Source organism: Pseudomonas sp. OG7, from assembly GCF_014192825.1.
Lineage (GTDB): Bacteria > Pseudomonadota > Gammaproteobacteria > Pseudomonadales > Pseudomonadaceae > Aquipseudomonas > Aquipseudomonas monteilii.
In genome coordinates this window covers 114510-160443 of sequence record NZ_JACHYK010000012.1, presented here as the reverse complement: position 1 = coordinate 160443, position 45934 = coordinate 114510, and the positions used below count along the sequence as shown (strand labels likewise).

Annotated in this window: 51 protein-coding genes and 1 pseudogene (1 of these 52 running past the window's edge); 32 read left to right on the top strand and 20 right to left on the bottom strand. The window is 59.1% G+C overall.

The window, feature by feature from the left end; all coding sequences use genetic code 11:
• Window positions 1-568: 568 nt before the first annotated feature.
• The 4 genes from FHW75_RS25565 to FHW75_RS25550 form a co-directional block, all read right to left on the bottom strand.
• Window positions 569-1309 carry a FadR/GntR family transcriptional regulator gene (locus tag FHW75_RS25565; protein ID WP_183675120.1) on the bottom strand — a complete coding sequence of 247 codons (741 nt, stop codon included), beginning with the start codon at window positions 1307-1309 and terminating at the stop codon, window positions 569-571.
• 442 nt (window positions 1310-1751) lie between these two features.
• Entirely contained in the window at window positions 1752-2654 is a 903-nt protein-coding gene (locus tag FHW75_RS25560) for a transporter (protein WP_183675117.1), read from the bottom strand.
• Window positions 2655-2758: 104 nt separating this feature from the next.
• Window positions 2759-3094 (bottom strand): Rieske (2Fe-2S) protein, encoded by a 336-nt coding sequence (locus FHW75_RS27315; RefSeq protein WP_183675113.1) that lies wholly within the window; start codon window positions 3092-3094, stop codon window positions 2759-2761.
• 25 nt (window positions 3095-3119) lie between these two features.
• The gene (locus tag FHW75_RS25550; protein WP_183675111.1) at window positions 3120-4052 is read right to left on the bottom strand and encodes a VOC family protein; all 933 of its coding nucleotides are present in this window, start codon (window positions 4050-4052) and stop codon (window positions 3120-3122) included.
• A 423-nt stretch (window positions 4053-4475) separates the two neighbouring features.
• On the opposite strand from FHW75_RS25550, the gene FHW75_RS25545 reads away from it, so the two are divergent.
• A complete protein-coding gene (locus tag FHW75_RS25545) occupies window positions 4476-5081 on the top strand; it encodes a TetR/AcrR family transcriptional regulator (protein ID WP_183675108.1) in 606 nt (201 codons plus the stop codon).
• Between the two features lie 52 nt (window positions 5082-5133).
• Here FHW75_RS25545 and FHW75_RS25540 read toward each other — a convergent pair whose 3' ends face one another.
• The 9 genes from FHW75_RS25540 to FHW75_RS25500 form a co-directional block, all read right to left on the bottom strand.
• On the bottom strand, window positions 5134-6060 hold the full coding sequence (locus tag FHW75_RS25540; RefSeq protein WP_183675105.1) for a 3-keto-5-aminohexanoate cleavage protein: 927 nt from the start codon (window positions 6058-6060) through the stop codon (window positions 5134-5136).
• Window positions 6057-6596 carry a cupin domain-containing protein gene (locus FHW75_RS25535; protein WP_095064653.1) on the bottom strand — a complete coding sequence of 180 codons (540 nt, stop codon included), beginning with the start codon at window positions 6594-6596 and terminating at the stop codon, window positions 6057-6059. The genes FHW75_RS25540 and FHW75_RS25535 overlap by 4 nt, the downstream gene beginning before the upstream one ends.
• Window positions 6597-6636: 40 nt before the next feature.
• Complete coding sequence (locus FHW75_RS25530; protein ID WP_183675103.1) at window positions 6637-7107, bottom strand: PaaI family thioesterase; 471 nt, start codon at window positions 7105-7107, stop codon at window positions 6637-6639.
• An 8-nt stretch (window positions 7108-7115) separates the two neighbouring features.
• Window positions 7116-8105, bottom strand: a complete 990-nt coding sequence (locus FHW75_RS25525) for a fumarylacetoacetate hydrolase family protein (protein WP_183675101.1) — start codon at window positions 8103-8105, stop codon at window positions 7116-7118.
• Between the two features lie 21 nt (window positions 8106-8126).
• Complete coding sequence (locus FHW75_RS25520) at window positions 8127-8963, bottom strand: ABC transporter substrate-binding protein (protein WP_183675099.1); 837 nt, start codon at window positions 8961-8963, stop codon at window positions 8127-8129.
• 244 nt (window positions 8964-9207) lie between these two features.
• Window positions 9208-10629 (bottom strand): group II intron reverse transcriptase/maturase, encoded by a 1422-nt coding sequence (ltrA, locus tag FHW75_RS25515; RefSeq protein ID WP_183675097.1) that lies wholly within the window; start codon window positions 10627-10629, stop codon window positions 9208-9210.
• Window positions 10630-11115: 486 nt separating this feature from the next.
• Window positions 11116-11379: a hypothetical protein gene (locus tag FHW75_RS25510; RefSeq protein ID WP_183675095.1), complete on the bottom strand. Its 264-nt coding sequence runs from the start codon at window positions 11377-11379 to the stop codon at window positions 11116-11118.
• A gap of 253 nt (window positions 11380-11632) precedes the next feature.
• Window positions 11633-12598 (bottom strand): PDR/VanB family oxidoreductase, encoded by a 966-nt coding sequence (locus FHW75_RS25505; RefSeq protein WP_183675092.1) that lies wholly within the window; start codon window positions 12596-12598, stop codon window positions 11633-11635.
• A gap of 69 nt (window positions 12599-12667) precedes the next feature.
• Complete coding sequence (locus FHW75_RS25500) at window positions 12668-13915, bottom strand: Rieske 2Fe-2S domain-containing protein (protein WP_156310183.1); 1248 nt, start codon at window positions 13913-13915, stop codon at window positions 12668-12670.
• A gap of 229 nt (window positions 13916-14144) precedes the next feature.
• On the opposite strand from FHW75_RS25500, the gene FHW75_RS25495 reads away from it, so the two are divergent.
• Window positions 14145-14720: a MarR family winged helix-turn-helix transcriptional regulator gene (locus FHW75_RS25495; protein WP_156310184.1), complete on the top strand. Its 576-nt coding sequence runs from the start codon at window positions 14145-14147 to the stop codon at window positions 14718-14720.
• A gap of 46 nt (window positions 14721-14766) precedes the next feature.
• Here the strand turns inward: FHW75_RS25495 and FHW75_RS25490 are convergent, their stop codons facing one another.
• Window positions 14767-15651, bottom strand: a complete 885-nt coding sequence (locus tag FHW75_RS25490; protein ID WP_183675090.1) for a LysR family transcriptional regulator — start codon at window positions 15649-15651, stop codon at window positions 14767-14769.
• Window positions 15652-15775: 124 nt separating this feature from the next.
• On the opposite strand from FHW75_RS25490, the gene FHW75_RS25485 reads away from it, so the two are divergent.
• Genes FHW75_RS25485 through FHW75_RS25475 form a run of 3 tightly spaced genes read left to right on the top strand, consistent with a single transcriptional unit; the run spans window position 15776 to window position 18679 of the window.
• Complete coding sequence (locus FHW75_RS25485; RefSeq protein WP_156310186.1) at window positions 15776-16828, top strand: aromatic ring-hydroxylating dioxygenase subunit alpha; 1053 nt, start codon at window positions 15776-15778, stop codon at window positions 16826-16828.
• A gap of 1 nt (window position 16829) precedes the next feature.
• Window positions 16830-17786 carry a PDR/VanB family oxidoreductase gene (locus FHW75_RS25480; RefSeq protein ID WP_183675088.1) on the top strand — a complete coding sequence of 319 codons (957 nt, stop codon included), beginning with the start codon at window positions 16830-16832 and terminating at the stop codon, window positions 17784-17786.
• Window positions 17787-17806: 20 nt separating this feature from the next.
• Window positions 17807-18679 (top strand): alpha/beta hydrolase fold domain-containing protein, encoded by an 873-nt coding sequence (locus FHW75_RS25475; protein WP_183675086.1) that lies wholly within the window; start codon window positions 17807-17809, stop codon window positions 18677-18679.
• Between the two features lie 178 nt (window positions 18680-18857).
• Here the strand turns inward: FHW75_RS25475 and FHW75_RS25470 are convergent, their stop codons facing one another.
• Window positions 18858-19253, bottom strand: coding sequence for a helix-turn-helix transcriptional regulator (locus FHW75_RS25470; protein ID WP_183675084.1), 396 nt, complete (start codon window positions 19251-19253; stop codon window positions 18858-18860).
• A gap of 295 nt (window positions 19254-19548) precedes the next feature.
• On the opposite strand from FHW75_RS25470, the gene FHW75_RS25465 reads away from it, so the two are divergent.
• From FHW75_RS25465 to FHW75_RS25425, 9 genes are all read left to right on the top strand, one after another.
• Window positions 19549-20286 (top strand): hypothetical protein, encoded by a 738-nt coding sequence (locus tag FHW75_RS25465; protein ID WP_183675082.1) that lies wholly within the window; start codon window positions 19549-19551, stop codon window positions 20284-20286.
• A gap of 113 nt (window positions 20287-20399) precedes the next feature.
• The gene (locus FHW75_RS25460) at window positions 20400-20615 is read left to right on the top strand and encodes an AlpA family transcriptional regulator (RefSeq protein ID WP_183675080.1); all 216 of its coding nucleotides are present in this window, start codon (window positions 20400-20402) and stop codon (window positions 20613-20615) included.
• Window positions 20616-20617: 2 nt separating this feature from the next.
• Complete coding sequence (locus FHW75_RS25455; protein ID WP_183675078.1) at window positions 20618-21496, top strand: ParA family protein; 879 nt, start codon at window positions 20618-20620, stop codon at window positions 21494-21496.
• A 14-nt stretch (window positions 21497-21510) separates the two neighbouring features.
• Window positions 21511-23049 (top strand): ParB family protein, encoded by a 1539-nt coding sequence (locus FHW75_RS25450; protein WP_183675076.1) that lies wholly within the window; start codon window positions 21511-21513, stop codon window positions 23047-23049.
• 16 nt (window positions 23050-23065) lie between these two features.
• Window positions 23066-23617 carry a DUF2857 domain-containing protein gene (locus FHW75_RS25445; RefSeq protein WP_183675074.1) on the top strand — a complete coding sequence of 184 codons (552 nt, stop codon included), beginning with the start codon at window positions 23066-23068 and terminating at the stop codon, window positions 23615-23617.
• The gene (locus FHW75_RS25440; protein WP_183675072.1) at window positions 23611-24825 is read left to right on the top strand and encodes an STY4528 family pathogenicity island replication protein; all 1215 of its coding nucleotides are present in this window, start codon (window positions 23611-23613) and stop codon (window positions 24823-24825) included. Before FHW75_RS25445 ends, FHW75_RS25440 begins: the two co-directional genes overlap by 7 nt.
• Before the next feature lie 151 nt (window positions 24826-24976).
• Window positions 24977-25732 carry a PFL_4669 family integrating conjugative element protein gene (locus tag FHW75_RS25435; protein ID WP_183675070.1) on the top strand — a complete coding sequence of 252 codons (756 nt, stop codon included), beginning with the start codon at window positions 24977-24979 and terminating at the stop codon, window positions 25730-25732.
• Window positions 25729-26223, top strand: coding sequence for a DUF3158 family protein (locus FHW75_RS25430; protein WP_183675068.1), 495 nt, complete (start codon window positions 25729-25731; stop codon window positions 26221-26223). The genes FHW75_RS25435 and FHW75_RS25430 overlap by 4 nt, the downstream gene beginning before the upstream one ends.
• Before the next feature lie 5 nt (window positions 26224-26228).
• On the top strand, window positions 26229-26657 hold the full coding sequence (locus FHW75_RS25425) for a single-stranded DNA-binding protein (RefSeq protein ID WP_012052638.1): 429 nt from the start codon (window positions 26229-26231) through the stop codon (window positions 26655-26657).
• A gap of 93 nt (window positions 26658-26750) precedes the next feature.
• Here the strand turns inward: FHW75_RS25425 and FHW75_RS25420 are convergent, their stop codons facing one another.
• On the bottom strand, window positions 26751-26978 hold the full coding sequence (locus FHW75_RS25420; RefSeq protein WP_183675066.1) for a hypothetical protein: 228 nt from the start codon (window positions 26976-26978) through the stop codon (window positions 26751-26753).
• Between the two features lie 140 nt (window positions 26979-27118).
• Between FHW75_RS25420 and FHW75_RS25415 the strand changes: the two genes are divergently transcribed.
• The 14 genes from FHW75_RS25415 to FHW75_RS25350 all read left to right on the top strand — a co-directional run bounded on the left by FHW75_RS25415 (window position 27119) and on the right by FHW75_RS25350 (window position 39199).
• A complete protein-coding gene (locus FHW75_RS25415; RefSeq protein WP_110159816.1) occupies window positions 27119-27463 on the top strand; it encodes a helix-turn-helix domain-containing protein in 345 nt (114 codons plus the stop codon).
• Window positions 27464-27560: 97 nt separating this feature from the next.
• Window positions 27561-29528: a DNA topoisomerase III gene (locus FHW75_RS25410; RefSeq protein ID WP_183675064.1), complete on the top strand. Its 1968-nt coding sequence runs from the start codon at window positions 27561-27563 to the stop codon at window positions 29526-29528.
• A gap of 740 nt (window positions 29529-30268) precedes the next feature.
• Complete coding sequence (locus FHW75_RS25405; protein ID WP_182375157.1) at window positions 30269-30802, top strand: STY4534 family ICE replication protein; 534 nt, start codon at window positions 30269-30271, stop codon at window positions 30800-30802.
• 67 nt (window positions 30803-30869) lie between these two features.
• Window positions 30870-31127, top strand: coding sequence for a hypothetical protein (locus tag FHW75_RS25400; protein ID WP_182375158.1), 258 nt, complete (start codon window positions 30870-30872; stop codon window positions 31125-31127).
• 66 nt (window positions 31128-31193) lie between these two features.
• Complete coding sequence (locus FHW75_RS25395) at window positions 31194-31688, top strand: JAB domain-containing protein (RefSeq protein ID WP_183675061.1); 495 nt, start codon at window positions 31194-31196, stop codon at window positions 31686-31688.
• Window positions 31689-31753: 65 nt separating this feature from the next.
• The gene (locus FHW75_RS25390; protein ID WP_183675058.1) at window positions 31754-32470 is read left to right on the top strand and encodes a hypothetical protein; all 717 of its coding nucleotides are present in this window, start codon (window positions 31754-31756) and stop codon (window positions 32468-32470) included.
• 130 nt (window positions 32471-32600) lie between these two features.
• The gene (locus FHW75_RS25385) at window positions 32601-33116 is read left to right on the top strand and encodes a PilL N-terminal domain-containing protein (protein ID WP_182375162.1); all 516 of its coding nucleotides are present in this window, start codon (window positions 32601-32603) and stop codon (window positions 33114-33116) included.
• On the top strand, window positions 33113-33784 hold the full coding sequence (locus FHW75_RS25380; protein ID WP_182375163.1) for a hypothetical protein: 672 nt from the start codon (window positions 33113-33115) through the stop codon (window positions 33782-33784). Before FHW75_RS25385 ends, FHW75_RS25380 begins: the two co-directional genes overlap by 4 nt.
• Before the next feature lie 10 nt (window positions 33785-33794).
• Window positions 33795-34514, top strand: coding sequence for a TIGR03759 family integrating conjugative element protein (locus tag FHW75_RS25375; protein WP_182375164.1), 720 nt, complete (start codon window positions 33795-33797; stop codon window positions 34512-34514).
• Window positions 34496-35050, top strand: coding sequence for a transglycosylase (locus FHW75_RS25370; protein WP_182375165.1), 555 nt, complete (start codon window positions 34496-34498; stop codon window positions 35048-35050). Before FHW75_RS25375 ends, FHW75_RS25370 begins: the two co-directional genes overlap by 19 nt.
• Window positions 35047-35466, top strand: coding sequence for an integrating conjugative element protein (locus FHW75_RS25365; RefSeq protein WP_183675055.1), 420 nt, complete (start codon window positions 35047-35049; stop codon window positions 35464-35466). Before FHW75_RS25370 ends, FHW75_RS25365 begins: the two co-directional genes overlap by 4 nt.
• A 9-nt stretch (window positions 35467-35475) precedes the next feature.
• Window positions 35476-37602, top strand: a complete 2127-nt coding sequence (traD, locus tag FHW75_RS25360) for a type IV conjugative transfer system coupling protein TraD (RefSeq protein WP_183675052.1) — start codon at window positions 35476-35478, stop codon at window positions 37600-37602.
• 34 nt (window positions 37603-37636) lie between these two features.
• Entirely contained in the window at window positions 37637-38365 is a 729-nt protein-coding gene (locus FHW75_RS25355) for a TIGR03747 family integrating conjugative element membrane protein (RefSeq protein WP_182375168.1), read from the top strand.
• 78 nt (window positions 38366-38443) lie between these two features.
• Window positions 38444-39199, top strand: coding sequence for a hypothetical protein (locus FHW75_RS25350; RefSeq protein ID WP_183675049.1), 756 nt, complete (start codon window positions 38444-38446; stop codon window positions 39197-39199).
• Between the two features lie 116 nt (window positions 39200-39315).
• Here the strand turns inward: FHW75_RS25350 and FHW75_RS25345 are convergent, their stop codons facing one another.
• Both FHW75_RS25345 and FHW75_RS27310 read right to left on the bottom strand, forming a co-directional pair.
• The gene (locus FHW75_RS25345) at window positions 39316-39897 is read right to left on the bottom strand and encodes an MliC family protein (RefSeq protein ID WP_183675046.1); all 582 of its coding nucleotides are present in this window, start codon (window positions 39895-39897) and stop codon (window positions 39316-39318) included.
• 276 nt (window positions 39898-40173) lie between these two features.
• Window positions 40174-40344 (bottom strand): annotated as a pseudogene (locus FHW75_RS27310) (IS3 family transposase); the annotation flags it as partial.
• Window positions 40345-40935: 591 nt separating this feature from the next.
• Here FHW75_RS27310 and FHW75_RS25340 point away from each other — a divergent pair.
• Both FHW75_RS25340 and FHW75_RS25335 read left to right on the top strand, forming a co-directional pair.
• Entirely contained in the window at window positions 40936-41610 is a 675-nt protein-coding gene (locus tag FHW75_RS25340) for a cysteine hydrolase family protein (RefSeq protein WP_183675042.1), read from the top strand.
• Window positions 41611-41622: 12 nt separating this feature from the next.
• Complete coding sequence (locus tag FHW75_RS25335) at window positions 41623-42984, top strand: cytosine permease (RefSeq protein ID WP_183675039.1); 1362 nt, start codon at window positions 41623-41625, stop codon at window positions 42982-42984.
• A 318-nt stretch (window positions 42985-43302) separates the two neighbouring features.
• Here the strand turns inward: FHW75_RS25335 and FHW75_RS27305 are convergent, their stop codons facing one another.
• Complete coding sequence (locus FHW75_RS27305) at window positions 43303-43437, bottom strand: hypothetical protein (RefSeq protein WP_409347979.1); 135 nt, start codon at window positions 43435-43437, stop codon at window positions 43303-43305.
• A gap of 32 nt (window positions 43438-43469) precedes the next feature.
• Here FHW75_RS27305 and FHW75_RS25330 point away from each other — a divergent pair, with 32 nt between their 5' ends.
• Window positions 43470-43874, top strand: coding sequence for a LysR substrate-binding domain-containing protein (locus tag FHW75_RS25330; RefSeq protein WP_260308856.1), 405 nt, complete (start codon window positions 43470-43472; stop codon window positions 43872-43874).
• Window positions 43875-44219: 345 nt separating this feature from the next.
• Complete coding sequence (locus FHW75_RS25325) at window positions 44220-44699, top strand: carboxymuconolactone decarboxylase family protein (protein ID WP_012314955.1); 480 nt, start codon at window positions 44220-44222, stop codon at window positions 44697-44699.
• On the opposite strand, the gene FHW75_RS25320 is transcribed toward FHW75_RS25325, so the two are convergent.
• Window positions 44692-45934, bottom strand: partial view of a PLP-dependent aminotransferase family protein gene (locus tag FHW75_RS25320; protein ID WP_183675036.1) — the 3' portion only. 194 nt of this gene lie beyond the right edge of the window; only the last 1243 of its 1437 coding nucleotides appear in the window; its start codon lies off the right edge, out of view — the gene reads right to left on this strand; the stop codon is at window positions 44692-44694. The genes FHW75_RS25325 and FHW75_RS25320 overlap by 8 nt on opposite strands.

The following is a 45934-nucleotide window of genomic DNA, read 5'->3' as shown; positions in this document are numbered from 1 at the left end:
GCCCCCCCCCCCCCCCCCCCCCCCCCCCCCCCCCCCCCCCCCCGCCCCCCCCCCCCCCCCCCCCCCCCCCCCCCCCCCCCCCCCCCCGCCCCCCCCCCCCCCCCCCCCCCCCCCCCCCCCCCCCCCCCCCCCCCCCCCCCCATTACGACATGCTCAAAGCAAAACTTGAGCACCTTGGTATTGCCTACAATACTACTGAGATCCCAAGCCTTAACGAGCAGTGTATATTGACCTACTCCAGGTGGGCAGTGGATGGAAACCGTTTTCCCTGACCCAGCGTTGAAACGTAACTAACCGACAACCATACCGCGACTCTGCCCCCCGTAAACACCACAACCCAGATGCTTTTGCAAGTATAAGTTCACACACCAGACTAACTCTCCAACCGGAAACTTGCTATAAAGCTCGGGATTTTAGGAGTCAGATCCTGCGCGATAGCACAATTAAAAATGGCACAACACGGTCAGAAATCAGTATACTTCCGCTGAGCTACGGCCCAGAAATATTCCAATACGACTATGGCTTTTCGTTCGTGGAAGTACTGAATCCACCTCACTTAGCCAACTGGCTATGTGGCTGGACATTCTCGCACGCCTGACCAAAAAGCAGCCTTGCTGCGAATCAAATGCAAATACATCGCCATCCTTGCTCCCTCAAGGTCACGACGCACGATAGCAGCGTAAATTGCTTCATGCTCATACTGCAAACGCAACGTATAACTTGCTTGATCTTGACGAGCTATACGTGCGGAATCTATCCGTGAGCGCGGGATAATGCCAGCTCCCAGATGGTGGACAAGATCGGCGAAATAGCGATTACCGCTGGCCTGGGCAATGCACAAATGAAATCGAAAGTCCGCCGACGCCGCGCCGACGGCATGGGTAGATTTATCGTTAAGCTCATCCAGTGCGCTGCGCATGTCCGCGAGCTGCGCATCGCTGCGCCGATGCGCAGCCAAACCGGCCGATTCAACTTCAAGGGCTATACGCAACTCCAGCACATCCAGCACTTCCCGAATGGTTTTAATGGCAAAGACGTCGATCTGAAAGGCGTCCGTCGACGGCCCCAGTACAAAGGTGCCGATCCCGTGCCGTGTCTCCACAAGTCCCGCCGCATTCAGCCGAGATATTGCCTCACGAACAACGGTGCGGCTAAGGCCTTGCTCGGCCATAAGCTGGGACTCCGTCGGGAGTTTGTCCCCATGACTGAGTTGCCCGGTACGTATCCGCTCACTCAGCACATTCATCAGTTGCTGCGCCAAACTGCGCAATCTGATCTTTAAATCTCCCGGCACTTGATGCTGCGTCATTGTGATTCCTACCGGCCAGAAATGGACACTGAGTGTGGAGAAGATCGGCGGCGACTCATAGCTTAGAGAATTGCCAAGAGCGCGCCACCACATATACACTGGGCAGCACGAGGATCAAGCAAAAACTTGAAGAAGCGAGCGAGAAAGCCGAAGGTTCCGATTATTTGGATCAGCTCACTGCGGAGCGGCTCTACGGCGGGGTTACGACTACCCGCATAAGGTTAGTAATCTTATGATCTTGGGTAATGTTTCAGCTGGATCAGGCTTTGCAGAGACTATGAGCGACCGGCTCGCAAGTCTAGTGCAAAGGTTGGAAACCTGCAACATCGAGCAATGTTGCATCGGAGAAACGAAGGCTCGTTCCAGAATCCGCTAGGCCAGGAGTAAGCCTGGCTCCCTCCCGTTCAAACGCCCAGCCATCCGGGCTGGGCGTATGAGAGCATCAGTACTTCAGAAACGCATTAAGCATGATAGTGTCACCTCCCGAAGTATTGCGGGCATAGACGTCGTTCTGGTACGCGGCGACTAAACCCCACTCACGAGTGCCATAGCCAATCTGCGGTCCGATCTTGGTGCTGCGGCTACGGTTACCAATATCATGGCCGTTAGACTGGTCGTCGGTCAGCTGAGTAGAAATGTATCCACCGACACCTGCTAACCAGTTTTGGGACACTCGATAGTTTAGGCCATAGTCTGCCACCAACTGAACACCCGACTGGTAGTTTGTATCATTATTCTCCCAGCTGTAGTTCAGGCTGATCTTCGAGCTCAGCTCGACGCGATCCACTGGCAACCAAGTAAAAGCATAACCCATGTACAAGGCGCGGGTATTGTTACCTGCATTGATGAGGGCGTGCTCGTCGTACTTACCCCACGGCTCAATCAGCTCAATATCAATGTTATGCAGGTAAGTTGCAGACATCCAGCTGACCAAGAATCCAAACATCGGATCGCCCATACCGCTGACAGAGTCTCGCTCAAATGGCCCCAGCGCCGGGATATTGATATGGCCTTTTACGTAAGGCAGTGCGGCCTGTACAGAGACATCACCACCCAGAAACTTTGGGCCGTCCAGTGTGTGAATAACACGAATGGCGTGGGCGTGAATACGACCCTTAGCCTTCGGAAAGACCTTATCACCTTCATTATTTCGAATCGAATTAATATCGATCAGCTTGTTATAGGTGTAGAAGTGTGTTTCACCGGGCGCTCCCACTGCACCACTCATTACAGTTACCGTACCTGCTGGGTAGCTAGAAGTGCCCCCCTCCAGCGCATAACCATGCGAAGACAACAAAAAACCGAAGCAGCAGGTGGCCGCTCGCAAAGCACAGGTATTATTCATGGCGAGACTCCGTCTTTTTTTGTTTTAATTAGAAATGAGTCACCCGGAAAATAGAGCCCCACCCCGCCATTTATTTGAATAGGGCAGCAGGGACGGAAACTACTCTAGGCGTTTACTATAAAAATATTACCATCCTTATCTACGGCCACTGACAGGGCGGTGAGTTTGCTTCCCAGGCAGGGGCCGTGAATACAAACACCGGTATCAATCTCGAACAACGCACCGTGGCCGTGACAGACGATATACTTCGACGCTCCATCCAGGTATTGGTCCTTCCTTAAGGGCAGCGTTGCCCCCGGCCAGTGCGGGCAAGAGTTCCGATATCCATATATCTTCCCGGACTTGTTAACCAGGAAAATATCGTCATTGCCAAACGGCGAATATCGGAACCCTACAGAAGCTCCAGGCAAAACATCATCGATATGGCAGATCCTTTCCATAGCGACTTTTCCCAATCAACGCCAGTTAATGGGGTGCGCCGCCCGGGGCCCACTGCTCGCGCCAATGGAACAGGAAGACCTGGGAGTTATCCATGATCCCTGGAGCTATGCGAGGCTCCCAGTTGTCATCATGCTGATCCATATCCGCGTCGTATTCGATATGGCAGCCCATCGGGGTATTGAAGTACCAGAACCAGTTAGAGCCGAAACGGTGGCGGCCAGGACCCCAGAAGGTTTCGTACCCCTTGTTGACCAGCGCAGTACCAGCACTGAGAACCTCAGTCGGGCCACCCAGGTGGAAGGTGAAATGTTCACATCCTTGCAGATGCGGCGGGGTCTGGATGAAGAACAGGGTGTGGTGTTCGAAGGTGCCTGCAGGACGCAGGAATGGGCCCATACCGACAAACTTGTCAGTCAGCTTGAAGCCGAGACGATTGGTATAGAACGCCTCAGCCTTGTCGATATCGGGCACGAAGAACACAACGTGAGAGAGCGAACGCGGGCGTGCGCCGATGGGGGTGGCAACATCGGACGGAACGCCGGTGACGTTTGCGGGGCGGCGGACATCGCCAGGGGCGTTGACAACTTCTGCGGGTAGATCGAGAGGTTTACGCACAGTGACCTGGAAGCCAAGCGCGAAGCCAAGATCGTCGACGAGCTCAAGCGAGCCATCACCCAAGATTTTAACCTCGCGCTCACCTTCGAATTCTTGCTTGATTTGCTGCAGCACCGAGGCGTCTTTAACGCCATAGACGGTCTTGCGCAGCATGTTGGCAGTCGGGAGGTCCCAGGCCGGCAAAGAAGGATCGTTACGCTGCTTTAGCTCAACGCCAGTGCCATCAAGGGCCTCGAAACGGCCGTTGCCCACAGGCGTCAGGCCGTAGTCAGTCAGAAACTGCTCACAGAGAGCAACATCATCCACACCAAAGACGAGCGTATCCGGGCCAATAATGTTCATTCGTTTACCTTCTTATTATTCATCGTGCTGTCGGTTTGACCAGCAGGCCTGACAAAGCCAGCCAGCTCTTGATACATGACAGGCATGCGCTCTTGCGACCACCTGCCATCCTATTCTGCCAGCGCTTATCGCCGCCGGGCGCCCCTGGCCAGATCACTAGACCGACCGGTGAATCAAGCTGAGTAAACCTGATTTGATTCTCGGGCTCGAAAACCAATCTATACGGCACGTATCGTTTTGTAAAGCCATTTGCTAGACTGCACATCAAGAGAGGGTCTCCACCCAGGCCTTCGCTTTCGTCCAGCAGATTCACGGCACCGCGGTAGCAATACCAAAGCGCAGACAATATACTGTCCGAATCGTATCGTAAGCATCTCCAAAGCGGATTGCACGAGCGTTTTAGCTAATTAACAGGATGCATGCATGCAGGTTAACAAGACCGCATCGAACGAAAAAACATCGGTCGGCCGCCCCCGCAGCGAGGCAACTCGACGTCAAATTCTTAGCGCGACCATCGGCCTTCTCCAAGACAAATCCATTCAGGGCATCTCCATCGAGGCGATTGCCCGCGAAGCTGGAGTAAGCAAGGCGACGATCTACCGCTGGTGGGACTCCAAGGCGCTTGTAGTTATCGACGCCTTTATGGAAAACCACCTGATTAAGACAACGATTCCACGTGATCTTAAACCGCGCGATGCGCTGGCCTATCACTTCAAATCGCTGGTCGAGCAATATTCGGGTTGGCCCGGCCGCCTGGTCGCTCAGATTATTGCCGAAGGTCAATCAGACCCATCGATCTTGCGGGCATTCCGCGAACGCTTCCACTACGGCCGTCGAGCTGTTGTGCGTGAAGTACTCGAAGAGTGGAAGGTAAGTGAGGAGATACCCGCAGATACCAACATCGAGATCCTCATGGATGTGATCTATGGTGCAGTCTACATGCGCCTTATGCTCGGCCACGCACCGCTTGATGAGGCTTTTGCCGAATCTCACATCGCTTACGTGTACCACCTACTCGGCATCGACTGAACCTCCAAAAAACCGGCCATAGGGCCGGTTAGGAAGCAGATAACTATCGGGCTTAGAACGCAGTGTTGTCTTTACCTTTGAGTGCCAGGATTTCACGCGCCTCCGCTGGGGTCGCGATTTCAATCCCAAGACCCTCGAGGATCTCGCGGATTTTTCTCACCTGCGCTGCATTCGATACTGCGAGCTCTCCACGGCCGATGTACAGGCTGTCCTCCAGACCTACGCGCACGTTGCCACCCAGAATAGCGCTGATGGTCGACAACGGAATCTGATCCTTCCCCGCCCCCAGCACAGACCAGTGATACTGATCGCCAAACAGGCGATCAGCGGTGCGCTTCTGGTGCAGGACATCCTCGATGTGGGAGCCAATGGCCCCACGCAAACCAAAGATGGTTTGAATAAACAGCGGCGGCTTCACCAAGCCTTGATCAAGGAAGTACTTCAGGGTGTAGAGATGGCTGACGTCATAGCATTCGAACTCGAAACGGGTGCCTGCACCACCGATCGTCTTCAGGATCCACTCGATATCGGCATAGGTGTTCTTGAACACCAGGTCCTTGGTCGCCTCGAGATGCTGAACCTCCCAATCGTACTTCCACTCCCTATCTTTCTTGGCCATTTCGGAAAGATTGAGGTTGATAGACCCCATGTTCAGCGAGCACATCTCGGGCTGCAGGTCGATACCGGCGGCGGCGCGCTCATTGATCGGCATGCCCGGACCACCACCTCCGGTGGAGATATTCACGATCGCATCGGTTTCACGCTTGATGCGGCCGACAAACTCACGAAACACCTGCGGACTGCCAGTAGGACGACCATCCTCAGGGTTACGCGCATGAAGATGGACAATGGCAGCACCGGCCTTAACCGCTTCAATCGCCTGCTCGGCAATCTCATCAGGAGTTACAGGCAGGTAAGGTGACATCGAGGGGGTATGTGCACCACCGGTGATAGCAGCGGTAATGATCGCCTTTTTCACAGTTCCTCTCCTTCGTTGAGAGCCAAAAGCACAAATAGCATTCGGCAGTTTTTTCCCGACCTGTTCGACCAGCTATGATTGGTGGCGCGCTGGATTAGAACGTCGCCAGCCTTCATCAATGACTCACCTTGATCGAGCATTGCGTAGATCTCGCCCTCAAGCACTACGGCGTAATCCAACGATTCGGTTTTGTGGAACCAGAAGTGCCGCGGCTGCGCGTTATCACGCACGCCTTCCTTGTCGAGAAACTCGAGAAGCTTCTCTTTGTCGTACGACTCGTCTGGCGGGAAGTCCACGATCCGCAAAAGCGAACCGCCTTCAGAATGGAAGCCGAATTTGTGTCCCGCCGGCGCCGGCTCTGCGCCGACCGCACGGCCTTCTCCGGTAGCCCAGAGCACCTGAGCGACAGGTTTTCCGTGCTCGGCAACAACATTTAGCGAATGGCCATCGCTGACGATGATCGACTCACCTTTTTCGTTGTGACCAGTGACAATTCGTCGAACTGCTGCGTAACCCAGGTTTGCCGGCTTAGTCATGTTCCCTCCACAGAAACGGTACGTTTCGTATAATTATTAGTTAAATTTTTCCGCCTGGATTTACATCCATGACCAAGAACGTTGCCGAGGCATTTGCTATTAATTTGTTTCTCTCAACGTCATGCACCTCGCTTCTGGCGAATGCCACCTGTCGACCGACACGGTCGACATTACCGGTAACCTTCAGCCGCTTAGGTGTTGCCGCAGACTGCATGTTCACAGCGATGCTAGTGGTCGCGCAGGTCTTTCCGAAAGGCAGCTTACTGAGGACTGCATAGGCCATTGCATAATCCAGCATGGTCATCAAAGTCCCACCGGAAACAACACCATTACCCTGAATTGTTTTAGGCGATACCATAAAACTGAATTCCAGTTCACCTGGCGATCCGCTTACCAGCCGAGCACCGAGCTCCTTCAGTCCTTCCGTTGTTTCGATAGCAAAATCAAACGTTTGCTCAGCGATAATTTCTTCAAGTAGTGCACGATCGGGATTATCATTTAGCGTTTGCATGGTCTGCCTCAGTTCGCCCCCGCCACACACTTCTGGCGTTGATGCCCCAGACCCGAAATTTCACCCACCATAACGTCACCTTCAGTGAGATAACGATTGTAATGGGTGCCATTACCGGCAGGAGAACCCGTACAGATGATGTCGCCGGGTAAGAGTTTTGCATACTTGGAGATGTATGCAATTTGCTTTTCAATATTAAAAAGCATATCTGCGCTCGTCTCGTCCTGCATAACCGCACCGGAAACCGTGAGCTTCATAAGCAGATCATACGGATTGTCGATGAAACACTTAGGCACAACGTAGGGTCCCAGGGGCAGGAAACCAGGCTGCCCTTTCGAGCGGAACCAATCGGTGCCAAGCATTTTATAATCGGTTCGCGGGATCAGGTCGCGGGCAGAGATATCGTTTACGATGGTATACCCAGCCACGTAATCCATTGCATCTGCCTCGCGGATGTTGTATCCCTCTTTGCCGATTACGACCGCCAATTCCAACTCCCAGTCCGGTTTTTCAGTAGTTGGCGGCAAAACCAGATCGTCATAGGGACCAGAAATTGCGGACACCGGTTTGGTGAATACATACGGCTCGCCGTTCGCGACCCGATTGTCCATCATCTCCTCAGCCCACTGCTTCAGCTCTTTTTTGCTGAGCCCTTCTGGTCCGACATTGGCATCTACGGTCATATCGACCACGTGCTTTCGGTAGTTTGCGCCCGTGCAGAATATTTGCCTGGGGAGGTCTACAGCCGGGTGAAATGCAAGATCGCTCTCATCGTACCACTCGGTAATATCAATTTTTTCTACCAGTACGTTAAGTGCCAGGAAAGCAGTGGGCCACGAGTCTAGAAGAGCGAGTACACTTTTACCGGCAAGCTCAGGCTTACCGTACACTTCAGCCAACTTTGAAATCGGAGCAATCTTACCATCCACTACGAGGCCAGCAAACTTCTCAGCACCTGCACCTCGAATGGAGAACGTACCTAGTGCGAACTTTTTCATGCCCACTCCAAACTTAATTTATCAGCCTAGGGATACAACTTGATCGTAGCTAGCATCCGAGCCGATCAATCCAAGCAGCCGCCGATGTTCAATCAGCAGATTTACACCACGCTCGTCGGGTGTAAGCGATACCGGGATCGCGAGTATCATTGCATTAACAGCTTCATCAGGGAGCCCTTGGCCCGAAAGACTTTCCTGGAGCCTTTCCAGATTCTCGGGAAGCTGAGCGAGGGTCTCGGAAAGGTTGTTCAACCAAAGCCGTATGCCTGGATTCAAGGACAGCGATGACTTTCTGACGACCAGCCCCTGACCAGGGAACTCAGGGTAATACCCCTGCACCTCAGCAATTTTATGCATTCCTTCCTTGATTGCGAGTGTGTCAAACGGCGGACCAAGGAGAGTGGCATCACCCTCCCCATTCACCAATGACACATAGCGTTCTTTCACACCCCCCACCGGAGCAAGCGTGTAATCACGTAGATCCAGGCCTGCTTGATTCAGCATGGCTCTGAGGGCAATGACGAACCCATTTTCAGGAGCATCAACCAGAATTTTTGCGCCACCGAGATCGTTGACGCTTTTGATGCGAGGGGAGGCAACGATGGACAGTGGCGTTGTGGTCTCGAGCTGAGCAACTATGACAAAGTCTTTTGGGCCAGGCCGATGATTCCAGTGGAAGACGTTGTCCATTGAAGTCACAACGGCATCTACGCTGCCGTCCGAGAGCGCGTCAAACTGCTCATCGGAAGACTGGGTACGGCTTGTCTCAACTGACAGTCCCGCGCACTCTTTCCAAGAGGCGGCAACTGCGATCGCGGGGGGCACGAACCACATCACACTGAGCCTGCTATTGGTCATTTTTTCTTCTCGTTTTTGGCCTTGGCTAAATATAATACTGTACGTATCGTATTGTCAAACGAGTCAAATATGACCTTCCAGCATCGGAAAGGCTATAAAATTCAAGGGGTAATTACTGAAACTGCTCACTGCCTGAAGCCGCAGATTTGGCATTCCTGGCGGACTTTCGTCGGATCGAGTAGGAGGCGGGTTCACACCCGCCGTCCTCTCACACCACCGTGCGTACGGTTCCGTACACGGCGGTTCAAGCTATGCGGCTAAGCCGGTTGATCGTATCCAGTATCGAGACGAGCCCGAGTCGATCCCATATTTTCTTCGGCAGCGCCTGATTCATATGTGACGCTCCGGAGTTCCACCATGGCCCCCGGCCGTTGGAGGCTGATTTGCAGGCTCGCTCCTCGCTAAGACCCAAACGCATCAGGTTGTGAGCCCTCGTGGAGGGCTGCTTCCATTGGCGCCAGATGGCACAGCGAAGTTTATGCCTGAGCCAGCTATCCAGCTCTTCGAGCGGCCGCTTGCTTTGGCTGAGTTGAAAGTAGCCTGCCCAACCTCGCAGCACAGGGTTTATCCACTCGATGACGTTGGCCATCTTGCGACCCCGCGCACCGCGCAGCAATTCTCTCAGCCGGTCACGTATGCGACCTAAACTCGTCGTCGCCACACGCAGCCTCGGCTGCAGGTGACGGCTCATGCCATAGCCCAAGTAGTCACACTTCCAAGCCCTTGCGACGCGGCTCTTCTTTCGATTCACCGTCAATCTCAAGCGCAGGGTCAAGAAGCGCTCCACACTGTCCATCACTCGTTCGCCAGCACGAGGACTGCGCACATAGATGTTCGCATCATCGGCATAACGTACGAAGCGATGGCCCCGTCGCTCCAACTCGCGGTCCAGTTCGTCGAGCAGAACATTCGACAGCAGCGGCGAAAGTGGGCCGCCTTGCGGCGTCCCCTCCTGCCGCTGGCTGACGACTCCGCCCGACATGATCCCAGCCTCAAGGTAGCGGCGGACTAGCCTGAGCACTCTCTTGTCTTCGACCCGGCGCTGCAAGCAGGCCATCAAGATGTCGTGGCTGACCCGATCAAAGAACTTCTCAAGATCAAGCTCCACGCACCAGCGATGCCCCGCCGCCACATGGGAGCGGGCCATTTCAACAGCTTGGTGAGCGCTTTTGCCCGGACGAAAGCCGTAGCTGTAGTCCGAAAACAGCGGATCGAAGAGTGGCGTGAGCTGTTGCTGCAAAGCTTGCTGGATCAGACGATCCACGACGCTGGGGATTCCCAGTTGCCGTGTGCCGCCCTGCGGCTTGGGGATTTCAACCGCCCGCACTGTTTGGGGATGGTATTCACCGGCCAGCAACCTGGCGTTGAGCGTTGGCCAATACTGTTTCACATAGCCAGCCAAGTCAGCGACCGTCATGCCATCGGCACCCGGCGCCCCCTTGTTGCTGACTACGCGCTTATACGCACGCCTGAGGTTGGCCGGTGCAAGCACCCGCTCCATCAGCGTGTCCGGCTCCGCGTTCGTCCACGCCACTGACGCCGTCGATACCTTTGCACTGCCAGGCATCACCCTCGGCTTCTGGCCGGGACTCGGGATGACAGTTTCCGCTGTGGGAAATTTCTGCATTACGGCTACCAACGAGACAGTGACGCCTACTGGCGGCATAACCTGTTCGGCCCTTGGTGACGCGGTTAACCGCCACTTACTACGACCTCGGCTGACTTCTGCACGCTCATCCCGTCGCCTCTCGACGCTCGGTAGCACAGTGGCAAATGTGCAGATCTCCCAGGGTAATTCGCGTGACCTTCCTGCTTATGCCTGTCGGATCTACGTCACAGCGTTCCGTGCAAGTATTGGGCTTTGGCGATTGTTGCCGCCTAACCCCGCTGCGCCGCCTCATCCGCTTCCTGTTCGTCAGGCCAGCATTTTGCCTCGGGCTTCCTTCAGATTCGCAGTCGCCCGCGACACCCTTGCCTCTGGCTAACACTTCCCCTTGCCGGGTGTGTAGAGGACTTTCACCTCCAAGTCACCCGCTCGGCCACCACAACCAAACGGGTTGCGCTAACGCGCAACGCGCCATGCCTGGCGCACAACGAAAAAAGGGAGGCGGCCGCTGGCCCCTCCCTTCTGGCACTTTTACCAGTACCCGGATTAGCCGCTGGCGATCAGGCTGCACAGCACGGATTTAAAGCCTTCAATCTGCTCAGGGGCAAATCGGGCGAATATCTGCTCTTGCTGCGCTTCGGCAATACTCCACAGTGTTTCTGCCTGGTCGTGACCTGCGGCGGTCAAAGAGCAGTCGTCTTCATTCCTACGTACCAACCCCTTGCGCTCCAGAATAGCTCGAGCCTCCTCAATCTCCCGCAAAGGCATCGCCACCATGCGCTGCGCAAATAGCGGCAGATCAATGCGCAATGCGCGACGGCCCGGAGGTTGCTGCGGGTTGGTTTCAGTAGAGCAGCATACATGTACGGATTATATTGGCATAAATGCCGTGACTGATGGCAACGCTGGGAGACGGTTGCGCCAGGTTGCAGGCATTATCGAACGAGTTGGGCTAAGGGTGATCGCGTCTGCGTCAAAATTACGCGGACACCACCACCCTTACAGCCGGATTTGGAAGGTGACTAGATCGGACGCTTACGCATCAATCTGCTCAAACACGGAACTAAAGGTCCAGCACAAGCCGGGGCGACTTGCTCCCGGAGCAGCAGACGAACATTGTCTTGTTGCTCGAGCGCTCAGACTCACTAAGGATCGAGTCACGATGGTCTGGCTGCCCCTCAAGCACTTGGACCTCACACGCGCCGCAGATCCCTTCGCGGCACGAGTTCATCACCTCCACCCCAGCCTGACCCAGAGCATCCAGGACGCTCTGCCCCTCGACAACACTGACAGTCTTGCCGGAGCGAGCAAGATGAACCTCGAAGCCGCCTCCAGTGCTGGCTTCCTGCAGCGGCACAAAACTCTCGTAATGGACCCGCTCGGAAGGAACTGCCTTCGATGCCTCTAGATACGAGTTCAGCATCCCGGAAGGACCGCAACAGTAGAAGTGAGTATCGTCGTCACCAGCGCTCAAGAGCGAGCTGATCGTGCTGACAGTCTCGTCCACGGACTGAGCGAAATGCAGGTGCACCTCACCGTACTTGAAAGAGCTCTCGAGCCGATCCAACAGCGCTGCGTTTTTACGCCCCCGCGCAAAGTAGTGCAGCTCCCAATTGATGGCTAAGTTTTCCAGGCGCTGAGCCATCGACCAGATCGGTGTAATACCGATGCCGCCAGCCAATAGAATCGCCTTGCCACCCCCTTCGTAGAGCTCAAAGCAATTTTTGGGCGCACTGACTTTGATCTGATCACCGCAGTGCAGCTTCTCGTGAATCAGCCTGGAACCACCTCGACTCTTCGGATCCTTGGCAACGGCGATCACGTAGCGATTGTTGTCGCCTTGGGAGTTCAGAAGCGAATAGCTTCTGAGTGGCGCACCTTCAATGATCAGGTCGATGTGCGCCCCTGCTGAAAACGGCGGTAGTTCGGCGCCTGCCTCGGGTAAAGGCAAAAACTCATAGGACAGAATATCGTGAGCTTCATGGACGACAGATTTAACGTAAACAGAGAAGGAATTCTGGGAACTCATGACAGCAATCACCACGCTTCTGGAGCAAAACCGAGCGCCAGCAATCTCTGGCGCTTATGTGGGCAAGCGTTATTCAAAGCGCTCGCAGCGCTCCTGCTGCTTCTGATTAGTGAAGTTCTGGATGTTCGTACCGACCGGGATCATCTCAGCTAAAGCACGCAGAGCGCGGTAGTCACTAGCATCTGCCTGTACACAATCCTCACCAGCATCAGACTGGCGGATTCGTTCCATCAGCTCGCGGCGCAACCGAACGATCGCAAGGTCGCCGCTACCCAGGAACTCACGCGTGCGGTCAACAATCGGAATGCTCTCTGCCACCGCATAGTCTTCAAATATCACGCCGGGCACACCGCTCCAGGTTTTCCCTGCACGCATGGCTTCGCGGTCTTGGCCGTAGTTCGGCAGCCCCTGACGCGAACCAGCGAAGTTGTCGTCCGACTCATCAGTGCCGAGCAAAGCGAAGTCGGGCAGGTTGCTGTCGATGTCCTGGCGTGCATCCCAGTAGACGTACCACTGGAGACTGCGAGTGTTGTTGACCGGGACCACAATGATGAGGAACCCAGCTTCGGCATCGGTCGTGCCAATGAACGCCGAGGCAGGTGCTACGTATTCGGTGACGCGCAGGTAGTCTTCCTCACCACCAGTGGTCCGCAGCGAATACGAGCGAAGTCCGTAGGGACGCTGTTCGAGCGTGTACTTGGGAGTGTCGTTTCCGGTGACAAGCTGCAGGCCGGCCTGCGGCACGTTCGCATCGGCGGTCGTATCGTGGTGCAGAAGCCCGATGTGTGCGGAATCCATCAGCGTTTCCAGGTTCTGCAGCCAATTGGCCTCGTTATAGGAGGCTCGCGGACGGGCATTCTGGCGAGTCAAGTGGGTGAACGCGAAGTCAGAGAATTTCGGCGGTTCATCGTCCCCCAGGTATACCCAAACGATCCCGCCGCCTTCGCGTACCGCGAACCCCTGCCCCTTCACCTTCTGGCAGAAGCTCTGATCCTTCTCGGTTGGCATGCGGGTGCAGTTACCGTCCGCGTCGAAACTCCAGCCATGGAAGATGCAGGTGAGCCGATTGTTCTCGTTTCGACCAAGCGCGAGGGACACGCCACGGTGCGGGCAAGCTTCATAGAGAAAGCCCACTTTTCCATCGTGCCCACGAAAGGCGACATACTTTTCGCACAACAACTCTACGCGCTGCGGATCGCCGCCCGCAGCCAGTGCTTCGCTGCGCAGGGCTGGAATCCAGTGTCGTTTCCAGTACCGGTTTAGCGACGTCCCCGGGGTCACGTCGGTCAGAAGGCGGTTCTGTTCTGCAGTAAGCATAGGAATTTTCCTTGTTTTTATGGCGGGGCACGGCTCGATCAGGCTCAGTTAATCTTAACGATTAGTTTTCTTAGCGATTAAGACAATATAAAGCTATTCATCGTTAATCCTGCCGTCAAGTTTTTTTGTTAGCATGTTAACCACAAAGGCAGTTCTGCAATGCCTTAGCAGTGCTTGTATCTGCCAGCCGTGAGGTATGATCGGCTGATCCATAGTCCTGGAATCGACCATGAACGAGCTGTTCTCACCAACCGCAAGCCCCGAAGCTATCGCTCAAGCATGGATGAGGGAAAGGCCGGACCTGGACCACACCGGCCTCTCCGTCGCGCTGCGCGTCAGGAGTCTGGCCATGCTCATCGATCAGAGTCTGTCCGAAATTGCAGCGAGCCTTGGGCTAGATCACAAGGAACTGATCCTGCTCTTCGCTCTTAGACGTAGCGGCAAGCCTTACTGCATGAGGCCTACTGACGTGTTCCGGCTGCTGAAGGTGACCTCTGGCGCCGCAACCTATCGCGTCGACAAGATGGTTGAGAAAGGTGTTGTTGATCGAGTGGCCGACCATCTCGATCGTCGGAGCCAGTTGATCCGGCTCACGAAGAAGGGGAAAACAGCCATCGACTCCGCAGCAACTCAGCTGGCAGCAACCAGTACTGCAGGCCTCGGGGAGTTGCTGGGCGATACCGCGCGGCTTGAGCAACTGCACGAGTTGCTACGATCTTTGGAAGACGGTTGGCTTAAGCTAACGCCACCGGGACAGAACCCCTTGGTGCATCAGAAGATCTCGGCGGACGACGCAGCAGACTGAAGGTTCGCGTCAGAGGCACGCCCGAATTCATGAGCCATCCGCTTGGCTAGCTCATGAACCGATCAAACACCTGCTTCATCAATTGACGCAGCCAGATGTTCCCTGACTCATGATGGTACCTCGGGTGCCAATACTGTCTGAGATGGAGAGCCGGCGACGGCACAGGGGTGTTGATCACCTTCACTGCACTATATCGCTCGAAGGTTTTGCCAAGCTCTGTTGGAACTGTGGCAATCAACCCGGGATTTTTCTCCAGAATCATCGGGATGGTGATGAAGTGTGGCGTCGTCAGGTATATGTCCCTACGTAGACCAAGATCTTCAATGAATTGGTCGTAACGAGTGCTCTTGTCCGACAGGACCACCGATATGTGTTTCATCGAGAGGAAGGTCTCAACATCCATCTGGTCCTGCTCGAAGCACCGACTGACGATGCTGGAAAACGAGTGCCTGAACAGCTCTTGCTGGAAGAGACTGGACTCCTGAATGTAATGAGAGCCGATAGCAAGATCGATCTCCCCTCTCTCCAAGGCGTTGAGGATGTTTTCAGCCGGCAACTGGGAGGTTCGGAGCCGACAGTTGGGGGCAACTTGCTGCAGTTCCTCTATCAGCCGCGGCAGGAATACCAACTCGCCCATATCCGTCATGCACAGGCTGAAGACACGCGTCGAAGTCAGTGGGTTGAAGTTCGATTGCGCCATCAGATTGCGCTGTACAGCCGACATGATTTCCAGCACTGAGGACGCCATTTCCTCAGCAAAGGGCGTGGGCTTCATAGAATCCCCAATGCGCACGAACAGCGGATCTTCATAGAACTCTCGCAGCCTTCGCAGGGCGTGGCTCATAGCGCTTTGGGTCAGCCCCAAATGCTCAGCCGCCCTGGATACATTTCTCTCCCGCAGCAATGCGTCGAAAGCAACCAGCAGGTTCATGTCGAATTTCTTACCATGAATGGTATGCATGGTCTGAATTAACCTCATGATCTATGCACATAAATCATCACGCTTTAGGCTGAAAAGGTGCAAGTACCTATAACAAAAAACTGAGGAAAACCCGATGCTGATTCGAAACACGTGGTATGTCGCTGCCTGGTCCAGTGAAGTAGCTCAGGACGAGCTTTTTGCACGGACACTCCTTAATGTCCCGGTGGTGCTCTGGCGCGACACCAACGGCTCGATCACTGCATTCGAGGATCGTTGCTGCCACCGTGGTGCACCGTTGTCGAAGGGCCGGCTTGAAGGCGATCGACTTCGTTGTATGTACCACGGCCTCCTGTTCGATACCGCTGGGCGTTGTGTCGAGATTCCTGGCCAGGATCGCATTCCTCCCCAAGCACAAGTCCGCAACTTCCCGATTGTCGAGAAGCACAAGTGGATTTGGATTTGGATGGGTGAGGCGCACTTGGCAGATCCAGCACTGATTCCTGACACTCACTGGCAGGATGACCCTCAGTGGCGCAGCCTCGAGGGCTACACCTACTACACGACGAACTATCTGCTCATCGCCGACAACCTCCTCGATCTTGCACACCTGCCATATATCCACCCGACTACCCTGGGTGGCGACGAAGCTTATGCCGCATGCATTCCTCAGGTAGAGAAGCTGGCCAACGGAGTCCGAGTTACCCGCTGGGGTGAAGGGATCAACCCGGCGCCCTTCGTGCAGAAAGTCAAGAACTACTCAGGCCTGGTCGATCGCTGGAATATTTATGATTTTCTGCTACCCAGTATCTTCCTTATGGACTCTGGCATGCAGCCTACCGGCCATGACGCCAAGCTGGGTAATCGCTTCGATGCAGCTGAGTTCCGCAGCACGCAGGCACTCACCCCCGAGACTGATGAGTCGACTCATTACTTCTTCTCGCAGCCCCACAACTTCGCCATCGACGATCCGAACGTGACGAAGGCGATTCACGACCAGGTTATCAAAGCGTTTGAAGAAGACAGCGACATGATTCATGCACAAGACAAAATGCTAAAGCTGACGTCGGACTTCAAAATGATCCCGATCGGCGCTGACGCCGCGTTGTCTTACTTCCGGTGGCTGGTAGCGAAGACGTACAAGGCAGAGCAGGAATCAAAAGTGCCTGTCAAGGTTCAGGAGGTCTGAGATGAACGACTGGACGCGTGTTCGCGTGGTGTCAATTTCGAAGGCGGCTGAGTCGATTCTCGACATCCGCCTGCAGGCGGAGGCCGGACAAAGACTCCCAGCTACCGAGCCTGGTGCTCACATCGATCTTCGTTTGCCGAACGGGCTGATCAGGCAGTACTCCGTTCACCAGTACGACGCTGCAAGCGGGATTTATTCATTGGGCGTCGGGCTTGCCGAAGAGTCACGCGGGGGGTCTGCATTTGTGCACCTCCAGCTTCGCAAGGATGATTCTCTGGAGATCAGCGCCCCACGTAACAACTTTTCCTTGGACCCGAATGCCAGGGCGTATCTTTTTATCGCGGGGGGAATCGGCATCACGCCGATCCTCAGCATGATTCGCTGGTGCGACTCGGTCGGCAAGCCTTGGAAGCTTCAATACTGTGTTCGCTCTCGTGCTCGGGCAGCCTACCTCGAGCATTTGCCCCGAGGCGGCGAGCTGGTTTTCCACGCCGACGACGAGATGCTGGGCTACCCCGACCTGGAGTCGTTCATCAGCCGGGCCGACCAGTCCGACCACGTGTACTGCTGCGGCCCATCCCCTCTGATGGATGCTGTGCGCAGCGTGAGCCTGCGCCATTTGCCAGGCAGCCAGGTGCACTTCGAACTATTCAGCGTGCCCACCTGTGCCGACACAGACAGGGGGACCGACCGAAGCTTCGTGGTCGAACTGGCCCAGAGTCAGATGGAGCTGACCGTGCCCGCCCACAAGAGCATTCTCGAGGTGCTGGAGGCTGCGGGGGTCCTGGCGCCTTTTTCCTGCCGTGAGGGCCTCTGCCGTACCTGCGAGTGCAGCGTTCTTGAAGGCGAAATCGAGCATCGCGATTACGTACTCAGCGACGAGGAACGCGCCTCGAACAAAGTCATCCTCCAGTGCGTCTCGCGCGCCAGATCGGCAAAGCTTGTGCTCGATATCTGACTATCTGCCAAGAGACTACGATGAGCCAACACGAATTAGATAACGTACATGCGCAGCTGCTTGCTCGAAGAGCTACACCGCCTGCTTCATTGGCGGAGGCAAGGGACGGGTACGATCAACTCTGCAAACGGTTCCCACCGCCTGCCGGCTGCACCTCGACACCTTCCGCGCTGGGGGGTGTTCCAGTGCGGGTGGTTGGGCCGCCCAGTGCAACTCGCGCTTTGCTCTATGCGCACGGTGGCGGCTTCATGGTCGGCAGTGCCGAAGGCTTCGCAGGGGTGGCCGGCACACTTGCGGCAGCAGCATCAGCAACGGCTTACGTCGTCGATTATCGACGTGCGCCTGAACATCCTTCACCAGCGGCAGAGGATGATGTACTCACAGCGTATGAAGCCTTGCTCGATAACCATAATGCAGCCGAGGTTGTTCTGGTTGGCGACTCGGCCGGCGCATATCTCCTTGTCAGAAGTCTGATCAAGGTCAAAGCGAAAGGCATCCCGCTTCCTGGGTGCGTTGTTCTGTTTTCCCCCTGGATTGATCTCGAACTTACAGGAACAAGCGTTCAGGCCAAGGCTTGTGTTGATCCGTTTCTCTCTGCCGACAAGCTCAAAGCCAGTGCCTCTGCCTATCTGGCAGCTACGCACCAAGAACCATACACAATTTGTGAGAGCGACCTGAGGGGCTTCCCTGCCCTGCTGATTCAAGTTGGGGAGAATGAAATTCTCCTGGACGACGCATGCACGCTGGCCAGAATTGCCGGGGCTGCGGGAGTGCATGTCAGGCTGGAAATATGGCCACAGATGTTCCATGTCTGGCATCTGTTTGCTCCGCAGCTCTCTGCTGCACGTAAGGCACTCACCGACGCTGCGGACTTCATCGCCAAGAGTATGTGACGCTGCGATCAGTTGCGGTGGGAGCCGTAAATTTATTCAGGGCGGGATAGCGAATGCCTTCCGAGAACCGTGCGTTTGAAGTCGGCCGAGCGCCCGAAGCTTAAACTGCAAGGACGGCCAGTGGGCACACCAACGATGATGGTGTGCTCACCCAACTCAGGGCCTGAGTCACTCTGCCCTACGCTGAGAACAAGGCAAACAACTGGCTGCGGAAATTGATCCCGAGCCGCTCGAATGCCCGGTTACGGTAAGTCTTCACTGTGCTTTCCTTGATGTTCAGGTCGGCGGCAATCCCGGCATGGGTCATCCCTCTCAGCAACCGACTGCAGATATTCACCTCTTGGATGGTGAGGTCCGGACAGCGCTGCAACAGCTGCTGCTCGTGAGCATCACCACGGTTCAAGGTGCTCAGCGCCAGGTGCCCGCGTAGAAGTTTCAGCAATCCAGGGGTCAGCGCCTCGCACATCTGCAATTCATGGTCGTTGAAAAGCCCTTGGTCACGATGCCGGTAAAGGTTGAACAGCACCGGACGCTGCTGCTCGTCGAGGTACAGGGTCGACACACGCTCGATCATGTTATGGCGCTGATAGATCGCCTCTCGGTAGGGCAGAGCTACAAACTATCATTTTCTCTGAGAATTCCTCGCCCCGGATAGTTCTTAATAACGGTTATTGCAGGCGCCACTAACCCATATTTTTCGGCGTCAAAACCTGTCGCGCTTCCGCCTCGTTTCCCGAACAAACACAACAAATGGCGGTCTTCAACTTTGGACCCGAAAAAGGTCTTTCGGAGCCCGGCTCGCTCGACTGGGGCTAAATAGCAGCCCCCGCCAGCGATTCTTGGATGAACGCAGCTGGAGGCTGTGTGCCATGATCTCAATCAGAAGCTCTTACCATCCCATTGACGCCGCGATTCTGTGGTGTGATCTCTCCGACCACGCAGACGAAATTCTTCAGATAGATATCTCCCATCCCGGCAGCCTGCGAAAGCACTTTCCGCAGTGGCCCCGTCTACACGACCACGTCGAATGCATCTACGACGCCATTCTCAGCGGTGAACTTCCCGCCACCTACCTTGGAAAGCCGATCACGTCGGATAGCCATATCCACCGGGTATACTACTCCGTTCGACGCGCCGACCTCCTGGTCTGGTTCGTGCGCAGCCTCCCCGATCAGAAACCTGGCTTTCTGTTTTCCCAGAACGTTGATCACTCAGAATGCGTCAGCCTGGATGCGCATTTGGCGAAACAAGCCAAGCTAGACTTTGCCCTGAGTACGCTTGAGCAATTGCAACAAACCTATGCTGCCGCCGCTGAAGAAATGACAGTGCTCTCAACGCTCAACGACAAGCTGAAAGCGCGACTGGAGTCGCTTGGTATGCCCTCAGTGACCTCTGAAGCCGTGCACAACAGGCTGATCGGCGCGATGCTCGAGACCACGCTCGGGAAAAACCAAAACGGCAAGCAGCAGTCGATCTATTCCAGCCAGGCAGCGTTGGTTCAAGCTATTCTGCTGCGCTTTCCCGGTGTGGATGGTCTGAGTAAAAGTACCATTGATCGGCGATTTGCCGACGCGCGCCGTATTATGGCCCAGTTAAAACGGGGCTGACGCCGCATTGTCAGGCAATGCCCGGCATCGCCTGACAATGTTTTTTACTTTCTTCCGACCTTCACTGACTGTCACTTCCCACCACGCGCCACCCGGCGCTAAGGAGTGACATCATGCAACCGACCAGCCCTACCCCTCTTGCAACCGACCGCCACATCATGCGCCGCGATGAAGTGGAGCAGAAAACCGGCTTCAAACGCTCGCACATCTACAACCTGATGAAGGCTGGCGAGTTCCCGCAATGCCGGCGCATCGGCACCCGTGCGGTTGGTTGGGATTCTCTGGAAATCGAACAGTGGGTTCAGGACCGACTGTCTACGGGGGACTGATCATGGACGTCCTCTCGCTGATATCGACCAAGGGCGGCGCGGGCAAGACTACCGTCGCCGCCAACCTGGGCGGCGTGCTCGCCGATGCCGGCCTTCGCGTGCTGCTGCTGGACCTGGACAGCCAACCGACGCTGTCCAGCTACTACACCATGAGCGAGGCACGTGAGGCCGGTAGCTACGAACTGATCGCGCAGCGGCTCACGGCGCCTAATCAGGTGATCTCCGCCACTGTCATCCAGCACCTGGATTTGATCGTCTCCAACGACCGCGCCGGGCACATCAGCACCCTGCTGCTGCACGCGGCCGATGGCCGTCTGCGCCTGCGCAACCTGCTGCCTGCCTTCGAGGAGCATTACGATGTACTGATCATCGACACCCAAGGTGCACGCAGCGTCGTCGTGGAGATGGTCATCCTTGCCTCCTCTTGCGCGCTGTGTCCGGTCCCGCCGGAAATGCTCGCCGCACGAGAGCTGCGCCGGGGTACGCTGGGTCTGTTCGAAGAATTGGAACCCTACCGCTACCTGGGCGTTGACTTGCCATCGGTAAAGCTGCTGCTCAACCAGGTCAATGCCAACCGCCGCGATACGCGCTTGATCATGCAGAGCCTACACGCCTCTTTTCAGGCCGATCCGCATGTCAGCGTCTGCAGCACGGTGATCCCCGACCGTGTGGCCTATCCCAATGCCGCCTCGCTCGGCCTCCCCGTGCACCGAGTGGAAATGACTCCACCGTCCGGGAGCCGCAGCCCTTGCGCAGCAGAGGTCATGTGCGGCCTGGCCATCGAGCTATTCCCCCAATGGGCCCAGCAGGTCGATGCGCTCGCCGCCCGTGCGCCCGCCATTGTGACTGACGCTGGGCAGCAACTGCTCCGTCGCGTCTGATCGGAGGATGAGTGATGAAGCCACCAACCTCCGAAGACATCACGCGTCAGTTGCAACAGGCGCACTTTCCGCAGAAACACGACCGCGACCTCGCCGTGGCCCCCGTTGGCGATACTCCGATTGTGGTATCTCTCGAGCAACTGCGCCCCTACGAGCTCAACCCGCGTGTTGTGCGCAACCCGCTGTATGACGACATCAAGGCCTCAATCCGCGAGCGTGGCCTGGATCAGCCACCTACGATCACCCGCCGTCCCGATGAGCCGTACTTCATCATCCGCAACGGCGGTAACACGCGTCTTAGCATCCTCGGTGAACTGTGGCAGGAAACGCGCGACGAACGGTTCTTCCGTATCCATTGCCTGTTCCGCCCTTGGCAATCGGAGTCACATGCCTTGCTCGGGCACCTGGCCGAGAGCGACTTGCACGGCCAGTTGACGTTTATCGAACGGGCTCTGGCCGTGGCGAAGCTTCAGGACATGTTTGAGCCCGGCGATACCTGCCTCACCCAGCGCGAGCTCGCCGCGCGCTTGAGTGAGGGTGGCTATCCCATCTCGCAGTCACACATCAGCCGTATGTTCGACGCGCTCGAGCACTTGCTCCCTGCCATCCCGCAGATGCTGTACGCGGGCCTGGGCAAATCTGCCATCGTGCGCCTCATCAGTTTGCGACGGCGAGCGGAGTCGATTTGGAATCGGTACTTCGGTGCTCCCGAGCAGTTCCCGCTGTTGTGGTTCGAGGTTCTGTCAGCGTTCGACGGCGAAAAACCGGGGCTGGATTCGAGTGAGCTGCAGGATGAATTGATTGCCAGGATGTCCGTGTCCTTGGAGCAGACACCTCGTCTGTTGGCTCTGGAGCTGCACCAGGAACAACGCCCTTCGCTGCCCCTAGCCGACAGCACTCATCCCCCCCCGGCCCCTTCAGCGGGAGAGCTTGCAAAGCCCTCGTCTGCATCTGTGCATCCGCCAAAAGCGCCGACTGCGGTGCCCAATCCCGAGCCGACGAAAGCTGATGCAGGCCTCTCGGCGCAGCAAGCACCACGCCTGCCCGATATACGCCAGGCGTTGGGGGACGAGCCATTACCGGAGAAGCTACTGGAAGAGGTCGAGGAGGTTCCGACGTCGATCGTCACGGCGCCATCAGGCGCAGCGTCACTGGAAAAGATCAGCGCCTTGCGCGCGAGCTGCGCCGCCCTGGCCGCCGACCTTGCCGCTTACGCAGACGCCAGCGACATGGTCAGCCCCCTCGTGGACGGCCTGGGCTTCACGCTTTCACCGGGGCATGGCGAGCGACTCAGCTCGCGGCACACCGGTATCCAGCTGCTGCTCTCGGCCCTGCTGCGCCTGCAGGACGACGTGACCTGGAAGGAACGTCAGCAGTTGCCGGCTGCACTGTTTGGTCAGCTGATGATCGGCGTCTACGACCTGCCCTTCACCGACCGTCCAGCCCTGACGGTGGGCCTTGAACGACTTCCTGATGCCCAGCTGGAGCAGCTGTTCTCGCTGATCCGCCACGCCCGCCAGTTGATCGAACTGACGCTGTCGTCCACTCGATAACGTGAGGAGCCACCTCATGAGCACGATTTTCAATCTGTTGAACCATGCCATGTTGAACCAGGTGCTGCATGAGTTGCGCCATGGCCGTCTACAGCGCTGCAAGGCCCTTGGCCTGACCGATGAAGACATTGAGGTGCTGCAGGCGCTACCGCCGACCACCTTGTCCCACCTAGCGCACTCATCGATCGCCTGGGTGGAGGTGAAGGTTGACATCACTGTTCTACGACGCCTGATCATCCAGGCCGAACGCGACGAACAGAACGAGCGGTTGATCAATCGCGCACTCAAGTTGGGCGCAAGCTCCAACATCATGTACCGCTGCTTTGGCCTGGACCATTCGGAAACCGCGTTGCGGCGCCGCGTGCTGAAGATCGAGACGCACCGCGGTCGGCCGGTCCAGCTCAGTGAAGCGCAGGAGCATGCCGTGTGGAATCGCTGGAGCCAGCTCCGCACAGAGGATCCGGACAACGATCCGCTGGACACCATGATGATGCTGGCCGAGGAACAACAGATCAGCTTGACCCTTGTCTGGCAACAGGTCGACCTGTACGGAGGCACTCCATGCTGAGCTTTTACGAAGTCGACTGGCAGGATGTGGTGCGTCAGTGCTACGACGCCCTTCGGCGCCGAAATGAGTGGTACGTGGCGAACGGCAAACTGGCTGTTTCCACCGAGGAGCCGGCGGTGCGGACGATCTACTACGGCGACAACAATCCGCTGCCGCAGACCTTGCTGCTGGATCGCCGGCTAACGCCACTGGAGCGCAACACCTGGCAGGTACTGCGCTGGCTGATCACCGAACGTAAGGTCAAGACGCCACGCTACCAGGACCTGCAGCCCTACCTGGCGACCAGTCCCTGCGGCGCCCAGGCTTCGCGCGAAACCATCGCCCGGGCCCTCAATGTCCTGCGCAGCACCCGCTGGCTTAGTTTGGTGGAACGCTCACGCGATGCCAACGGCTGCCTGCGTGGTTGCGTTTATGTGCTGCACGGCGATCCGTTGACCGCGGCCGAGCAGCTGGAACTGGACAGCGGCTACGTGGCACTGCTGCTGCAGAATCTTTCTCATGCCACCAAAGGGGTCCGGGACGTGGCGCAGCATGTGATCGCCGAGATCCAGGCCGACCCGCAGGTGGCCCAGCTCGACAAGGACAGGCTCGGCTCGCTGCCGCCAGCCCAACAGCAAACGCTGCCGCTGATGGGCGCAGAAGCAGCCCCAAAGAACTCCGAACCTGGCGCACTCGACCTCGTTCGGAATTCTCCGGCTGGCGCAACAGATCCCGAACCCCGGGGCAATACACCGGATATGACTGTGGTTCGGAATGCCGACGCTGGCCGTACAGTACAGAAAGAGCAAAGCAAAAAAAGTACGGTACTGGGGCAGGTGGAGTTTGGTCGAGCACGGTGGCCTGAGGATTTACCGCTGAACCCGAACGAGCGGCGTATGGCCTCCCAGGCGATGCGTCAGCTCGAGCCGGAACAGCAACAAGCGGTGATCAATGAAGCGGCGGTGCGCTGCGCCCGCGGTGAGATTCGAAAACCGGTCGCCTATCTGATGGGCTTGATCAAGCGCGCCTGCCAGGGCGAATTTACTCTGTGGGCCGCGCGTACCGAGCAAGAGAAATCCGCAAACCCTCCTTCACGCCCAGCGAAGCCTGTGCCGGAGGAACCACCCCGCGAGCGATCCAAGCGCAGCGGCCAGCGCACCGCCTCGCCACTTGCCCTCTCCTGCTTGGAGGAACTGAAACAACGTTGCCGAGGGATCACTGCGGCATAGGGCTGGAGCTCGGTGGACATAATGCCGATGCCATAGATTCCAACAACGTCCACCCTTCTGGAAATGTGACCACACCATCTTCGCGATGATTCGCGTCCCCGGCCAGGGTTAGGCCCATCGTCGGCGTCATTCCGACGGCGAGGTACTGGCGATGGTCGATCACTACCAACTCAACCTGGGCTCCCTGCGCAGCAGCATCACCCTGACTCTGCACACCCACCATGCGGCACGGCTGTGGCAGGGGCGCAGCGGTCGCGACGGGGTACATCCGATCCTGGGTATGCCCGGTTACATCAGCGTCACCAACCTGCTCAAACACGCCAGCAGCCAAGGTGATCCCTATGCAGACTGGTTCATGCTGCAACTGGAGGAAAAGCTGCTGCAGGCCAGGCTCGACATGGCCACGCTGACGCAGCAAATGAGCCGAGTGGAACGGGCCCTGCCCACGCAGGTCGATGTCGGCGACAACCTCAACATTCATCCCGTCACCCTGCCGCTGTTCATTGGCAGCCAGCTGGGCTTTCTCGCGATCTACCTGCTCACCGACTACGACACCTTGGTCCGGCGGGTGCTGCTCGCCCACCATACGGCGCTGATCGGTCGAGGCGACATGGAGTCCTGGATCGATGGCGGAGCGCATCTGCTGCGCAGCCTGTTTGGCCTGGCGCAGCGTTACCGCTTGGCCGGAGTGAGCCGCGACGACATGGCCGCCAACAACGCCCGTGCCCGCGAAGCCATCGATAAGTTCGGCACCCTGCCGCAGGACATACTCGAAGGGACGCGCCGCTCCCAGTTCGCCCCGCCAATCGCCCGCACCAAAGCGCCGTCCGAGATCGAAGACCCTAATCCGGCCGAAGCCGAGGAACAGCCCACCGCCGACACCCCGAACGACGGGGGTGAGGCATGACCTTGGCCGAAGCCATTGCCCGGCGTTTGTCAGCCGATGCTTATCGCGAGTTTGCACAAGGTGCCTCCCTAAAAGGCCTTTTAAAGCCTTTTAAGGGTAAGGGGGAGCTGCAGCAGTTCGCCGAGACGATCCTGCGCCTGCGCACCCAAGTCGCTGAGTTGATGGCGGTGATGCTGGCGATCATGGCCCAGCCGCCCTTCTCGTTGCTGGAGCTGCGCCTGGTCGTCCAGCACAGCGCGACGGGCACTGATTTTCTGCGCTGGCGCAGCCCGGATTTTCTGCGCATGGGCGTGCAGGTATGGCATGAAACGGTGGTTCAGCCGCGCCTGCACCCGGAACTGCGGCAGGCGCTGCATCAGCTGGAGACCAACCGCGTGGTGCTGAACCTGCAGATGAGCAGCCTGCAGTCGTTGTATCGCCAGGCCATCACTGGTGCCAGCAAGCTCGAGGCCGCCGAGCTCGCCCTAACCCGTTCCCCCACCGAGGAGTAACCCGCATGAGTACTTTGTTTGTTGGTGAAGGCAACATCGGCAGCGTGCCGGAGTATCAGGAGTTCAACACCAACCCGGATGAGCCGCGGCGCCTGTTGCGGTTGAATGTCTACTTCGACAACCCGGTACCGCGCGAAGGCGGCTACGAGGATCGCGGCGGCTATTGGGCGCCCGTCGAGCTCTGGAACCGTGACGCCGAACACTGGGCCACGCTGTACCAGAAAGGCATGCGCGTCCTGGTCGAAGGGCGCACCGTCAAGGAGGAGTGGGAGGACAGCGAGGACAACGCGCGCGTGACGTTCAAGGTGGAGGCCCGGCGCATCGGTATCCTGCCGCACCGCCTGGCCTCGGTGACCATGCGCGAGAAAGCCAGCGATAACGCCAGTAGTTCGCGCAAGGGGGGTGGTAAGAAAGCGCCGCGCAAGTCCGGGTAAGTGCGTGGTACTCAGTGGAATTACCGCCCGCAGCGCGATATCACTGGAGCCATAGAGTCAGCTCAGCGGGCAACACCGGCTGCTGCCGATGTTTCATTCTCGCCGGGCACTCCTATGCCGCTCATGTTCCAGCATTTGCTTCACTTCCGCCAAGTACTGGTCCAGGGCAAGGAATGCCCGCCAGTGCAGCGGACTCTCCTGAACCCAGGCGACTAGCCGGGCGCGAGCCTGCTCCTTGTCCGGTTCCAGATGGGTGGCCATGAACAGCTCATAGGCCTTGATCGCTAACGCATCTGCCTCACTCTGGTGGGATCCGTGCAAGTTTGTTGCCTCCGTGGTCACGGTCGAGTCATCCATCTAATTACCGGTGATACGCCTCGTAAAGTTGTTAGTCAACCTTTTGAGTCGTTCATATCTTTGGGGTGCTGTTCGACCATATAGGTCGAATTGGAGAGCCCCCATTGCCCGTCAAAGAGCCTAGCCCACATCACATTGGCCGCCAGCTGGCGAAGTATCGTCGTGCCCGGCATTTGACCCAGGCGCAGGTCGGTGAGCACCTGCAGATCTCCGGCGAAGCGGTGTCGCGCCTGGAGCGAGGCTTCGTTGAGCTCTCGGTATCCAAGCTGCTGCAATTGGCCGACTTGTACGGCTGCCCGGCCGATGAACTGCTGCTCGCGATCAGCCCTCGGCCGCAGGACCTGGGCGTGCAGATCAACTCGATCATCAAGGAACTCGATGAGGCGGATAAGCAGTTCGCCCTGGAGTCTCTGAAAACGCTGGCAAGCCACCTCGCGCAACGCAAGTAACACCCGCCCGCCGATATGAACGCGGCACCTTCGGATTTACCCTGGCGCTTCGTGACCACACCCCCACCCTGTCGGTACCCACCGAGAGGGCACGTGTATGCGCCTGTTCATCTGCGAGAAACCTTCCCAAGCCCGCGACATCGCCCGGGTGCTGCAGGCCGGCAATCGCGGAGATGGCTGCCTGAGGGGTCAAAACCTCACCGTCACCTGGTGCGTCGGTCATCTGCTGGAAACCGCGCCGCCTGAAGCCTATGGCGATTACAAACGCTGGTCGCTGGACGATCTGCCAATCATTCCCAGCCGCTGGCAACTGGTGGTCAAGCCCAAGGTCGCCAGTCAGCTCAAGGTGATCAGCCAACTGCTGCGCACTTGCAGCGAGGTGGTGATCGCCACCGACGCCGACCGCGAAGGCGAGATGATCGCCCGGGAAATCCTCGAGCGCTGCCGGTACCAGGGGCCGATTCTGCGCCTGTGGCTGTCCGCGCTGGATGAGGCGTCGATCCGCCGAGCCTTGGATGCCTTGCGTCCGGGGGGGCAGACCTTGCCGCTGTACCACTGTGCGTTGGCCCGCTCCCGTGCCGATTGGCTGGTCGGCATCAACCTGAGTCGGCTGTTCACCCTGCTCGGCCGCCGCGCCGGTTTCGATGGGCTGCTGCCGGTGGGACGCGTACAGACGCCCACCCTGCGCCTGGTGGTCGAACGCGACCGAGCGATCGCCAGCTTTGTGCCGCAGCCTTTCTGGACCGTCGATGCGCACCTGGAGCAGGACGGCATCCGTTTTCAAGCGCGCTGGCAGCCCACCGCAGCGGCCAGTGATGCGGTTGGACGCTGTATCGACGAATCCGCCGCGCAGCAGGCGCTCAGGCGCCTCACTCAAGCTGGCGCCGCGCAGATCGACAGCGTCGACGTCGAGCGGGTGCGCGAAGGCCCGCCGCTGCCGTTCGACCTGGGCACGTTGCAGGAGATCTGCTCGGCCAAGCTCGGACTGGGTGCACAGGAGACCTTGGCCACCGCCCAGGCCCTGTATGAGACCCACAAGGCAACGACCTATCCGCGCAGCGACTGCGGATACTTGCCGGAGAGTATGCTCGATGAGGTGCCGCGCGTCCTCCACGCCCTGGCCGCCGCCGCGCCCTCGCTGGGGGCAGTGCTCAAGGAAGTCGACCCCAGCCGCCGCTCCCGTGCCTGGAACAGCAGCAAGATCACCGCGCACCACGGCATTATTCCCACCGCCGTCACGCTGGATCTGGCGCAGCTCTCCGAGCGCGAGCGGGCGGTGTACACGCTGATTTGCGCACGCTACCTCGCACAGTTCATGTCCGAACACGAGTACCTGAAAACCCAGGCGCTGCTGCACAGCCAGGCAGACCAACTGGTGGCGCGCGGCAAGCATATCCTGGCACGCGGGTGGAAGGCAGTGATCAACGAGGCCGACGGCACCGAGCCGGCCGAACAGGCGCAGCGCTTGCCGACGCTACATGAATCCGCGAAGGTGGCGCTGATCGACGCCACGCTCAACGCAAAGCGCACACAACCGCCCAAGGCGTATACCGAAGGAACGCTGGTCAAAGCGATGAAGACCATCGCCAACCAGGTGGCCGATCCGCGCCTGAAGCAGAAGCTCAAGGACAGCTGCGGACTCGGTACCGAGGCCACCCGCGCGGCGATCATCCAAGGCCTGATCGACCACGGTTACCTGACCAAGAAGAAACGCAGCCTGGCCGCCTCAGCGGCGGCGCATACCTTGATCGAAGCGGTGCCGCCAGAAGTAGCCGACCCGGTCATGACCGCGCTGTGGGAGCAGGCGCTGGACCGCATCGAATCGGGCCAGCTGAGCGTCGAGACCTTTCTTGCCAAACAGGCAGAATGGTTGACTCGACTGGTGCGCAGTAACGCCACGCTCACCTTGCGCCCGCCCCCCAGCAAGGGACCGTTCTGCCCGGTGTGCCGCAGCGCCATGCGCCAGCGCAAAGGTCGCACCGGCAATTTCTGGTCGTGCATCCGCTACCCCGACTGCAAGGGCACCAAACCGGTAGCCAAGACCAAGCGTTCGAAGAGCACATGACTTGACGGCACACCACAGCGCTGGTGTAGTGATCTGGCCATTCGCCGTTTGGCGACCAAGACCGATTCGCTCCGGGCAGCTCGGTCAGACTCGTAGAGTTCGGAGCCACACTTCAGCACATTTGCGGATGACTTCTCAGCGTTCCAAGTCTCCCAGGTGGATGACCCGTGCGGCTTGCATCAGGCCTCAGGGGTCATCCGCTTCGGCGACGATGCTCAGCTCCGGTGCCCGCCGGCGAAACACTGGGCACCTTTTGTGCGCGGATGCGTGCCAGTTGATTCCGATCCAGGCCACGACAAGGGTCGGTTGATCCAGGTGGATCGGCAGTGGAGCTCTGCGACGGACTCCGGTGCTACATCGCCGGGTCAAGGGTGGTCCAACTCCTCCTAGCCTGATGACCATCGGGCTATTTTTTCGCCGCCGACAATCCACCGAAAGCCACCCGATTCCGCCCGTTCAGACCGCCTGCAGATCACGGTTGACGGGCCTTTTGCGGCGTTTTATAGATGAGCTGCACACCGCTGTCGTTGACAGCACCCAGGTAGCCAGAACCTTCAAGGCTACGCCCACTTCGGGTGGTTCTCCCCCAAAGTGCGACTCGCGCTCGGCAGCTCGCACGGTCACCGCCCCATCGGTGATGAGCGCCTTCTCGACCGATCATGTGTTTGCACCTCCCTTGCGGAACTCACCAGCCGCCAGGGCCGGTGGATGTCCGCGTTCTGCTGAACAGGAGCTCCACCATGACTACTGCAAGCAATAACGCCCCAACCACCTACTTCAACCTGCACACCCAAGGCATCGGTTACCTCAACCGTGTTCGCGAAGTCCCGGTTCGCCGCGGCCAAGCGTTCATGGCCTGTGACATCGCTGCCTTGCACGGTGCCTCGGACGACGTCGAGTACACCCGCTTCGACTGCAAGGTCGCCAGCGGTGAAACCGACCGACTGATCCGTGAACACCTGGAAGACGTCCGCGCTGAACGCAAGGTCCTTATCGCGTTTCGCATCGGCGACATCTGGGTCGATCCGTTCATGTACGAGAAAGGCGAACGCAAGGGGCAACCCGGCGCCAGCCTCAAAGGCCGACTGATCTTCATCGAGTGGATCAAAGTCGATGGCCAATTCAGCTACCGGGCGCCGGCTCGGACCGACGCTGCCGCCGCCCCTGAGGCTGCTGAATCAGCAGACTCGGAACAGGTGGACGGTGACGCTGACCAAGGCCAACCAACCCCACCCGCTGCCCGTAAATCCACCGCCGCTCGCCAGTCTGCCTAGGGCAGGTTGGCCGCCCGCAGCAGGCGCTCTCATGAGCGCCTGTTGTTCCTTTATGTCGGAGGTCACCATGGAAAGCTTCTGGCTCTGCGAGGACTGCCTGCAGGCGGTCGCCTACGACGACTTCAGCGGGCTGTCGCTGTACTACAGCGAGGCTGAAGTCGAGCAACGCATCACCCACATGCGCACCCAACTGCAAGCCCTGCTACCCCTGAGCGCCGATTTCGATCCGCAGACCGGCGCCGGTATCGAGGCCTTCTCCATGCAACCGTGCGAGGGCTGCCTAAGCCCGCTGCACGGCACTCGACATCGCTTCACGCGCCTTTGATCACACACCTAAACCAGCCCGGGGCACGCCCTCAGGGGGCGCTCCATCTCTCACGAGGAATTGCCCATGAACACTGCCTTGAACCTGGTCGACCCGCTCGATCCCGCACTGGCCCAGCGCGCCCGTGAGGATGCGCTGATCACCGAGGCCCTGCAGCTGCTGGACCAGCGTCACTTCCAGCGCGGCGAGGTGCTGATAACCCCCGCCGATGCCGCAGCCTACTTGAAACTGCAGCTCGCACCCTACCACCACGAGGTGTTTGCCCTGCTCTGTCTCGACTCGCGCCACCGTGTGCTGAGCTTCGACATCCTGTTCACCGGCAGCATTGACGCTGCCTCGGTGTATCCCCGCCCGGTGGTCATCAAGGCCCTCGAACACAATGCCGCCGCCGTGATTTTCAGCCACAACCACCCCTCCGGCTGCTCGGAACCGAGCGGCGCCGATCGGGTGCTCACTACTCGCCTGACCGAGGCTTTGGCCATGGTCGAGGTACGCGTCCTGGACCACATCATCATCGGCGAAGGCATCCCGCTTTCGTTGGCCGAGTACGGCTGGATGTGACAGCCCACCTTGCCTTTGAGGTCACCGCCCGTTCGGGGTGACCTCGGCGCTTTCGGAGAATCACCATGCACCCTTCCCTGCCCAATCCGTTTCTTCGCAGTTTCCAAGACCTGCGCTATGAGCGTGTCCTGCAGATCAGCTATGCCGACGATTGCCCACCGTGCTACCGCGCGCTGCACCCGGCTCAGAACAAGCTGCCCGATGAGGCCATCAGCCTGCAGCCGTGCCTGTTCGATGACGACGTCGCGGTGATCACCGACGGCGTGTGCGTACCCGAGTTTCTGCGCATGCGCTGCCCGGCCGACGGTCTGGTGAACACGGTGCTCTACCAGATCATGGGCAATCAGCTCGGACGCCCGATGCATGTCGGCGACCTCGGCAATGTCGAGGCGGCGCAACACCTGGTCGAACAACTGTCCTTCAGCACCGGGCACTACAGTCGCAGTTGGGAAATCAGCAGCGCCCACCTGCCCGCAGACGACTTCGAGTACCTGCAGGTGCGCGCTTGGTGCAATTCACCGGCGGGCTTCTTCGAGTGCTTCGAGCTCAACAGCAACCATGCCGTGGGGTGCAAGCTGTACTCGACACCCTGGGTAGCGGCACATCAAGCCAGCAGGATCGGCTGGAGCTCCAGCGAAGTCTGTTCGCGCATGCGCGATGACCATGTCCCGCCGGTGCTGCTCCAGCTGCTAATGCTGGCAGGCCAGGCAGACACCCGCCTGCTGATCTTTGACCCTGACGCCGCACCACTGGCGGAGCTACCGCTATTCACCGAAGACTGACCAAGGCGCCCTTCCGGGCGCCTTTTTTGTGGTAGCCGACTGAAAAGCTGGCTGGCCAGATTCGGTTTTCCAGTGGGGACTCGACTCACGCTTTCGCCATCGTATCGGCAACATTTGTCGAGACACGGTCATGCACACACCCACACTCTCCACCCTCGGACTGATGATTGCCCTGGCGGGCTGCAGCACGCCGCCACCGCCTCCGGCCCCGGCTCCCGCAGCACCACCCGCGTTGCCGGCGGCATTGCCAAAGCCGAAAGCCCAGCTGCCTGCCTGGGTGCGCCAGGACCGTTACACCCTGCTCACCACCCGGCCAACGCTGGAGCAGCGCCAGCCGCTGTATCAATTGGTCAACGTGCAGATCGCGCCAGCCCTGAATGCCACCGTCGGTGAAGCCCTGCGTCACGTGCTGCATCGCTCGGGCTACGCGCTGTGTGCCGACAGCGCTGCGGTGGATCGCTTGTTCCGTCGCCCTCTGCCCGCGGTACAGCATCAGCTCGGACCGATCTCGCTGCTGGACGCCCTGACCATCATCGGCGGCCCGGCCTGGCGACTCGAGATCAATCCGGTCGAGCGGAGCGTGTGCTACGCCCTGCGCGTGCCGTCGCCTGCACCTCCATGCTCTACACTGGAGATTGCGCCATGAAGGTCCTCCATTTTCAGGCGCTGGTGGTCGGTGCCCTGTGCCTGGGCGCCGCCGTGCTCGCCGCCGAAACCTACAACCATCATCAGCAACTGGCCGAGCTTCAGGCTGATGCCCGCAATGCTCCAGCCGATCCAGCGCCGACCCTGCGCCGCGATATCGATGCGTTGGCCGACCGGCTCACGACGCTGCAGCCGCAGGTCGTGGCGTTGGGCGAGGCGCAAGGTCGACACACTGCAGCGCAGGCCGCGCTCGGCCAGCAGCAGGATGAGCTGGCCGTCTCGCTCAAGGCGCTCGAGGCGGCACCGCCAGGTCCGAGCAGCAGCGATCTGACGGCACTGGAACGACGGTTGGCTGCGGTAGAGGCCACGCTCGAGAAACTGTCGGCCCGCCCTGCTGTGCCTGCGGCCGCCAACACCCAACCAAGGGCCACCACGGGTGAAAAAGCCAAGGCCAAGGCGCTGACACCGCCCTTCACCCTGCTGGGTATCGAGAACCGAGGTGACATCAGGTTCGTGGCTGCCCTGCCCGCCGGCGCCCATTCGCTCACGACCGTACACCTGCTACAGCCTGGCGACAGCTTGAACAGCTGGCAGCTGCGCGCAATCCGCGCGGACCAGGTGGTGTTCCATGTCCCGGGGCATGGCGATCACACACTGTCCCTGCCGTGAAGAGGTGATTATGGCTCGGTACTCCCATCTTTCGCTCATCCTGCTCCCTGCCTGCCTATTCGCAGGAATGGCGTGGACCGCGCCAAAACTGGTCGACTCGGCTCCGCAGTTTAGCGAACAGATGCCACTGGGTAGGCAGGCATCCGACACAGCTCGGGCCAAGGCCTGGGGGCTGACGGAGGATGAGTGGGCCAAATTTGAGCACCTGCAGGCCGGGCCCCGCCACTACTGGTCGCCGCAGCTCGATCCGCTCACCACCCTCGGCGTGGAGGCCGACTCGGACCAGGAGCGGCAGCGCTACGCCGAGCTGCAGGTCCGACTCGAAGCCAAGCGCGCTGAGCGTGAACTGGCCTACCAGAAGGCCTACACCGCTGCCTGGGCGCGTTTGTTCCCAGGGATGCAGCCCGTGCAGGGCATGGCCGACGATCCAGCAGCTACCCCTGCTAGCCGTTTTACCGTGTTTGTGGAGGAACGCTGCCCGCCCTGCGTCGCCAACACTCAGCAATGGCTGCGTGGCGGCGTGCACCTCGATGTGTACCTGGTCGGCAGCCAAGGTGACGATACGCGTCTACGCCAGTGGGCGCGGGGCGCGGGCATTACCCCCGCCCAGGTCAGCAGTGGCCAGGTCACTCTCAACCATGACCGTGGCCGCTGGTTTGCCCTGGGTGCCAGTCGCCCCTTACCGGCACGCTACCAGCAGGTGGACGGGAAATGGCAGCGCATCGACTGATCCTCGCGCTGGCCTTGACCAGCGCCACGGCCGTTCACGCTGACGCGCTGCCGCCGCCGGCATATCAACTGGCCGCCGCGCGTGCCGGCATCCCCGCCTCCGTGCTGTTCGCCATCGCCCTGCAGGAAAGCGGTACGCCACTGCGGGGTCACCTCATGCCCTGGCCCTGGACCTTGAATGTTGCGGGCACCCCGCAGCGTTTCGCCCGCCGTGATGAGGCGTGTGCCGCACTCAAACAGGCACTGGCCCGCCACGATCCCAAGCGCATCGATGTTGGACTGGGTCAGACCAACCTCGGCTATCACCCGGACCGCTACCGCAGCGCCTGCGAGGCTCTCGATCCACGCGCCAACCTGGCCGTGACGGCAGAGCTGCTGCGCGCCCACTACGCCGACAGCGGTGACTGGGTCGTGGTGGCGGGCCGTTATCACCGCCCTGCCGGCGGTAAACCTGCAGCGCGCTACCGCCGACAGTTCAGCCAGCACTGGCAGCGTGTACAAGCGGTCGTGGCATCTCCGCGAGGGCCGCAGCCATGAACCGTCGATGCTGGGTAACGCTGTGCACGTGCCTGTGGTGGACGGTTGGCGCCCTCGCGGCCCCCAGCGCGCAGCCCGATCCCCGCGCGCTGACCTGGGTACTGCCCGTGCACAGCGCACGCCTATCACCCGGTACCGTGCCGCCAAGGACATTGAAGTTGCCCGAGTTCACGCCGCTGTTCCTGGTCGGGCAAGACCCCGCGTCCCTGAAATGGTTGGCCCAGCATGCACAGAGGCTGCAGGACTTGGGCGCCAGCGGCCTGGCGGTTGAAGTGGCCGACGCCCAGGCCTTGCGCCGCATCCAGGCGGCAGCCCCGGGGCTCGACATCTGGCCGGTGAGTGGCGACGACATCGCCGAGCGCCTGGAGCTGCAGCACTACCCGGTGCTGATCACGCCCACCGGCTTGGAACAGTGAGGGTGCATCATGGGCGAACATGCGATGGAGTCCCTGCTGCGCCCTGCGGTGGAGCTGTACACCGTGGGCATCTGCGCCGGTGCCGGCGTGCTGTGCCTGCATTCGCCCTGGACAGTAGCCCTGTCGCCCGAGGTAGGGGCAGGCATGGCCCTGGCTTACACCGCATTCGGCCTGAAGCGGCTTAACGAGGCACGGATCGTCCTGCGCTACCGGCGCAACATCCGCCGCCTGCCGCGCTATTCGCTGACCAGCCGGCAGATTCCAGTAAGCGGCAAGCGCCTGTTCATGGGACGCGGCTTTCGCTGGACCCGCCTGCACACCCAGCGTCTGCTCGAGGCGCAGGACCCGGCACTGGCCCGCTACGTCAACCAATCGGCCGCTCACCAGTGGGCGCGACGAATGGAACAATTGCTGGAGAAGGCCCCACCTGGGCTGTCACTGGTGCCTCGCCTGACCGCCTGGGACAGCCCATTCAACCCGGTACGCCCGCTGCCACCGGTGGGTGGCTCGCCACTGCTGCATGGCGTCGAGCCGAAGGAACAGGAAGCCAGCTTGCCGCTGGGCGAGCGCGTCGGGCACACCCTGGTGCTGGGCACCACGCGGGTCGGCAAGACGCGCCTGGCCGAGGTGTACATCACCCAGGACATCCACCGACCCAGCCAGGAGATGGTGATCGTCTTCGACCCCAAGGGCGATGCCGACCTGCTCAAGCGGATGTACGTGGAAGCGCGACGCGCCGGCCGCGAACATGAGTTCTACGTGTTCCACCTGGGCTGGCCGGAGATCTCCGCCCGCTACAACGCCATCGGCCGCTTCGGGCGCATATCCGAAGTCGCCACGCGCATCGCCGGCCAGCTGAGCGGTGAAGGCAACTCGGCAGCGTTTCGCGAGTTCGCCTGGCGCTTCGTCAACATCATCGCCCGAGCGCTGATCGAGCTCGGCCGGCGCCCGGACTACCTACAGATCCAGCGGCACGTGGTGAACATCGATGCGCTATTCATCGAGTACGCTCAACACTTCTTCGCTCGCCATGATCCGCAGGCCTGGGAAGCGATCGTGCAAATCGAAGGCCGGCTGAACGAGAAAAACATCCCGCGGCACATGATCGGCCGGGAAAAGCGCGTGGTCGCCATCGAGCAGTACCTGACCGCCAAGCGCATCTTCGATCCGGTGATGGACGGCCTGCGCTCGGCCGTGCGCTACGACCGCACCTACTTCGACAAGATCGTGGCTTCACTGCTGCCACTCCTGGAAAAACTCACCAGCGGCAAGACCGCACAACTGCTCGCCCCCAACTACACCGACCTCGACGATCCACGACCGATCTTCGACTGGCTGCAGGTCATCCGCAAACGCGGCATCGTCTACGTCGGCCTGGATGCGCTGTCCGATGCCGAGGTGGCCGCTGCCGTCGGCAACTCGATGTTTGCCGACCTGGTCTCCGTCGCGGGCCATATCTACAAACACGGTATCGACCATGGTCTACCAGGCTCCTCCAGCGCCGCGGACAAGGTGCCGATCAACCTGCACGCCGATGAGTTCAACGAGCTGATGGGCGACGAGTTCATTCCGCTGATCAACAAGGGTGGTGGAGCCGGTATCCAGGTCACCGCCTATACCCAGACCTTGAGCGACATCGAGGCGCGGATCGGCAACCGGGCCAAGGCCGGTCAGGTCATCGGCAACTTCAACACCCTGCAGATGCTGCGGGTACGGGAGACCGCCACCGCCGAACTGCTGACCAACCAGTTGCCCAAGGTCAACGTGCAGACACGCACCCTGGTCTCCGGCGCGACGGACACCGCCGATCCTGATGCCCGTACTGACTTCACCTCCTCCTCGCAAGACCGGGTCACCACCACCGCCGTGCCACTGATCGAACCCGCACACATCATCGCCTTGCCCAAGGGGCAGATGTTCTCGTTCCAGGAAGGTGGGCAACTGTGGAAAGTACGCATGCCGCTACCGAAGCCGGCTAGCGACGATGCGATGCCGGCGGATCTCCAGACCCTGGCTGCGCGCATGCGCGAGTCCTACAACGTCAATGCGGGGAGTTGGTGGAGCAGCGCTGGCGGTGCACCGACGATCGATTTCGATCCCGAGATGCCTCCTCCCGGGCGCAGACACACCCCGTAAGCGCGCCGTCAGCAACCGAGTATGCGGAGCCCGTATGCCTACCACCCCAGCCAGCTCACCTCCTCCACAGCGAAGTCCGGGGCTCATTATCGGCATGCTCGAGCTGTGTCTGCGACTGCTCGGCCTGCTGTTCGCTTCGCTGATCTTCTCCATCGTGCTGGAGTTTGTGGGCATGCTGTGGTTCTGGCCCGAGCAGGGCTGGCATCACAGCCATGCCATGTGGCTGAGCGAGCTGGGCTGGCTCAGTGGCCACTTCAAGAGTTCGCTGCTCGTGCAAGAGCCGGCGCAAGCGGCCGCCAAGGTACTCGAACACCTGAACGACTGGGTCGTAGTGCGCACCGGATGGGCGCATTCCGATACCCAGCTGAGATTGCTCAGCCGAGAACCTTCAAAGCAGGGGGAGTTCGCGCAGGTCTACGTTTTGACGCAGGACTACCTACTAGCGGCCCTGTTCACTACTTTCACCTTCGTGGTGCGACTGGCCGTACTCACACTATCTATGCCTCTGTTCCTGCTCGCGGTGATCACCGGCGCGATCGATGGTTTGATGCGTCGCGACCTGCGCAAGTTTGGAGCGGGCCGGGAGAGCAGCTTTGTCTACCATCGAGCGAAGCGGTTGTTGCTGCCGCTGATGGTAAGCCCTTGGGTGATCTACCTCACCCTGCCCTTATCGGTGAATCCCATTTGGGTCCTACTGCCATGCGCTGCAGTGCTTGGATGGATGGTGGCAATTACGGCTGCGACTTTCAAAAAATACCTTTGACCGTCCGCTATCGACCCAAAGCGGTCGGTCACGGTCTATCTTCTAACACTTGAGTCAGATTAATCGAGGCCTTGATGCATGAATTCTCTGTGGATCGCAGTGGCCATTTTTGGGTGCTTGGTTTCCGCCTCGCTTCTCATGATGCAGTGGTACCCAAAGCTGGCATCCCACCATAGAGATGAAGACACAAATACAGTAATTCGCCTGGTAGCTAACATTTTTGTGGTTATGACATCGCTGGTCTTTGGATTGATGATCAACTCTGCCAAAAATACCTTCGAGTCGATTGACGCGAACTTTCATGGGTATGCAACCAGCATGATCATATTTGATCGGACACTGCGGGGCTATGGCGATTCGGCACAAGACACCCGCAACCGACTGGTCACCTATCTTGAGCACGCTATTGAGACCCCGTACCGGGGGGACGAGGCGCTGCAACATCGTAACAGCGAGGCAGCTAAATACTTGGATGACATAGGAAAGTCTTTGGCTGCCATAAAGCCGCAAGACCGCTACCATGAAACTATGCTTCAGGATATTCGTCAGCAATATCATTCGCTTATCGAGCAACGTTGGAGGATCGTCGAGCAGTCAGAGGGGGCAATTCCCGGCCCACTCATTGGGATGCTTGTTACTTGGTTGACGCTCATTTTCGCCAGTTTTGGATACCGAGCGCCACGTAATTCAATGGTGATAGGAATGTTCGTCGTTTCTTCAATGCTTATCGCGGCTTCCGTGTATCTGGTATTGGATATGGACGTGCCATTTCACGGTCCTATCCAAATATCCGACGAACCTCTGCGCAGGGCGCTCGCCGTAATGCAGCTTTAACGAAGCAGGGCGCGCTTGTGTTCTGGATGATGACTTCGTGGCGGACCACATCGAAGTTCGATATTGGCCGATAGCTACCCCAGGAGAATTTCTGCAATGGGTCATAGCGGCGGCTTTCAACGCGCTGTGCAGTGCATTTCCGGCCCCTGATACCCCCACACCACGATGGCCTCGCCATGGTGCTCCCATAAACTCTCATTTTGTCCCTGGTAGCGCGCGCCGCTTGCGGTCTGTTCTAGGTACATCAGCGAACTGCGGTCACCGAACTCGACGATGGCCGTTGGCGGCTCGGTGCGGAAGAAGCTGGCAACCACCTCCTTGGCCGGGTTGCCGTCACACTGGTAGAAAACCGGGCCGGTGGCCTCGACCAGCCCGTAGCGCGCCTGCAGTTCGGCGATGCGCAGGCGGTAGCTGTCGGCGATGCAGGCGTGCTGGTCCGCGCTTTTCCAGCAATCGTTGCGGCCTTTGATCCAGCCCCGCTGCTCGGTCTTGAGCACCGGCGGATGTTCATTGCCGGCCTTCTGCTGCGCGGCTGTGTAGACCTCGGCCATTTTCCGGTCCAGTGCCGAGAGCGGCGCGCTCTGGCAGATCTGTTGTTCGATGCTGCCGGCCTCGACCTGAGTGCAGTTGAAGGCAGGTCCCGCAGCTTGGGTGTGCGGCAGAGGCAGGGTGAGCAGCAGGGGAAGCCAGTGCTTCATGGGAACCACCATTACCGATTCAGAATACTGGGCTCAGTCTAGCTCGGCGCTGAATGACGTGGAGGGTGGCCTAGCTTTTCGGCGGCTAATGACTGCTGTTGGCCGATAGCTGCCGTTCGCGAATGGCCGCTTTCGATAGCGGCCATGGAGAGCCTCCAGTTCTGCGTTCAGGAGTACCTGGAACAGACTAGAAACTGGATGACCCCACTCCCGGCGAGCGATCCCTCGACCGCACCGACCGACCTCGATAGCAACGGAACCCCAGCCACTGGCTGACCTTCCTACTTCAAGAGCGCAGCAGCCTTTCTAAAAATGGATTTCTCCCATTCAAGGCATCGCGCTGCGAGCTTCCAGCTCCTGGATCTTCTGCTGCTCAGGTGTCAGCGTCTTGCTATGGGGAATGATGCCGCTGCGCTCCTGCTGGGGTTGTTTCACCTGGCGCAGCAATTCGAGGAACGACTAACCGCTAATGACTCATTTCAGCTATCTCAATAGCTCAGGTCTTCGCGGCCTTCACCCCGCTCCACTCTCATGACCAGCCGAGGGTTGTCGATCTGAAGGACTCCTTTGGACAATGCTACGCTCCGTATCATCTGTATTACGGTATGCCACACGTTCGCGGTAACACTCGTTGGAAAGCACGTCTGCAAACAGCGGTCTAGAGCGCCATTGATCTTGGCCTAGTAATTGCTTGAGATGTAATGAAGTCCCTAGAGTGTTTTGTCATGACACGCCCCGTCTCCTCCTTTGGCAGCGTCAGCATCAGCCCGTTTGGCTGGGTGCGCGTGTTGCCTTGTGGGCCCATGATGGGGTTCTTGAGACGAGCGGCTGCACCATTACAGATCACGCTGCAACGCCTTCCTGCCGCCGTAGCAGCCAAGCAAAATGGCTTCTGGCAGATAGTTAGCTGATTCCTTCCACGAGAGCACTTCTCGTATTCGCGGGTAACGCCGGTACGGCGTTTTCGTAACCGCTCCCGATATGCCGACCGGCGAGCCTATGCGTATCGCCCGGACTCATGCACCTGGAAGAAATCAGATGACCCAAGACACCGCCATTCTGCTAATCGACCTGCAACAGGAAGATGGCTTCCCCCTGCCGCGCTTCGACAATGTAATCAAAAATGCTGCGGCGCTGATCGATTGTGCCCGCAGCCGAAACTTGCCATTGTTCTACACACGCCACGTCAACGATGCCCTAGGCCGCGACCTGGCATTCGGCGAGCCAGTTGACGCGCAGGGCCGACCAACCACTTACCGGGCCGGCACCCCTGCCATCGAAATCATCGATGCCCTGGCGCCTCAGGCCGGCGACGTCGTGATCGACAAGCAACGCTACAGCGCCTTCCACGGCACGCACCTGGCCCAGACCTTGAAAGATCAGGGCATCAAGCGGCTGGTGGTGGCCGGTGTACTGACCGACGTGTGCGTTATGAGCAGCCTGTTCGATGCCTACCAGCACGACTTCCAATTGGTGCTGCTCGCCGACGCCTGCACGGCGACCACGCTCTCCGCGCACTACTCGGCGCTGTTCATTCTCTCCAACTGGCTCTACGGGCTGGAAATCTTCTCCGTCGAGCAGTTGCTGCGCAGCTGGAACAACCAGCCGGCGACCTCCGTGCTCAGTGCAGAACCCGACCATCTCGCCCATGAGCCAGAAGCATTCGTGCAGACGATTGCGCGCTTCGAACGCGAACTTGCTGCCCAGCGCTGAGCGGAGAACGACATGAAAGTAGAGAAAAGAAGCATCGACTTCATCCCGGAAACCGAACGCCATGGCGAGCCGCGTTCGCTGTTCTTCGTCTGGTTTGGCGCCAATGCCAACATCACCACGGTGGCCGCCGGTGTGCTGCCGATCAGCCTAGGGCTCAACCTGTTCTGGAGTGCACTGTCGATTCTGCTCGGCTCGTTGATCGGCGCGATCTTCATGGCTTCGCATTCCGCCCAAGGTCCACGCCTGGGTATCCCGCAGATGATCCAGAGTCGTGCTCAGTTCGGCGTATTCGGTGCCATCGTGCCGTTGCTGTTCGTGATGCTCATCTACCTGGGCTTTTTCGTCAGCAACACGCTGCTGGCCGCTCAGGCTATTGCCAGCGCGAGCCCGTTCGGCAACGGCGGCAACATCGCTCTGCTCGGTGGCCTGTGCTTCCTGGTGGCGCTGTTCGGCTACCAGCTCATCCACCGCCTGCAGAAGCTGTTGTCGCTGCTGTCGATCGCGGTCTTCGGCATCGCCACGCTGCTGGCTCTGGCTTTGCCGATGGACGCTGGCCAATGGTCTGCGCAAGGCTTCAACCTGGCCAGCTTCTTGGCCTCGGTGAGCATCGCAGTGACCTGGCAGCTGTCCTATGCGCCTTACGTGGCCGACTACTCGCGCTATCTTCCGACCCATACGTCCACGCGGCAGGTGTTCTGGTACAGCTACGCGGGCACGGTCATCGGTGGTAGTTGGATGATGTTGCTGGGTGCGGTGCTGGCCAAGGCCATCGTCGGCTTTTCCGACAACGTTGGCCTGCAGCTGCTTGGCGTGCTCGGCGGCGGCACTCTGCTGGGGGTGGCGTTCGTGCTTTACGGGCAGATCGCGATCAACGTGTTCAACCTGTACGGCGCCTTCATGTCGACGGTGACGGTAATCGAGCCGTTTGCAGCGCTGAAGGTCACCCCTGGGGTGCGCGCGGGCTTCATGTTGGTGATCTGCGCTCTGGCGACGGCGCTATGTACCCTGGCCCAGGATGACTTCATCCAGTTCTTCCTGAACTTCATCTTCTTTATGAGCTATTTCCTGATCCCTTGGACGGCGATCAACCTGGTGGACTACTACGCGTTGCGCAAAGGGGTCTACCAGATTGCCGACATCTTCGACCCGTCGGGTATCTATGGCCGGGTCAACTGGGTCGCAGTGGGCGTTTTTCTCGCCACCATTGCGCTGGAGATCCCGTTCATGAACACCTCTTTCTACGTCGGGCCTGTTGCTGACTCGCTGCAGGGCATCGACCTGGCCTGGGTGGTGGGGCTGCTGTTCCCGGCAGTCTGCTACTACGGCCTGATGCAAAGGCGATCAGCCTTGGCTGCCAGAACGGCTGAGACCTGAATCTGTTCCTTTAGATAGAGCGTCATCGCACGGATGAATATCCGCTTCGCAGGCTCAGCTGGCGGTGACGCAATTTATTACGGCTAGGTTGTTTCAAAGTAGTTGTACTTCTCTGCACTGGGTTAATCGCTACCGCTCACGAGTGGCAGTGATTAACCCAAGGCGGACAGGGAAAGTCGGCTAGTTCCAGGCTGTGCCGACTGGCACTCATCCAACGGGCCCTAACGGTTAGAGCCGGAATTGTGTTTGTTTAAAAACTCAATCAGCTTCTGTACTTTTTCAGGGCTTTCAAATTGAGGGCCTCCGTGCTGAGTCCAGTTATTTGCTCATAGGGCACTGACGCTTCGGCGTTTCAAGCGCCCGTACGAGCAGCTGAGACTGGCCAGACCCTACGTTACAGTCCTTGTCCCCGTTCTGAATGAAAAATGGCGCCGAGGCCTTGCTGGCATACACAGCTGGGTTCGCCTGGCGTACAGAGCCTGCACATGTTTCCTGTGTGCTGCCCGCAATTACTCCGCGGCCCTCACGCGCTCAAGCAACCGTCCGCCCTCATTCATCACCGCCTGTTGCATGAGGATGACGGCACCCAATGGCGGCGCTGGTTGCTTGAGGCGCGCCTGCCGTATCCGGGCGACGCCGACGTGCACTTGGTGGACTTCGGCATCGCCCTGCAAGCCGCGCGTGATGGATATGGCGTGGCGCTCAGCGACGAGATTAACTCGTCACGCGACCTGGACGAAGGGCGCCTAGTGCAGCCCTTCACGCTGAAGGTTCCAACGAGGATGGACTACTTCTGCATCTGCAACGAGGAAAGTCGCAGCATTTCGGAGGTTGCCCTGCTCATCGACTGGCTCATCGAACAGGCGAGGCTTGCCCCGGTGTACCCCTAAGCGGGCGTTCGGAGGTCAATTTCCAGTTAGCGTGGTGAAATCTAGGCGAGAATATTTTTCCTGCTGTAACACTTGCCTGGGGCCGATTTCTGTCAGAGTCGAAAGGCTGATTAGGGTCGAAAACGGTCATTCGCGACCGGAAGCTATCGACCCATTGCGGCCATTCGCGGAGGCCAATAAACGGCCCATTGCACCCCTTCGACCCTATCGCTCGATAGGTGATCATGGCGCACTTCGATACAGATATGGCCTAGTTCGAAGCTACCATCTTGGCCCTGTGGGGCTATTCCAAGCGTTGCTACAGTGGGCTCCAACAACCATCCACCCACTACGAGCAACTACCCCATGAACAACCGCCTTGATTACTTCAAACTGTCTCCCCAAGCGTCCAACAAACTGGTGGAGCTCACCCTGCAACTGAGCAAGAAGCCGCTACTGGCCGATCTTGCCCACCTGATCATGTTGCGCGCTTCGCAGCTCAACGGCTGTTCGTTCTGCGTGGATATGCATGTGAAAGAGGCCAAGATCCATGGCGAGCGCGAGCTGCGTCTTCACCACGTGGCCGTCTGGCGTGAGTCACAGCTGTTTTCGCCAGCAGAGCGGGCGGCGCTGGAGTGGACTGAAGCCCTGACCCAACTGCCGCCTCATGGTATCTCCAACAGCCTGTATGCGAGTGCGCGTGAGCAGTTTTCCGAGCAGGAGCTGTCGGATTTGTCGTTCCTGATCGTCGCCATCAATGGCTGGAATCGCCTCAATGTGGCTTTCCAGGCGATTCCGGGCTCGTCCGATGAACTCTTCGGCCTGAACAAGGCCAACCTCAACTGAGTAACTTGCTGATCAACGCGCCAAGCTGCTCGCCTGGAGCAGTCGTGGCGCAGTTGGTAAAACTCAGGAGCAGACCTGACTGACGCTGCGATGAGGCAGCCCAGCGCGACAACGCTTGTACCGACATGCCCCTCGCCAGCACCTGCTCGGCCAGGGCGGTGTCGCTTACGTCCTCCGGTAAACGCAGTACCAGGTGCATACCACCTGGCGAGCGTTCCACCTGCATACCCTTCGGCAAACTCCGCTCCAGTGCTTCGATGGTCAATGCCCGTCGCTCGTTGTAGAGGCGGCGCATGCGTTGGATATGCCGAGCGAAGTGTCCCTCGGCAACGAACTCCGCCACCAAAGCCTGGGTAATTGACGGTGACCCGGCAGCAAACAAGGCCCGTCCGACGCGCTCGAACGCTGCCACCCGCGCCTGCGGCACCACCAGATAAGCCAGGCGAATACCGGGAAACAGCACCTTGCTGAAGGTGCCGGCATACAGCACGCGCCCATGGCGATCCAAGCTGGCCAGCGCTGGAAGTGGACGGCTGACGTAGCGGTACTCGCCGTCGTAATCGTCCTCGACAATCCAGCCACCGGTGCGGGCAGCCCAATCGAGTAGCAGTTGTCGGCGTGGCAGCGACAGTGCCATCGACAGCGGGCTCTGATGCCCTGGTGTCACCATGACGACCTGAGCAGCCCGAGAACCCGCGATGGCGTGTTCTACGTTCATGCCTTCTGCATCAACCGGCACCGCTTCCAGGTCCAGGCCGAACTGGCGAAGCACCTGGCGCGTAGTGGGATAGCCCGGGTCTTCCACCCAGGCGCACTCGCCTGGCTGCAACAGGGTATGTGCGACTAAGGACAGGCTATTGCGCCAACCGCTGGTGATAAACACCTGATGGGCACCGCAATCGATACCTCGGGACACCTGCAGATACGAAGCAATGGCGCTGCGCAACGGTGCCAGGCCGTGGGGTGCAGGATAGTCCAGATCTCCCAGACGCATCCCACGGAGATACCGAGCACCGAGACGCGCCCATATCTTGCGCGGAAATGCATCCAGCGCCGGTACCCCCATCTGGAACGGCAACAGCTGCGGTGGACGCCAGAGCGAATCAGGCGCGTCTTCGATCACTTGGCTGCTGACTGGCAATACGGTGGCCGCTGACACAGGCTTCTGCAGTTCAGGATTGATTACGGTGCCTTTCTGCCCGAGCGCCAGGAGGTACCCTTCGCTGGCCATCAGC

Coding starts and splice junctions, on each gene's coding strand:
- FHW75_RS25565 (WP_183675120.1), bottom strand. CDS start 1,309: ATGACGCAGCATCAAGTGCCGGGAGATTTAAAGATCAGATTGCGCAGT.
- FHW75_RS25560 (WP_183675117.1), bottom strand. CDS start 2,654: ATGAATAATACCTGTGCTTTGCGAGCGGCCACCTGCTGCTTCGGTTTT.
- FHW75_RS27315 (WP_183675113.1), bottom strand. CDS start 3,094: ATGGAAAGGATCTGCCATATCGATGATGTTTTGCCTGGAGCTTCTGTA.
- FHW75_RS25550 (WP_183675111.1), bottom strand. CDS start 4,052: ATGAACATTATTGGCCCGGATACGCTCGTCTTTGGTGTGGATGATGTT.
- FHW75_RS25545 (WP_183675108.1), top strand. CDS start 4,476: ATGCAGGTTAACAAGACCGCATCGAACGAAAAAACATCGGTCGGCCGC.
- FHW75_RS25535 (WP_095064653.1), bottom strand. CDS start 6,596: ATGACTAAGCCGGCAAACCTGGGTTACGCAGCAGTTCGACGAATTGTC.
- FHW75_RS25530 (WP_183675103.1), bottom strand. CDS start 7,107: ATGCAAACGCTAAATGATAATCCCGATCGTGCACTACTTGAAGAAATT.
- FHW75_RS25525 (WP_183675101.1), bottom strand. CDS start 8,105: ATGAAAAAGTTCGCACTAGGTACGTTCTCCATTCGAGGTGCAGGTGCT.
- FHW75_RS25520 (WP_183675099.1), bottom strand. CDS start 8,963: ATGACCAATAGCAGGCTCAGTGTGATGTGGTTCGTGCCCCCCGCGATC.
- ltrA (WP_183675097.1), bottom strand. CDS start 10,629: ATGCCGCCAGTAGGCGTCACTGTCTCGTTGGTAGCCGTAATGCAGAAA.
- FHW75_RS25505 (WP_183675092.1), bottom strand. CDS start 12,598: ATGAGTTCCCAGAATTCCTTCTCTGTTTACGTTAAATCTGTCGTCCAT.
- FHW75_RS25500 (WP_156310183.1), bottom strand. CDS start 13,915: ATGCTTACTGCAGAACAGAACCGCCTTCTGACCGACGTGACCCCGGGG.
- FHW75_RS25495 (WP_156310184.1), top strand. CDS start 14,145: ATGAACGAGCTGTTCTCACCAACCGCAAGCCCCGAAGCTATCGCTCAA.
- FHW75_RS25490 (WP_183675090.1), bottom strand. CDS start 15,651: ATGAACCTGCTGGTTGCTTTCGACGCATTGCTGCGGGAGAGAAATGTA.
- FHW75_RS25485 (WP_156310186.1), top strand. CDS start 15,776: ATGCTGATTCGAAACACGTGGTATGTCGCTGCCTGGTCCAGTGAAGTA.
- FHW75_RS25480 (WP_183675088.1), top strand. CDS start 16,830: ATGAACGACTGGACGCGTGTTCGCGTGGTGTCAATTTCGAAGGCGGCT.
- FHW75_RS25475 (WP_183675086.1), top strand. CDS start 17,807: ATGAGCCAACACGAATTAGATAACGTACATGCGCAGCTGCTTGCTCGA.
- FHW75_RS25470 (WP_183675084.1), bottom strand. CDS start 19,253: ATGATCGAGCGTGTGTCGACCCTGTACCTCGACGAGCAGCAGCGTCCG.
- FHW75_RS25465 (WP_183675082.1), top strand. CDS start 19,549: ATGATCTCAATCAGAAGCTCTTACCATCCCATTGACGCCGCGATTCTG.
- FHW75_RS25460 (WP_183675080.1), top strand. CDS start 20,400: ATGCAACCGACCAGCCCTACCCCTCTTGCAACCGACCGCCACATCATG.
- FHW75_RS25455 (WP_183675078.1), top strand. CDS start 20,618: ATGGACGTCCTCTCGCTGATATCGACCAAGGGCGGCGCGGGCAAGACT.
- FHW75_RS25450 (WP_183675076.1), top strand. CDS start 21,511: ATGAAGCCACCAACCTCCGAAGACATCACGCGTCAGTTGCAACAGGCG.
- FHW75_RS25445 (WP_183675074.1), top strand. CDS start 23,066: ATGAGCACGATTTTCAATCTGTTGAACCATGCCATGTTGAACCAGGTG.
- FHW75_RS25440 (WP_183675072.1), top strand. CDS start 23,611: ATGCTGAGCTTTTACGAAGTCGACTGGCAGGATGTGGTGCGTCAGTGC.
- FHW75_RS25435 (WP_183675070.1), top strand. CDS start 24,977: ATGGTCGATCACTACCAACTCAACCTGGGCTCCCTGCGCAGCAGCATC.
- FHW75_RS25430 (WP_183675068.1), top strand. CDS start 25,729: ATGACCTTGGCCGAAGCCATTGCCCGGCGTTTGTCAGCCGATGCTTAT.
- FHW75_RS25425 (WP_012052638.1), top strand. CDS start 26,229: ATGAGTACTTTGTTTGTTGGTGAAGGCAACATCGGCAGCGTGCCGGAG.
- FHW75_RS25410 (WP_183675064.1), top strand. CDS start 27,561: ATGCGCCTGTTCATCTGCGAGAAACCTTCCCAAGCCCGCGACATCGCC.
- FHW75_RS25405 (WP_182375157.1), top strand. CDS start 30,269: ATGACTACTGCAAGCAATAACGCCCCAACCACCTACTTCAACCTGCAC.
- FHW75_RS25400 (WP_182375158.1), top strand. CDS start 30,870: ATGGAAAGCTTCTGGCTCTGCGAGGACTGCCTGCAGGCGGTCGCCTAC.
- FHW75_RS25395 (WP_183675061.1), top strand. CDS start 31,194: ATGAACACTGCCTTGAACCTGGTCGACCCGCTCGATCCCGCACTGGCC.
- FHW75_RS25390 (WP_183675058.1), top strand. CDS start 31,754: ATGCACCCTTCCCTGCCCAATCCGTTTCTTCGCAGTTTCCAAGACCTG.
- FHW75_RS25385 (WP_182375162.1), top strand. CDS start 32,601: ATGCACACACCCACACTCTCCACCCTCGGACTGATGATTGCCCTGGCG.
- FHW75_RS25380 (WP_182375163.1), top strand. CDS start 33,113: ATGAAGGTCCTCCATTTTCAGGCGCTGGTGGTCGGTGCCCTGTGCCTG.
- FHW75_RS25375 (WP_182375164.1), top strand. CDS start 33,795: ATGGCTCGGTACTCCCATCTTTCGCTCATCCTGCTCCCTGCCTGCCTA.
- FHW75_RS25370 (WP_182375165.1), top strand. CDS start 34,496: ATGGCAGCGCATCGACTGATCCTCGCGCTGGCCTTGACCAGCGCCACG.
- FHW75_RS25365 (WP_183675055.1), top strand. CDS start 35,047: ATGAACCGTCGATGCTGGGTAACGCTGTGCACGTGCCTGTGGTGGACG.
- traD (WP_183675052.1), top strand. CDS start 35,476: ATGGGCGAACATGCGATGGAGTCCCTGCTGCGCCCTGCGGTGGAGCTG.
- FHW75_RS25355 (WP_182375168.1), top strand. CDS start 37,637: ATGCCTACCACCCCAGCCAGCTCACCTCCTCCACAGCGAAGTCCGGGG.
- FHW75_RS25350 (WP_183675049.1), top strand. CDS start 38,444: ATGAATTCTCTGTGGATCGCAGTGGCCATTTTTGGGTGCTTGGTTTCC.
- FHW75_RS25345 (WP_183675046.1), bottom strand. CDS start 39,897: ATGAAGCACTGGCTTCCCCTGCTGCTCACCCTGCCTCTGCCGCACACC.
- FHW75_RS25340 (WP_183675042.1), top strand. CDS start 40,936: ATGACCCAAGACACCGCCATTCTGCTAATCGACCTGCAACAGGAAGAT.
- FHW75_RS25335 (WP_183675039.1), top strand. CDS start 41,623: ATGAAAGTAGAGAAAAGAAGCATCGACTTCATCCCGGAAACCGAACGC.
- FHW75_RS25330 (WP_260308856.1), top strand. CDS start 43,470: ATGTTTCCTGTGTGCTGCCCGCAATTACTCCGCGGCCCTCACGCGCTC.
- FHW75_RS25325 (WP_012314955.1), top strand. CDS start 44,220: ATGAACAACCGCCTTGATTACTTCAAACTGTCTCCCCAAGCGTCCAAC.